The sequence below is a fragment of the Burkholderia sp. S171 genome, from assembly GCF_009766085.1.
Taxonomy (GTDB): domain Bacteria; phylum Pseudomonadota; class Gammaproteobacteria; order Burkholderiales; family Burkholderiaceae; genus Caballeronia.
On sequence record NZ_LMUF01000048.1, the window covers coordinates 136,047 to 179,067 of the forward strand.

Annotated in this window: 32 protein-coding genes and 1 pseudogene; 22 read left to right on the plus strand and 11 right to left on the minus strand. The window is 60.3% G+C overall.

All coding sequences use genetic code 11. The features are described 5' to 3' along the window. The 4 genes from GSQ93_RS28030 to GSQ93_RS28045 form a co-directional block, all read right to left on the minus strand. The coding region (locus GSQ93_RS28030) for a DUF1028 domain-containing protein (protein ID WP_158938903.1) at positions 1-293 on the minus strand (293 nt) is incomplete at its 3' end. 13 nt (positions 294-306) lie between these two features. Next, positions 307-720, minus strand: coding sequence for a RidA family protein (locus tag GSQ93_RS28035; RefSeq protein WP_158938904.1), 414 nt, complete (start codon positions 718-720; stop codon positions 307-309). A gap of 7 nt (positions 721-727) precedes the next feature. Further along, positions 728-2,212, minus strand: coding sequence for a 4-hydroxyphenylacetate 3-hydroxylase family protein (locus GSQ93_RS28040; protein ID WP_158938905.1), 1,485 nt, complete (start codon positions 2,210-2,212; stop codon positions 728-730). Positions 2,213-2,267: 55 nt separating this feature from the next. After that, positions 2,268-2,825 (minus strand): flavin reductase family protein, encoded by a 558-nt coding sequence (locus GSQ93_RS28045; protein ID WP_158938906.1) that lies wholly within the window; start codon positions 2,823-2,825, stop codon positions 2,268-2,270. 157 nt (positions 2,826-2,982) lie between these two features. Between GSQ93_RS28045 and GSQ93_RS28050 the strand changes: the two genes are divergently transcribed. The 7 genes from GSQ93_RS28050 (at position 2,983) to GSQ93_RS28080 (ending at position 10,607) form a co-directional block, all read left to right on the plus strand. Then, positions 2,983-3,906 (plus strand): LysR family transcriptional regulator, encoded by a 924-nt coding sequence (locus GSQ93_RS28050; RefSeq protein ID WP_158938907.1) that lies wholly within the window; start codon positions 2,983-2,985, stop codon positions 3,904-3,906. A 225-nt stretch (positions 3,907-4,131) separates the two neighbouring features. Then, positions 4,132-5,274, plus strand: coding sequence for an SRPBCC family protein (locus GSQ93_RS28055; RefSeq protein WP_158938908.1), 1,143 nt, complete (start codon positions 4,132-4,134; stop codon positions 5,272-5,274). A gap of 70 nt (positions 5,275-5,344) precedes the next feature. Further along, positions 5,345-6,502 carry an ABC transporter ATP-binding protein gene (locus tag GSQ93_RS28060; RefSeq protein WP_158938909.1) on the plus strand — a complete coding sequence of 386 codons (1,158 nt, stop codon included), beginning with the start codon at positions 5,345-5,347 and terminating at the stop codon, positions 6,500-6,502. 1 nt (position 6,503) lies between these two features. Then, a complete protein-coding gene (locus GSQ93_RS28065; protein WP_158938910.1) occupies positions 6,504-7,568 on the plus strand; it encodes an ABC transporter substrate-binding protein in 1,065 nt (354 codons plus the stop codon). A 32-nt stretch (positions 7,569-7,600) separates the two neighbouring features. Further along, positions 7,601-8,857, plus strand: a complete 1,257-nt coding sequence (locus tag GSQ93_RS28070; protein ID WP_158939055.1) for an ABC transporter permease — start codon at positions 7,601-7,603, stop codon at positions 8,855-8,857. 12 nt (positions 8,858-8,869) lie between these two features. Beyond that, positions 8,870-9,697, plus strand: a complete 828-nt coding sequence (locus GSQ93_RS28075) for an ABC transporter permease (protein ID WP_158938911.1) — start codon at positions 8,870-8,872, stop codon at positions 9,695-9,697. A gap of 118 nt (positions 9,698-9,815) precedes the next feature. Next, positions 9,816-10,607, plus strand: a complete 792-nt coding sequence (locus GSQ93_RS28080) for a phytanoyl-CoA dioxygenase family protein (RefSeq protein WP_158938912.1) — start codon at positions 9,816-9,818, stop codon at positions 10,605-10,607. A gap of 97 nt (positions 10,608-10,704) precedes the next feature. Here GSQ93_RS28080 and pbpC read toward each other — a convergent pair whose 3' ends face one another. Both pbpC and GSQ93_RS28090 read right to left on the minus strand, forming a co-directional pair. Continuing rightward, complete coding sequence (gene pbpC / locus GSQ93_RS28085) at positions 10,705-13,107, minus strand: penicillin-binding protein 1C (protein WP_254074098.1); 2,403 nt, start codon at positions 13,105-13,107, stop codon at positions 10,705-10,707. A gap of 86 nt (positions 13,108-13,193) precedes the next feature. Beyond that, positions 13,194-19,250, minus strand: coding sequence for an alpha-2-macroglobulin (locus tag GSQ93_RS28090; protein ID WP_158938913.1), 6,057 nt, complete (start codon positions 19,248-19,250; stop codon positions 13,194-13,196). A gap of 828 nt (positions 19,251-20,078) precedes the next feature. On the opposite strand from GSQ93_RS28090, the gene GSQ93_RS28095 reads away from it, so the two are divergent. From GSQ93_RS28095 to GSQ93_RS28105, 3 genes are all read left to right on the plus strand, one after another. Continuing rightward, positions 20,079-21,374 (plus strand): MFS transporter, encoded by a 1,296-nt coding sequence (locus GSQ93_RS28095; protein WP_158938914.1) that lies wholly within the window; start codon positions 20,079-20,081, stop codon positions 21,372-21,374. Between the two features lie 150 nt (positions 21,375-21,524). After that, a complete protein-coding gene (locus tag GSQ93_RS28100; protein ID WP_158938915.1) occupies positions 21,525-22,442 on the plus strand; it encodes an SMP-30/gluconolactonase/LRE family protein in 918 nt (305 codons plus the stop codon). Positions 22,443-22,650: 208 nt separating this feature from the next. Continuing rightward, a complete protein-coding gene (locus GSQ93_RS28105; RefSeq protein ID WP_158938916.1) occupies positions 22,651-23,886 on the plus strand; it encodes a porin in 1,236 nt (411 codons plus the stop codon). Positions 23,887-23,987: 101 nt separating this feature from the next. Here GSQ93_RS28105 and GSQ93_RS28110 read toward each other — a convergent pair whose 3' ends face one another. After that, positions 23,988-24,287 (minus strand): VF_A0006 family four-cysteine protein, encoded by a 300-nt coding sequence (locus GSQ93_RS28110; protein ID WP_158938917.1) that lies wholly within the window; start codon positions 24,285-24,287, stop codon positions 23,988-23,990. 480 nt (positions 24,288-24,767) lie between these two features. Here GSQ93_RS28110 and GSQ93_RS28115 point away from each other — a divergent pair, with 480 nt between their 5' ends. Further along, positions 24,768-26,669, plus strand: coding sequence for a bifunctional diguanylate cyclase/phosphodiesterase (locus tag GSQ93_RS28115; RefSeq protein WP_158938918.1), 1,902 nt, complete (start codon positions 24,768-24,770; stop codon positions 26,667-26,669). Positions 26,670-26,852: 183 nt separating this feature from the next. On the opposite strand, the gene dapA is transcribed toward GSQ93_RS28115, so the two are convergent. Beyond that, positions 26,853-27,725, minus strand: a complete 873-nt coding sequence (gene dapA / locus GSQ93_RS28120) for a 4-hydroxy-tetrahydrodipicolinate synthase (RefSeq protein WP_158938919.1) — start codon at positions 27,723-27,725, stop codon at positions 26,853-26,855. 312 nt (positions 27,726-28,037) lie between these two features. Further along, positions 28,038-28,976 carry a LysR family transcriptional regulator gene (locus tag GSQ93_RS28125; protein ID WP_158938920.1) on the minus strand — a complete coding sequence of 313 codons (939 nt, stop codon included), beginning with the start codon at positions 28,974-28,976 and terminating at the stop codon, positions 28,038-28,040. 119 nt (positions 28,977-29,095) lie between these two features. Here GSQ93_RS28125 and GSQ93_RS28130 point away from each other — a divergent pair, with 119 nt between their 5' ends. The 6 genes and pseudogenes from GSQ93_RS28130 to GSQ93_RS28150 all read left to right on the plus strand — a co-directional run bounded on the left by GSQ93_RS28130 (position 29,096) and on the right by GSQ93_RS28150 (position 34,276). Continuing rightward, positions 29,096-29,281, plus strand: coding sequence for a 4-oxalocrotonate tautomerase (locus tag GSQ93_RS28130; protein WP_158938921.1), 186 nt, complete (start codon positions 29,096-29,098; stop codon positions 29,279-29,281). A gap of 291 nt (positions 29,282-29,572) precedes the next feature. Continuing rightward, positions 29,573-30,256 carry a hypothetical protein gene (locus tag GSQ93_RS28135; protein WP_158938922.1) on the plus strand — a complete coding sequence of 228 codons (684 nt, stop codon included), beginning with the start codon at positions 29,573-29,575 and terminating at the stop codon, positions 30,254-30,256. Between the two features lie 625 nt (positions 30,257-30,881). Next, a pseudogene (locus GSQ93_RS38365) lies at positions 30,882-30,986 on the plus strand (2-hydroxychromene-2-carboxylate isomerase); the annotation flags it as partial. A gap of 195 nt (positions 30,987-31,181) precedes the next feature. Next, on the plus strand, positions 31,182-31,934 hold the full coding sequence (locus GSQ93_RS28140; protein ID WP_158938923.1) for a tetratricopeptide repeat protein: 753 nt from the start codon (positions 31,182-31,184) through the stop codon (positions 31,932-31,934). Between the two features lie 387 nt (positions 31,935-32,321). After that, entirely contained in the window at positions 32,322-33,128 is an 807-nt protein-coding gene (locus GSQ93_RS28145; RefSeq protein ID WP_158938924.1) for a DeoR/GlpR family DNA-binding transcription regulator, read from the plus strand. Further along, entirely contained in the window at positions 33,125-34,276 is a 1,152-nt protein-coding gene (locus GSQ93_RS28150; RefSeq protein WP_158938925.1) for an MFS transporter, read from the plus strand. The genes GSQ93_RS28145 and GSQ93_RS28150 overlap by 4 nt, the downstream gene beginning before the upstream one ends. Positions 34,277-34,396: 120 nt before the next feature. Here the strand turns inward: GSQ93_RS28150 and GSQ93_RS28155 are convergent, their stop codons facing one another. After that, positions 34,397-35,122 carry a DUF2968 domain-containing protein gene (locus GSQ93_RS28155; RefSeq protein ID WP_158938926.1) on the minus strand — a complete coding sequence of 242 codons (726 nt, stop codon included), beginning with the start codon at positions 35,120-35,122 and terminating at the stop codon, positions 34,397-34,399. A 238-nt stretch (positions 35,123-35,360) separates the two neighbouring features. Further along, the gene (locus GSQ93_RS28160; RefSeq protein ID WP_158938927.1) at positions 35,361-36,233 is read right to left on the minus strand and encodes a LysR family transcriptional regulator; all 873 of its coding nucleotides are present in this window, start codon (positions 36,231-36,233) and stop codon (positions 35,361-35,363) included. Positions 36,234-36,471: 238 nt separating this feature from the next. Here GSQ93_RS28160 and GSQ93_RS28165 point away from each other — a divergent pair, with 238 nt between their 5' ends. The 5 genes from GSQ93_RS28165 to GSQ93_RS28185 all read left to right on the plus strand — a co-directional run bounded on the left by GSQ93_RS28165 (position 36,472) and on the right by GSQ93_RS28185 (position 42,712). Next, positions 36,472-37,437, plus strand: a complete 966-nt coding sequence (locus GSQ93_RS28165; RefSeq protein ID WP_158938928.1) for a sugar ABC transporter substrate-binding protein — start codon at positions 36,472-36,474, stop codon at positions 37,435-37,437. Positions 37,438-37,642: 205 nt separating this feature from the next. Continuing rightward, the gene (locus tag GSQ93_RS28170; RefSeq protein WP_158938929.1) at positions 37,643-39,256 is read left to right on the plus strand and encodes a sugar ABC transporter ATP-binding protein; all 1,614 of its coding nucleotides are present in this window, start codon (positions 37,643-37,645) and stop codon (positions 39,254-39,256) included. Continuing rightward, positions 39,253-40,254, plus strand: coding sequence for an ABC transporter permease (locus tag GSQ93_RS28175; RefSeq protein WP_158938930.1), 1,002 nt, complete (start codon positions 39,253-39,255; stop codon positions 40,252-40,254). The genes GSQ93_RS28170 and GSQ93_RS28175 overlap by 4 nt, the downstream gene beginning before the upstream one ends. A 213-nt stretch (positions 40,255-40,467) precedes the next feature. Beyond that, positions 40,468-41,400, plus strand: coding sequence for a ribokinase (rbsK, locus tag GSQ93_RS28180; protein ID WP_158938931.1), 933 nt, complete (start codon positions 40,468-40,470; stop codon positions 41,398-41,400). Between the two features lie 205 nt (positions 41,401-41,605). Then, positions 41,606-42,712: a nucleoside hydrolase gene (locus GSQ93_RS28185; protein WP_158938932.1), complete on the plus strand. Its 1,107-nt coding sequence runs from the start codon at positions 41,606-41,608 to the stop codon at positions 42,710-42,712. Positions 42,713-43,021: the final 309 nt, after the last annotated feature.

A 43,021-nucleotide genomic window follows, 5' to 3' on the forward strand; every position in this document is an offset into this window, starting at 1 on the left:
TTCGCCCCGGTCACCGCCTCTCGTGAACCGTCGGCGTCGAGTACCGCAAGTTGTCGCCACTCGGCGTAGGGCCGTGCATCCTGCAACTGCCGCAAGGTACTCTGCGCACCGAATCCCTGCGCCAGCAAATTCAGGCCAAGCACGCCAAGACGCGGATCGGTCACGTTCTGACTCAGCACCACGCCATGCGGACTGGCCCACAAGCAACGGCTGGGAACCGCAATGCTTGAACTGCACACGATGCCGCCAACCATGCCTGTACGCTCGCATCGGCCAGCCAGTGAAAAGGTCATGAGAAAACTCCTCTCAACTATTTGGAATGACGGCGATCACATCGATCTCAACCAGCCACTCGGGCCGCGCGAGCGCTGAAATCACGAGCCCGGTAGAGACCGGATACACGCCCTTCAGCCACTTCCCCACCACCGTATAGACTGCCTCGCGATAACGGACATCGACGAGATAGACCGTGATCTTGCAGATATCCTCAAGCTTGCTGCCGGCTTCGTCCAGCAGCATCGCAATGTTCGCCATGGCTTTTTCTGTCTGGACGGCGATGTCGCCTATGCCCACCGATTCGCGCGTATCCAGATCCTGGCCAATCTGGCCGCGCAAGTACACCGTGCCATTCGCGACCACCGCCTGGCATAAGTCATTGTCCAGTTTCTGCTCGGGGTAGGTCTCGCGAGTATTAAATTTGCGGATGCGGGTATGACTCATGGACACCTCACATTGCGCGCTTGAGCCGCGGCTCTGCGCTGGATTGAACAACACGGTCCGACAGGTTCGCAGCCTTCTTCACATAGCCAAGCGTGCTGTCGAAATCGAAGTTGCGGAACACGGCGCCTAGATGCGCGAACGGCGGCGATTGGGCAAACAACTGGAACGTCAACCGATGTCCGGCGTAGTCGGAATTCAGCATGTCACGGGCGAACGCAAGCAGTTTGCGGCGGTCGTCGGAGACCCAGTTTTCGTTGACGGTGTAGTACTTGTCGAGCCAGTCGCTAATCTCGGGATTGGCAAATGAGGCCCCATCCGGTGTGACGCAAATCTGGCCGCCACATAATTCGCGGGCAAGATGCATCATCTCGTGAAGCCGCGAACACGCTTGCACACGGCCCGTATACAGCAGAGACTGGTTGGGCATCATCAATCCGGCAGGACTACGCTCACCGCATGCAATTGATGCTGTTAAATGGGCGTTGATGGTCTCTCTATACACTGCAAGCGTCGACAATTTTTCTTGCACGGCCTGCTGTTTTTCGAGCCCCGTCTGACGCGCATTGAACAATGCTGTGCCAATCATCAGGTCGGCCAGACGCAGGTTGCGCTGAACGAATGCGAATGCGCTATAGCGATGCAGCGTGGCGCGAATATAGGTAGCGGCCTTCGTGTGCTGATAGAACAGCACGTCTTCCCACGGGATCAGGACGTTGTCGAAAATCAGCAGCGTATCGATTTCATCGCAGCGGTTGGAGAGCGGATAGTCCTCTGGATTGGCCCGACCCGCGAAGCCCGTGCGGCAGATGAACTTGAGCCCAGGCGCCGACATGTTGACGATGAATCCGACCGCGTAGTCAGAGAGTTTCGCGTCGCCCCAGTTGGCAATAGTCGGCTTGACGAACGCCTGGTTCGCATAGGCGGCAGCCGTTTCATACTTGGCACCACGCACCACAATGCCGGTATCGGTTTCTTTCACCACATGCAACAGCATGTCCGGATCCTGCTCCTGAGGCGGTTTCGATCGATCGCCCTTGGGGTCCGTGTTCGCGGACACGTGGAATGGGTCTTCGTGCAGCGTGCGATGAATATGACGCTCGATGTTTTCCGCAAAACGCGGATCCACCTCGTTGAGCACATCCTTACCGTCATACAGCGACCACATCTCACCGATGGTTTCATCCCCCACTCGCGTTGCAATTCCGCCCACGTCGTCCAGCACGGTATCCACTGCCAGCCGCTTGTCGTGCCAGTCTTGCTGCGTGTACGGCAGCTTCAGTCCGATGGCGTTGCGCTCGCCCGTTTTTTCATCGACATAGCTCATGACGCCCTGCGTCGCTTTCTCGTGCGCCATGTCGTAGATACGCGCACGGATATCGACGATAGGCTTGAACATGGGGTGCGTGGTGACGTCGTTCACGCGTTCGCCGTTGATCCAGACTTGCCGTCCGTCACGAATGGAATCGCGATACTGCTCGCCGGTTCTGATCATTTACTGTGCCTCGGTCCGTTGGGAATGTCGTTCGGAAATGGAGTCATGCCTGCGTCTAAAACGCCAAGAACTGGCCGTAGTCGCGCTTGCAATAGAGCAAGGGCATGTGCGTCACCGGCGCGCGCTTGACGGCGGCCACTTCGCCGAAAAACACCGTGTGCGTGCCAATAACCTGCTGCGCGACCACACGGCATTCAAGCGCCGCCACCGCGCCGTCGATAAGCGGTACGCCCAGCGTGCCGGCCGTATTCGAGCAGCAGGAAAAGTCGAAGGGCTTGGCCGTTGCCGAGCGGCCGGCGAACGTATCCGCTATACCGCGCTGCGCCACATTCAGCAGGTTCACCGCGAACACGCCGTTTTCTGCTACCGCTGCATTCGCCGGGCTGCGCGTGTTGATGCAGACCAGCAACGTGGGCGGGTCCGCACACACTGAACTGCAGGCACTGACCGTCACGCCGAAACGCTGCTCGCCGCTGCCGGTCGTCACCACGTGAACCGACGTGGAGTTCGACGCCATGGAATCCAGGAACGCAGCGCGCAAGGTATCTACTTCGCTGGCAATCTTGCCTTCACCTTCCACTGCGCATTCCGTTGAACCGCTGTCTCGCTGCATGTCGTCCTCCTCGCGTGTCCGCTAGCCCTTCGCAAAATCTACGCTCGGGCGACGCATCCGAAAAACATATTTCAAAAATGCAAATCATCGCTTTTGCCTATGCAAGCCTATTTATTTCCACGCACAATAAGCACTAGAAAAGACCACGGGGCGGACCATGGAACCTGCGCAATTACGCTATTCGCTGCGTCAGTTGAGGTACTTCGTCGTCACGGCGGAAGTCTTGTCGTTCACCGCCGCAGCCAAGTTGCTGCATATCTCGCAGCCGTCCATCTCCACAGCGCTGGCGGACCTGGAGGTGTCGTTCGGTGTCCAGCTTTTTATCCGCCATCACGCGAGCGGGTTATCCCTGACGCAGGCGGGCCGGGACATGCTCGGGCGTGCACGCGACCTGCTTAAAAACGCGGAGGACCTGCAGACGGCCGCCAAGGAAATGGACGGCGGCATGTCCGGCGCCATCACGCTCGGCTGCCTCGTCTCGCTCGCGCCGCCGCTCATGCCCGCGATGATGAGCCGCTTCCTCGCCAATCATGCTGGCATTGCATTTCGCACGCTCGAAGCGCATCAGGAGGATCTACTGCGGGGCTTGCACGACGGTTCGCTGGATATAGCGCTCACTTACAACCTCGACCTGACCGACGACATCGCCTTCACGCCGCTGCTGTCATTGCCGCCGTATGTGATCCTGCCCAGGACACATCGGCTGGCACGCGCGCGCAGCGTCGCGCTGGCCGACCTGCGCGACGAGCCTTACGTCATGCTCGACCTGCCGCACAGCCGCGAATATTTCGCCGGACTCTTCGACGCGGTCGGTGGCCGGCCGATTGCCGCATTCAAGTCGTCACAGCCCGAAGTCGTTCGCGGCATGGTGGCGAACGGCCTGGGCTACAGCATCCTCAACTTCCCGCTCAAGTCGAGCCGAACCGTGGATGGTGAAGACTTTGTCATCAAGCAGTTCAAGGACGAGGTGAACGCGACCACGCTGGGTATCGCGCAATCCAGGAGCATGAAACCCCGGCAAGTCGTCCAGCACTTCGCCACGTTCTGCGAAGCGGAAATCAGGCGCCAGCACGGCGGTTGAACGCGCGGGAATACGCGGGAAGGGATGGATTGAAGACCCCTTGCTAGATAGGAAAAAGCTTGGTTCTACATGCAAAAACAATATTTTGGCTGGTAATTTGACTTGATAGATTGATGTCCATGCAGCGAGAGCAACCCGTAGCAAAGATTGAACGGGTTGCCACATTCACTGAATGGTCACTGAGTGGGACAGGGAGGCGCGATGGGTTCTGCAGCGGCATCCTCGATGGCAACGTCGACAGCATCCGGCGCCGGCCCGGACATCGTCCGCGAGTTGCAGGCCAACTGCGAACGCCCGTTCAGCGATGCACGCTCAATGCCACCCGCGGTCTACACCTCGGCTGATTTCCTGGCGCTGGAACAGGAACGCATTTTTCGTCGCGAATGGCTGTGTGTCGGCCGTGCGAGTGCGCTTGCCGAAGCGGGCGACTATCTCACGGCGGATATCGACGGTCAGCCGATCGTCGTCCTGCGCGACGAGCATCTTGAGTTGAAGGCGTTTTCCAACGTGTGCCTGCACAGGATGTCCGTGTTGCTCGAAGGGCGTGGCAACACCCGGCGCATCGTATGTCCGTACCACGCATGGAACTACACGCTCGATGGCAAGCTCCACGGCGCCCCCATGATGGAGCGTCAAAGCGGATTTTGTAAGGAAAGCTACCGATTACCCACGGTGCGATGCGAAGCCTGGCAAGGCTGGATCTACGTCACGCTCGACGCGAATGCACAGCCGGTCGCAGAGAAACTCGCCGGCCTCACGGACCTGATTGCCGACTACGGCATGACCGATTACAAGGAAACATTCTACGAAGAGCACGTCTGGGATACGAACTGGAAAATCCTGGCCGAAAACTTCATGGAAAGCTACCACCTGCCCATGCTGCATCGGGCGACCGTCGGGCCGCATTCGCGTCTCGACGAGATGGAATGCCCACCCGGCAGCGACGCGTTCAATTACCACTGGATCACCAAGGAAGCGTCGCTGCCTATCGGCCAGGCGCATCCGGATAACCAGCGCCTTCAAGGCCACTGGCGCAAGACAACCGCGCTGCTCGCGATCTACCCGACTCATCTTGTCACGCTGACGCCGGGGTATTTCTGGTACCTCGTGCTGCAGCCGATGGGCACGAGCCGCGTTCATATCCGCTTTGGCGGTGGGCTGGCGCCTGAGTTCATCGCGGATCCGAAGGCTACGCAATACATGACGTCGTTGAAAGCGTTGCTGGACGCAGTCAATGAGGAAGACCGGCGAGGCGTGCAGGCTGTGTTCCGTGGTGTGCAGGCGCCGCTTGCAAAACCCGGCCATCTCAGTCACCTCGAACGGCCGAACTACGACTTCGCGCGTTATCTCGCGCAGCAGCTTGCCTGACATACATGCACGTTGCTCACCGCAAGACACGCAACGCGACACCGATCTGAAACCCGGAGCCCACGACACGATGTCCACCCACTCCTTCATCTCCTTCGCGGGCGTGAGCAAGACGTATGACGGCGTACATTACGTCGTGGAAGGACTCGATCTCGACGTAGCGAAAGGCGAATTCGTCTCGCTGCTTGGACCCTCCGGTTCTGGAAAGACAACAACGCTGATGATGCTCGCCGGCTTCGAATCGGCGACGCAGGGCGAGATCCGCCTGAACGGAAAACGCCTCGACGATAAACCGCCGCATCAGCGCGACATCGGCATGGTGTTTCAGAACTACGCGCTCTTCCCGCACCTCACGATCGAACAGAACATCGCGTTTCCGTTGTCGGTAAGAGGCATTGGCAAAGCAGAACAAAAGGCGCGCGTGAAGCGGGCGCTGGAGATGGTCGAGTTGCCGCAACTGGCTTCCCGCCGGCCGTCGCAGTTGTCAGGCGGACAGCAGCAGCGTGTCGCCCTCGCCCGTGCGCTTGTATTCGAGCCAAGCGTGGTGCTGATGGACGAACCGTTGGGCGCACTCGACAAGCGGTTGCGCGAAACCATGCAATACGAAATCATGCGGCTGCATCGCGAACTGGGATTGACGGTGGTTTATGTGACGCACGACCAGGCGGAAGCGTTGACCATGTCAGACCGGGTTGCCGTGTTCTCCGATGGACGCATCCAGCAGGCAGCGACCCCTACCGAACTTTATGAAAACGCGCACAACGCGTTCGTGGCGAATTTTGTTGGCGAGAACAACGGCTTGACGGGTCGGGTGCTCGAACAGGACACAAGCTGGGCGACTCTGGAACTCCCGGACGGCGCGGTTATTCGCGGCCGCTGCGGGCGGGGTCTCCGGAACGGCGAGGAAGCGATGCTGGCGTTGCGTCCCGAGCGCGCGCATATAGCGTCCGCTGACGCCGCGCAGAACGCCGCGGACACCAACGTGGTGAGCGCGCGCGTGGAAGAACTCGTGTATTGCGGCGATCACCACCGCGTTCACTTGAAACTCGGGGAGCTTGGTCATGGCGACAGCATCATTGTCAAAGTCCCGAATACGCAGCACCACGATCTTCCGTCACTCGGCAGTGCAACCGCCGTGGCATGGCGCCACGACGACTGCAAGATCCTCGCAACGGCCGCGACTATTACTCGCGGCCCTGCTCCGTCCATCACCGCAGGAGTCCACTGACATGAAAGCATCACTCGTTCGAACCGGTCTGACGGGCATCGCCGGACTCACCGTTGCAGCGGCCAGCTTGTTCGCCGTCACCGCGCATGCGGCCGATACCATCTCGGTCGTGACCTTCGGCGGCGCTTACGAGGCCGCGGCAAAAAAAGCGTTCTTCGAACCGTTCACGGCGGCTACAGGCATCGGCTTCTCGACCGAATCGTACGATGGCGGCCTTGCCAAACTGTCCGCCATGGAACAGGCCAAGAACCCGACGTGGGACTTGATCGACCTTGAATCCAACGACGCGATCACCGGTTGCGACGAAGGCCTGTTGCGCAAGATAGACCGCAAGACGCTCGGCAACACCAGCGCGTTCATCCCGGGTTCGATCATGGATTGCGCGGTAGCCGCCATGGTCTGGTCGACCGTGTATGCCTACGACACGACCAAGCTCAAGACCGCGCCGACCACGATCAACGACTTCTTTGACCTGAAGAAATACCCGGGAAAACGAGGCTTGCGCAAGTCGCCGAAGGTGACGCTCGAATGGGCGTTGCTCGCTGACGGCGTGAAAACCGCCGATGTCTACAAGGTGCTCGGCACGCCCGCCGGCGTCGACCGCGCGTTCAAGAAACTCGACACAATCAAGCCAAGCATTGTCTGGTGGGAAGCCGGCGCGCAGCCGCCGCAATTGCTTTCCGATGGCGCGGTGGTCATGACACAGGCCTATAACGGGCGCATTGACGACGCAGTGCACAAGGACCACAAGCCATTCGAATCCGTGTGGGATGGCCAGGTCTATGACTTCGAATGGTGGGGTATTCCGATGGGCGCGAAGAACGGTGACGCCGCAGCAAAGTTCATTGCTTCGGCTTCGAGCGCACAAAGCTACGCAGACCTGACGAAGTACATTGCTTACGCGCCGCCGCGCAAGGATGCGATTCCGCTGATTGCGAAGGATCGCCTGAACGACTTGCCGACGGCTCCCGCCAACTTCAAGCACGCACTGCAGATCAACGCGAGTTTCTGGGCGGATAACGCCGACCAGATCAACAAGCGCTTCCAGGTCTGGCTGACACAGTAAGGCGACCCGTGACCGTGACAGTGACCAGCAATCTGCAGGAACCCGCTGAGCGCGAACCGTCCACCGGTTCCGCCTCGGGAGCGGGCGGCCGTGCGGCATACGAGAGGACGCGCCGCCGGGCGTCGGCCCAGGCACTCCTGCTTGCGCTGCCGCTGCTGTTGTTCCTGCTCGCGACCTTCATTGCGCCCATCGCGATCCTGCTGTCACGGAGTGTCGAGAATCGCGAGGTGCCGGTGAACCTGCCGGCATTGTCGCAAGCGCTCAAGGCATGGAATGGCGAAGGCGTGCCCGACGAGCACACCTTCGCCATCCTCGCAGCGGATATGCGCCGTGCGTCCGCGGAAGGGCAATTGGGAACCGTCGCGCGGCGGCTGAATTTCTACCTGCCGGAGTTTCGCAGCTTGCTGATGCGGACCGCGCGGCAGTTGCCCGAAACTGCGCCACCCGCCTGGAAACCGGCACTGATTGAACTCGATCCGCGCTGGGGCACGCATGACATCTGGCGCATCCTGAAGCGCTCTGCCGTATCGCCTACGCCCGACTATCTGTTAGCCGCCGTCGACGCTACTGTCACACCTGAAGGTTCGGTCGCTTCCCTGCCCGCCGATAGCTCCGTGTTCATCAACGCGTTTGCGCGCACCGTATGGATCAGTGCGTCGGTCACGCTGCTGTGCCTCGTGCTCGGTTATCCGGTCGCCTACTTGCTCGCCACCCTGCCTGCAGCGAAGAGCAATCGCCTGATGCTGCTGGTGATCGTGCCGTTCTGGACGTCGCTGCTCGTGCGCACGACCGCGTGGTACGTGCTCCTGCAACCGGGCGGGGTCATCAACAGCTTGCTCATGGGGATGGGTCTCGTTAGCCATCCATTGCCGCTGTTGTTCAATCGCACCGGCGTGCTGATCGGCATGACACATATCCTCCTGCCTTACATGATCCTCGCGATCTATTCGGTCATGAAGAGCGTGTCGCCGGTGTACATGCGCGCGGCGCAATCGCTCGGCGCGCATCCGGTCACGGCGTTCATCCGCATCTATGTGCCGCAGACCTTGCCGGGTGTCGGCGCTGGCTGCTTCCTCGTGTTCGTGCTCGCGCTGGGTTACTACATCACGCCTGCATTGCTGGGCGGCGCGGGTGACGAAATGATCAGCCAGTTGATTGCGGCGCAGACCAACGAACAGCTCAACTGGGGGTTGGCCGGCGCGTTGTCAGCGTATCTCGTGATCTTTACGGCCGTGTTCTATTTCGTGTTCAACCGGCTCGTCGGCATCGACCGGCTGCGCTTCGGCTAAGGGGCGGGACTCATGCAAAGCCAGCGCCATCTCGTGCTCTCCGAACGCATTGCGTCGAAATGGTTGCGCGTGCATTCCGCGCTCATCCTGTTCTTCCTGATCGCGCCCATCCTGGCCATCGTGCCGCTGTCGTTCAACACCGGCGCGTACTTCTCTTATCCGATGCAAGGCTTCTCTCTGCATTGGTATGCGAAAGCACTCGGCAGCAGCGACTGGCAACGTGCGTTCCTCAACAGCATCGGCATTGGCGCCGCGTCCACGGTGCTGGCCACCTGCCTCGGCACGCTCGCGGCGCTGGGCCTGAGCCGCGCGAACTTTCCGTTTCGCGCGGTCATCATGCCGCTGCTCATCTCTCCGATGATCATCCCCATTGTGGTCGTTGCCGCCGGGTTCTATCTGGTCTTCGCGCCGCTCGGTCTCGTCAATTCATACGTTGGCGTCGTGCTCGCGCATGCGGCGCTCGGCACGCCGTTCGTGGTGGTCACCGTGACTGCCTCCCTGCTCTCGTTTGACCAGAGCCTCATTCGCGCGGCGTCGGGACTTGGGGCCACGCCATGGATCGCCTTTCGACGCGTCACGTTGCCGTTGATTGCACCGGCCGTGGCGACAGGCAGCGTGTTTGCGTTCGCTACCTCGTTCGATGAAGTCATCGTGATTCTTTTTATCGGCGGCCCGGATCAGCGGACCGTACCGCGCCAGATGTGGAGCGGCATTCGCGATTCGATCGATCCTTCGATACTCGCGGTCGCCACCATGCTGATTCTCTTCGCGGTGGCGTTGTTCACCAGCATCAACTGGCTCCGCGGCCGCAGTGCGGCGGCGGCGTTGCCGGGGAGCTAAGAGCTTTAAGGGAGCCGACGATTGTCTTTGATCGGCTCGGTTCCTTCGTTAGTGGCAATCGTGTTGGCAGGAGACCTGACGCATAGCGCCGCTTGATTAAATATTAAAGGAGAACAGCATGCTGGCTACAGAACGGGAAGCGTTCGAGCGCGACGGCGCCGCGGTGTTGCGCGGGGTGTTTAAAGACTGGGTCGAGCCCTTGCGTGAAGGCGTGGAATACAACGCCACCCATCCGGGACCTTCGTTCAGGAACTACACGCCCGAGAAAACAACGGGACGTTTTTTCGGCGACTACTGCAACTGGCAGCGCATTGAACCGTTCAGGGACTTTGTCGAGCACAGTCCGGCCGCGTCGGTGGCTCAGGCTTTGATGGGCTCGCAGCGTGCACGCATCTTTCACGAACATGTGCTGGTGAAAGAAGCGGGCGCGGCGAAGCTGACGCCATGGCATCACGATGAGCCGTACTACTGCGTCAGCGCCGAGCAAGCGGTCAGCCTATGGATTCCACTCGATCCGGTGCCTCGCGAGACGTGCGTCGAATTCGTGGCGGGGTCCCACAAGTGGGGCAAGTTGTTCCGTCCGCGCAAGTTCAGCGGCGTGGCGTATGACCATAAGTCGGATCGGCTGGAAGAGTTGCCGGACATCGATGCGCACCGCGGTGACTACCAAATCCTTGGTTGGGATCTGGCGCCGGGCGATGCCATCGCGTTCAACTTTCATACGGTACACGGAGCGCCGGGTAACGTAGGCGGTCAGCAATCGCGGCGGGTAGTGTCGTTCCGATGGCTTGGCGATGGCGCGCACTACGTCGACCGCGGCGGCGAGACTTCTCCGCCTTATCCTGAACTGGCTGGCCGGTTTGCTTCCGGCGATCCGCTGCCTGAGGCGGAGTTTCCGTTCATCGTCTAGGTTTCCCGATTTGATACATGGCGCCGCCTCTGCCCGTTTGGTCTCTTAAAACCAACCGCCCCAATGCCGTGACTATTTGTGGGGACCAGACGGATACCTACTCGATCAGATCAACCTGAAGAGATCGCTGGTCGGCGCGGCCATGATCGTCGATCGCCCGAACGCTATAACTGCCCGCCGTACGCGGCTGCCAGTACAACGCCACGCCTGGGTCACTGCGTCCCACATAGGCGTCGTTGACGAACCAGTACAGTGCGTGCGCGTCGGCATCGGTAGCTGCATTGAAGGCAATGCGCTCCTGGCCGAGCTGCTTCAGCCGCATCGCATAGACGCTGCCACGCAGGGGCGATGTGATCTGCGGCGCAACGCCATCCGGCGTACCGGCATTGTGGCACTCGGGGTTTTGCGGCGGCTTGCGGCGCGGAATACCCGCTTGCCTGAACACCTGCTGCAGATCGGAAGACCAGAACTCGTACACCTCCTCATGCGTATGCTTACCAGCATAGGGAGGACATGCCGGCAAGCCGCTTGCGTCGTCGATCACCACAGGACGATGCACATTGCTTACGCGGATCGGCGATTTGCCCGGTATGAACCAGGTCCAACCGAGTTGCGGACACCATTGGTTAGGCAGATCGCCGCTCGCGAGACAGATCTGCACGCGCTTGAGATTGGCTGGTCTGGGCCTGAACGGTTCGGTCGGTTGCCCACGTTCGGCTTCCAGTCCATCGACGATCTGGAAGAACAGCGGCGCAGCAGCATCCACACCGACGAATGCCGGATTGCCCGTGCCGTCGAAATTGCCTACCCATACAACCAGTACATACGGGCCGAATACGCCAGCGGTCCACGCATCGCGAAACGCCCAGGACGTGCCGGTCTTCCAGTACACCGGCAGATGTGACGGCTGGGCGCCGCTGATCTCGTCGGGCCGCAGATGCTGCCGCAGCACATCCATCACCATGAAGCTGGCCTCGTCGCTGAGGATGCGGGTGCCGGCCACCTGAGGGTCGTTTGCGCGCAGGCGCAACGGCCTCAGTTCACCGCGATTAGCGAGCATCGCGTAGAGCCCTGCCAGTTCCTGCATGGTCACTTCTCCACCGCCGAGCACTAGCGCGAGCCCGTAGTGCTGCTCGCTGGCCATCCGGCCGATGCCGGCTTGCTGCAGGAACTGATACAGATTGGGCTGATGCAATTGCGAGGCCACCCACACCGCCGGGATATTGCGGCTACGGTTCAATGCGTCGGTGGCGGTGATCGGACCCAGGAAATGGCCGTCGAAATTCTCCGGCGTGTAAGGGCCAAACGAGGTAGGCACGTCCCGCAGCACGGTCTGCGGATGCAGAACACCCTGGTCGAAGCCCAGCGCATAGATGAACGGTTTGAGCGCCGAGCCTGGAGAGCGCCGCGCCAATGTCCCGTTAACCTGACCTTGTATGGAGTGATTGAAATAGTCCGCCGAGCCGACCAGCGCCTTGACACCCATGTCGCGGGTGTCGACCAGCATGGCCGATGCATTTCGAATCCCGATCCCGTTGTTACGTGCGACGTAGCGGGCAATCTGCCGCTCGAGAATACGCTGCAGGTCCAGATCGAGCGTGGTCCGCACGCGGGAATCGTGATCGTCGCCGTCAATCCGCCCTGCCGCCAGCACCTGCTCCACCGCGTGCGGCGCCTCGAACGGCAAGCGTGACAATGGCCGGATAGTCAAAGGGAGCGCGAACAGCGGCTTGACTGCGGCATCCTGTGGATGACCCGCGAGCCACCGCGCGTAAAGGCGGTTGCGCGAGGCCGTGAGTTGCGGGTTGATCACTGCATCGGCATTGGTGCCCCATCGCGTTGGCACACTGGGCAAACGGCGCGCCGGATCCTGCGGAATCACCGCCAGCGTGAGCACCTCCGGCAAGCTCAGCGCGCTCACCGGCTTGCCGAAATACGCGATGCTCGCAGCACCGGCCCCTTCGACGTTACGGCCATACGGCGCATCGTTCAGATACGCCTCGAGAATCTGCTGCTTCGAGTAGAACAGTTCAAGCTGAATCGCGCGTGTCACCTGTTTGAGCTTGCCCCACGGCGTACGCGTGTTGAGCTGCCATAGCGAACGCGCCAGTTGCATGGTGATAGTCGAGCCGCCCTGGGGGTTGCCGTGGCGCACGTAGGTCACCCACGCACCGCGTGCGAGACCATACGGATTAAAACCGGGATGCCAGCGATACCATCGGTCCTCATGCAACAGCACCGCGTCCGCCAACTGCGGCGACATGTCTTTGAGCGGCACCCACAAACGGAAGCGGTCGTCGCTGGCGAGGGTCAGGCGTAACAGGCGGCCGTGATCGTCGTAGACGGCAGTCGAGGACGGTTTCCAGCCTTGCAGCAACGGATGCGGCCACAGCCGGCAGCCCGCCAGCGCGCCCACGACGAGCAGCGCGCCGACAAGCCAGTTCTGCCAGCGCTGAAGCCAACCGATGCACGCATGCAGCAAGGGACGAAGTAAAGACACGATGATGAGGTTCGCCAAGTGCAGGAGAGGTGCCGCCCATGAGGCCACCCGTCATCCGCATTCGCGTCAGACGGGTGGCCGCGGGCTCACGGCGCGCGCACCACCGTCAGGGTAGCGCCGCCCGGCGAGCGTGCCTGAATCCGGCGATCGTACATGGACTCGCCAAACGCCGGAGGGACAAGGAACTTGCCGGCGTTACTCGCCTTGATGCGATACACGAACTCCTTGACGTCCGGCGTCGCGGTCCCGTAGATCACCACGCGGTCTTCGCGGATATCTGCATAGTCGGGCTGCCACGTCGAACTCGCGAGGCCGATCGGCGAGCGCCACGGGGCCGCTTGCGCATCGCTGGCATCGCTATTGTTGTCGTTGCCCTGATTGGACTGATTGGACTGATCCCCCTGATCGCCTTCGCTATTGCTTCCGTCCGTCTGGCTCGGGGGCGGCGGCGGTTCGATCACAGGCTCGAACCCGCCCGGTAGCAGATCGACAATTGCCACGTTGGCTGCACCTTCGTCTCCGGTAGCGCGAATCTTCACGTGGACTTCGATCTCTTCGCCAAGCGTAATCTTGCCGAGCGGCTTGCCGTTGGTGCCGGTGTAGTCACGCACGATCTCGAGACCGTTCTTGATAGCCTTATCCGGAATACCACGGTCGTAACCGGCCTGGCTCGTGACCCGCCACGCCGGCGTGCTGCTGCCGTTGACGAAGCGCAACTTCGACGCCTCCGCACTCCAGCTACCCGACTGCAACAGGTTGCCTTGCAGCGTCGAGATCACCTTGGCGCTGCCATCGGCATGCACTTCGCTGATTGCCAGCTTGTCCAATCCGACTGCGTTCGTGCTCGCATAAGCGTCGAGCGCGAGCACCGTCATGGCCGACGACAACGTATTGAACTCGTTGCGCGCCAGCGGCCCCGCGATGTTTTCCATTACCTGAGGCGAGAGCGCCTTGACCCGGTCCGGGAAGTACTTCGACAACAGGTAGAGCACGCTCGCATCGCGCGTCAGCGGATCGGTGTAGTAGCCGTACTCGAAGCTCGCAGCATCCTTGCGTTCGAGTTTCCGCTGCGGTCCCCCGATCAGCGCGTTGGCCTCCTTGTCCTGCTTGAGCAGTTCGTAGGAAGCGGCCAGCCACGCCGCCGCCAGATCGTTCTTCCAGTCGTTCGGGAACGCCTCCTGCAAGCGTTTTTGCACCGCAGCCAGCTCGTTGGTCGTGACGTTCCCCTGACGCGTCAGCAGATACACCGCGTAGGCACGTTGTCGCAGCAAGTCGAGTGTATCCATGCTGTCATCGGTTGCGAACTGGTGCAGGTACTGGTTGCCTGCATCGAGCATGTCGCCGGGCACCGCGACACCCCGGTCGCGTGCTTCCAGCAGGAAATGCATGGCATACGCCGAGACGAACGGCTCCGCATCCGGCGTCGCGGACCACACACCGAAGCCGCCATGACTGTTCTGCCGCGAGCGCAACACGTCGAGCATCTGCGCCAGCGCCTGGTCGTTGGTCTGCTGCGGATCGCCATTGGCAGGCCGTAGCACACGCGTAAGCGCCGGCACCGACGGCCACTTCGAGGCGACCAGGCGCGGCACGGCCGCACTGACGATCTGCTCGCTGCAATAGTTCTGCACATTGACCAGCCACGACGTCAAACCCTGCGACAGCACTACCGGCACCGTCGAGATGCTCGCATCACGCGAAGCGTATGCGTCGTACATCTTGCGCAAGCCCGGCAGATCCACGTTGCTGTTAGCACCAACACGGGCAATGTCGACCTGTGCGCGATACACGGCCGCAGGACGCACTGACAGGTCGAGACTCTGCTTCGCCGACTTGCCGCCATAGCGGGCAGTGAAGGTCAGATTGCCTGAGCCAAGCGTCTCGGTCGCCTTCACCCGGAAGGTAGCCACGCCCTCGTGCATCTGCGCCAGATTCAAATCCTGCGACGCAGCGCCGAGCACCTGCAACTGTGGACCGGTCACAAGCGCCACCGTTACGGGAACCGGCTTGTCGCCGGAGCCCGTGAGGTTGTTGGCGACGCCCACGCTGACCTCGGCCTCGTCGCCGGGGGCCAAAGTGGTGGGCACGTTCGGCGACAGCACGAAGTCTCCGCGTACCGTGGTAGCCGCCTCGATAGTACCCACCAGATCCGGCGACGCCGACACCGCCATCACCCGGAGTTTACCGTTGAAGTAGTCGGGCACGGTATAGCTCACGTCCTTCTCGCCATCTACATCGACAATTCCGGACCAATACACCACCGGCTTGTCGCGCTTGCGCTTAAAGGGGTTGAGCTGACTGCCGATAGCATCATCGGCATCGCCACCGGGCGCCGCCATTGCCATCAGCTTTTCGAAGTCCGGCAAGATCAGGTCGAGAATCTGCGAGGTGCCTACTTCGAGCATGCGCTTGCGGAAGAAGAACTTCAGTGGATCGCCCAGTTTGTAGCGGCCGACCTGCAGAATGCCTTCGTCCACGGCGAATACCACGACCTTGGTCGGATGCCCTGCATGCAGCTTGAACGTCACCGTCTGCCCCGGCTTGACGAGCGCAGGCGCATCGAGCGTGAGCGGATTGCGGCGCGCGTCCATGTTTACCGAGAACGGCACGACGCCATAGCTCAGTGGGCTCATGAAAACCTCGTCCGACGACGGATCGCGGATGTACTGCACATTGATATAACCGTTGCCCTCGAAACCCGCCGGCACCGTGATGTGTTGCACGGAGCTGGTGGTGTCGGCGTGAAACCAGGCATGGGCGTAGACCTTGTCGCGCTCGATCGTAATCAGGCCGCTGCCTGCATACGGCGCGCGGATCGCGATCTCTACCGGCTCGCCCTGGGCGTAATCGTGTTTGCTCAGGTTGATTTGAAGCTCCGCGTTACGGTCAAGCGACCGGGACACATTGGCATCTCCCGCCACGGAATACTCGACCCGGTTCACCTCGGTTCGATCGGCAGTCCGAATGATGAGCGCGTAGTTACCCGGCTTGTCAGTTGGCAGTGTGTAATCGAGTCCGGAGACAGGAATCGTCAGCGGACTCTCACTGACAGGTACCTCCTTCAGACGCGAGTCGTACTTGTAGACGCCCGAATCCTGTTTGGTCAGCACCGAGACATAGCGCCGCTCCACCAGCTGCGCCTTCAGGTCCTTCAGTTCAATCGATTTGACCTGCGGGTTGATCGCGATCAGGCGCACGGCGCGCGGACTGCCACGTTTCACGTAGGCGAGATCGTCGGCTGCCTTGTAGCCCACCAGCCAGTCGTCGCTGGAGACCAGCGCCTGCACGTTTGCGGCCACGCTGCGGCCGCCCTCTGCCTCGTACGCCTTGGTCAGGAAATACAGCTGATAGGTCGCATCCGCATATTTCTTGAGGTCGAGATCGAATTCGGCGTGCCCCTTGTCATCGGTCTTGCCGTCCTGCAAATTGGTCGTGTAGCCTTCCTTCGCCCGCCGTACGTCGAAGAAGTGATAGTTCTGCCAACTGCGGAATTCCGGCCACACCGGGCGCAGGGTCAGGGACGCCTCGACACGCCGGTCGGCCGCGGGCGTGCCGAAAAGATTCTGCGCCTCTACCAGGCCCTTCAACTGATCAGGTTTCACCCAGCCCTCGGCAACCTGCTGCGAGAATTTGGCCTCCACCTTCATCCGGTCCGGCAGAAACTCCTTTACCTGCACGGTAGTCGAGCCAATCGGCGCGTCAGTCTTGCCGTTCTTGACGATATAGAGATTGACCGTCCATGCGCCAGTCGGCGCAGTGTCGGAAGTCGTGTACGAGAGTTCGCTAAAACCAGAATCGTCGACAGCGACCGGCATGCGTTTGACCGTGATGCCGCGAGGATCCACGACTTCCGCCTGTAGCGGCACGCCGGAAGGACTGTGCGCCCAGCTCGCCGCGCGCACGATCAAACCAATATGGAACAGATCACCCGGCCGGTAAATGCCGCGGTCTGAGAACAGATATGAGGACAACTGGCCTTCGCTGGTCGGGTTGCGCTCGCCGCCCACGTCAAACCGCGAGAAGTCGAGCTGGCGATCCTGGCCGCCCACCGGCAGAAACGACAGATCGTCGTCTTTCTTCACGACGTACAGCAATGGTTTCTTCTCGTGGTCCAGACCCTTGAAGGTTGGGAAGTGCACCACGCCATCGGCCGTGCTCTCCTGGGTGTAAAGCGTCTGGCCGTTGAGCGCCAGCACCGACACCGTCGCGCCGCCCACCGCCTGGCCGGTGCGGATCGACTGCACGAACACGTCCTGGCTGCCGTCAAGCGCGCGCTTGACCAGCATGCCCAGGTCCGTAATCACAATCATGCGTGTGTCGGTCGGAGACTGGCCGTCGGCGTCGCTGCTATCACTGTTAGCGTCGGCGTTGCTGTCGTCCGAGCCATCGCTGGCGCTGGGGTCGCTGCTTGCGCCCTGGTCCCTCGCCTGCGCAGCCTTGTCGGCCTTTTTCTTTTCAGCGACCGGATCGTAGGCCGACAGGTGCAGCAGAAACACGCCGCGCTTGCCATCCTTCAGATATTGACCAAGATCCACGCCCTCGTAATGCGCCTTGCCGGGGCCGGCCTTCGGAAACACCCGCTTCTGTTCGAAGCGTTCGACGATATGGTCTTCGCTAAAGGCATAGCCGAGGTCCGGTTGGGTATAGGTACCCTGGTTGAAGCTCACCAGATGCTGCAATTGGTCCGGCAACACACGGCCTATTTCAAGCTGCATGCCGGACAGGTTGCGCGAGACGACCGAGATCCGTTTACTGCCTCTCAGCGACAGCAGCGAACCGTCCGCCATGAAGCGCAACAGTTTCGGATAGTCGGGCACTGTGAAGGTCTGAATCGACGGCTTGCCAAGCGTGTAGCCACCGAACGACTTCAGTCCGGAGGCAATCCGCACATAGACGCGCTGGCCGGGTTCCGCGCGGAATTTGAAGCTTTGCAGTTCCTCATATTCGTTTTCGGTGGGCACCAGCCCGAGAGCAAGCGGTTGCGACTGCCGCAGGACGGTCTCGCTCACGTCGGCGCTGTCCCACTCATAGGGCGGTTCGTCGTCGTTCTGGTCGACGCCTTGCTTGCGCTTCGGCAGCACCCAGGCCTTGATCAGGCCGTTCAGGTCACTGCCGCGCACCGCTCCGCTGATTTCTGTGACGACCACCTGTTCCGGCTCGTACCGGTCGTTATCCACCAGCGTCGGACTCACGCTTTTGACTGCGAGGCTATACAGACCCGGAACGCGCACCATCGACTGCAGCGGGTCCTTGGTGCCCGCGCCGCCGCGCGAACTGCGTACGCCGCTATCAAGCGTCAATTGAACCGCACCGTCGTCGCGCGGCAGATCGAGCGGCTGCGAGTGGATCCAGGCGTTGAGTTTGGAAGCGTCGTAGGTCACCGTAAATTTGAGCGGCATATTGAACTTGCCGTCGCTGCCCGACATCGCCAGCGAGATGCGCTTTTCGAATTGCGCTGTGTCGACAGGGTAGTTGAAGCTCACCGCCATGATGGTTTTCTTAGCCAATGCGTTCCGAGGGTCCTGATAGAACTCCGCGTTACTCGTCTTGACTGCAAACGGCGGGAGATCAAAGGCCAGATGGTTGTCGGCCATCAGCACATGCGGAGCAAAGGCTTGCCTGATATTGAAGTCGACCTCGACATGAACGCCAATCGGCCAGTCGGCGGCAGGCACGAAGCGCAGTGTGTGATCGTCCGCCCAGTTCCACTCACCTTTCAGCGCCGGCGTCATGGTGATGCCTTTCGTGACTGTCTTGCCGACCAGTTCGATCGGTGCGGCCGAGCGCGAGAAATTCACTTCAAGCGGATGAACCGTGATCTTCGGGCCGCCGTCAGCCTGTTCATAGTCGGTGACCGCCGGCACCCCGACCACAAAGGTAATGCGCTCCGGTTCGACGGGCTTTGGACGGTTCACGTACCAGTGCCAGCCAGCCCAGGCCGCGATCGCAAGTAAGGCGGCGCCAAGCACCGCGCCGACGAAACGCCGGGGGCGGCGGGCGATCGCTGCACCCGCCGCTGGCGCCCACGCCGGAGGCGACCATTCAATGCTGCCGAAAACCGGCCGCAAAATTACCATGATGAGGTGGAACAGGCCGCGCAGCAAACGCAGCGGCAGGACAAACAGAAATCGCAGAATATCCATGCTTCCCTTGGTAGAGATAAGCGTGCGGCTTCTTATCCCCGGTTCTTTTTGCTTTAGCTATTATTCTTGGATTCGAGCTCATGCCACCGGCCAGCGCTACCGGCTAGCCGTGAACAACGTCGGTCGATCACTCATCCAGCTTCTCGCGCAGGAACGCAACGCGCTGCAGCGTCACTCCCGTCGCGCAATAAAAGGTGACCCGGTTTAATAACCTGAACCACGGATCAGCGCAACGGTCCCGACGCTAATCCGACAATTTTTGATAGATAGCCTTCACCATCGGCTGCCTGTGTCAGGTCGCCGAGCGAAAGCATGCGGTGCTGTTTGTTTTGAAATCATGGACACGGTCCATCGTCCGAACAGGGGCTTTCGCTCCTCTTAGTGGACATATCCGATAAGCCGCTTACCTGCTCCGCTTGCAAATGAGCGCGCATTTAAAGCTCTGTCTCATTCCTGGCGCCAATAAACGCGTTTTGAAAGCCTCAGCACAAGCCCTTTGTTGTCTGACGTCATTTAACATTAAAACGACATTGAATTGCGAGAACCCCGTCACAACATCAACCTCTGTCTGCGGTAAAGCCTAAAAAACCCACCAAATTAAAAGCTTGCAGAAGATATTACTGGTGTAAACGCTGATGCTTCGCGTATTGCGCGAGATAAGTCATCTGACATACGATGCGTTCACATTACTAACATAACTTACCGCTACGAATGTTGCGCGTTGTCATCGCGATCAGAACCGGTCGAATGAAGAACGCTGAACGTGCACGCAGTGGTCGCAGCCGGCCGAGAGCGGCTGAAAAAAACAACGAACGGAGACGGACCAACATGGCAATCAAATTAAGAGGGCTGCGCTGGTGGATGATCGGCCTGCTAACCCTCGGCACGGTCATGAATTATCTGGCGCGCAGCTCGCTGAGCGTCGCCGCCCCCACGGTCATGCAGGACCTGCATATCAGCACCGCCCAGTACGGCTGGATCACCGGCGCGTTCTTCGTGATGTATCCGCTTGGCGGCCCGGTAACAGGCTACCTCATGGACCGTATCGGCCTGCGCTTCGGGTTCCTGATCTGCGGCGTCGCGTGGTCGGTGGTGTGTATCGCCCACGGCTTTGCAAGCGGCTGGGTCGGCCTCTTCGTGCTGCGCGGTTTGCTCGGCCTCGCCGAAGCCTCGTTCATCCCGGCCGGCATGCGCATGGCCGCGTTCTGGTTCCCGGCGCGTGAGCGCGGGTTGGCGGCAGGCATTTTCAACATCGGCACATCGATTGGCGCCATCGCCGCGCCGCCGCTGATCGCCTGGTCGATCCTCAAGTACAACTGGGAGATGGCCTTCGTCATCGCAGGCTGCCTCGGCCTCGTATGGGCCGTGCTGTGGATCGTCTTCTACCGGCACCCGAGCGAGCACAAGGCGCTTACTGCAACGGAAGCGGCTTATATCGTGGAAGGCGAACACGCCGAACTCTCCGACAACGGCGCCAAACCCAACCTTCGCGCGATCTTCAAGCAACGCAACTTCTGGGGCATCGCACTGCCGCGCTTTTTCGCCGATCCGGTGTGGACCACGCTCGTGTTCTGGATGCCCCTCTACCTGCATCAGGCTCGCGGTTTCGACCTCAAGGCCATTGCCATGACGGCATGGCTGCCGTTCGTGGCGGCGGACATCGGCTGCCTGATGGGTGGATCGATTTCGCTGTACCTCAACAAGCGCTTCAACATTGCCGTGATCAACGGCAAGCGCATCGTCTTCACGATCGGCGCGGTGATCATGATCTCCATGGCAGGCGTGGGCTACGTGAAGGACCCGGGCACGGCGATCTTCCTGCTGTGCCTCGGCGGCTTCGCGCACCAGACGCTTTCCGTCGCCGTCATTTCGATGTCCGCCGACTTGTTCCCGCGCCGTGAAGTGGCCACCGTTACGGGCTTTGCAGGACTGTCAGCGGGGCTCGGCAACCTGATCTTCACGCTCGTGATCGGCGGACTGGTCGCGACCATCGGCTATGCACCGTTCTTCGTCGCGCTTGGCTTCGGCGACCTGATTGGCGTGGCCCTGCTGTGGACATTGGTGCGGCCGTCTCTCGTCAATCGCCGCGCGGACGCCAACCTTCCGAGTCCTGCCGGTGCCTAGCGCGCGGTCACGGTGCGTGGGCAGGCGCGAACCGAATTGCATCGAACCGGCCGCCCTCCACTACGGCCCGACGCTCACCTTGAGCACCGCGCTTGGCCACGTCCGGGTGAGACTGCCCACATCAATGAGCTGGCCGCTGAGACCCTCTTCATGAACAACGTGCAACCCGAAACACTGGCGGTCGAACGCCTCGAAGGCGCGGATCAGGCGCCTTGCGAAGTGGGAGAAAGCCCCGTCTGGCGGGAACAGGAACAGGCGTTGTATTGGGTCGACATTCCCGCCCGCACGATCGCTCGGCTGGGCGTGGGCGAGGCCAGGCGGACCGAATGGCGCTTGCCCGAAAAAGTGGCCTGCATCACCTTCGACCGTCACGGCACGGTGCTCGCCGGATGCGAGACCGGACTCTTCGCCGTGACGCTCCCGAGTGCGCCTGAAGCGAGCGTACGCAAGCTCGCCGCACCCGTTTTTCCGCTGCCGGGCATGCGCTTCAACGACGGCCGCTGCGATCGTCAAGGCCGCTTCTGGGCCGGCACGATGGTGCAGGACATGGCTGCCGCCAACCCGTCGGGCTCACTGTTCCGATACGACACCGACGGCGTGCTGTCAGCGCCTGTTGTCGACGGACTGATCGTGCAAAACGGACTCGCCTGGTCGCCGCAAGGCACGACCATGTATCTCTCCGACTCGCATCCGGCGCGCAGGCTTGTCTGGGCTTTCGACTACGACGTCGATACCGGCGAACCGCGTAACCGCCGCGTCTTTGCCGACCTGAATCAGTTTGCGGGGCGTCCCGACGGCGCCGCTGTCGACACCGACGGTTGCTACTGGACCTGCGCAAACGACGCGAGTCTGCTGCTGCGTTTCACGCCTGACGGCCGGTTGGACCGGAGCATCGCGCTACCGGTCACGAAACCGTCAATGTGCACGTTTGGCGGCTGCGAACTCGACACGCTCTTTGTCACATCGATTCGCCCGGCAAGCGGCGCGAACGAACACGATGGCCATTTGCTTGCGGTCCGTCCAGGCGTTCGTGGCGCTCCGGAATCCAATTACGCGGGGGTTCTATAAGGATTACCAATGATTTTTCAGGCGATTCGGGAGACATCGCCTGAAGGTATTTTTCAGTCTGGACACAAGGCGCGAAGTTCGGAAAATTCATCACCCGATTTTTCGCCAAGTCATTTCATCAAGCAGGTTAGTTGAATAAGCAAGCAGGAAAAACCCGCGACGTTGCTGGCCACGTCGCAACCAGTAATACAACAAGAGGAGATAAATCATGCAGTCACGTCACGCTAAGAAAACCGTCAAAAAAGCCGTCAACAAAGCGGTATTAATCAGCCTCGCCACCCTCGCCTCACCGGTCTTCGCTCAAAACAGCGTGACGTTGTACGGTATTGTCGATGACTCCATTTCATACCAGAGCAGCCAGACGTCGCTGGGTTCGAACAAGGGTGGACGCTCCAACATCAAGATGCTGTCTGGAATCTGGGCGGGCAGCCGCTTCGGCCTCAAGGGCTCGGAAGACCTGGGCGGCGGCACCAAGACCATCTTCCAGTTGGAATCAGGTTTTAATGCGGCCTCGGGCGGTCAACAATACACGAACGCGATGTTCGGCCGGCAGGCATGGGTAGGCTTGACCAACCCGGTCTACGGTACGTTCACCGCAGGCCGCCAGTACACGTCCTACTACACGCTGCTTTCGCCTTATAGCCCGACGACCTGGCTTACCGGCGCCTTCGGCGCGCACCCGGGCGACCTCGACGAAATGGACACGATTTATCGAGCCAATAATTCGCTTGTGTACACGTCGCCGAAGGTGTTCGGATTCACCGCCAGCGGTTCATATTCGTTTGCCGGCGTTCCAGGCAGCGTGAACCAGGGCTCGACGTGGAGCGGCGCGATCCAGTACCTCAACGGTCCGTTCGGGCTTGCCGCGGGTATCACCCGGATCAACAACTCGACCGCGGGCGGCGGCGCATTTGGCGCGGACTCGACCACCAATTCTGCGGGCCAGTCGGGGGTATCGGCGATCACGAACGGTTATCAGACCGCTCAGGCGCAGCAACGCATTGCCGTGACCGGCGGTTATACATTCACGCAGACGCTGGATATCTCCTTCTCGTACTCGAACGTGCAGTACATCCCGGGTATCAATTCGAGCTTCAAGACGACGGAGATCTTCAATACGGGTGGTGCCGTGCTGCACTGGAAGGCATTGCCGCTGCTCGACCTGGCTACCGGGTACAGCTATACGCGTGCGACGAAAGCCAACGGCATTACCAGTTCCGCGCAGTACCAGCAGTTCAACCTGTCCGAATACTATTCGCTCTCTAAACGCACTGGCCTCTATGCATTGCAGGCTTATCAGCGCGCGAACGGCAAAACGCTGGGGACGAGTGGCGCGAGCAGCATCATCAACGCAACCGCAACGGTTGGCGACGGTTTCCAATCCGCGCCGTCCTCCTCTCCCAGCCAGTTTGCTGCGGGCGTAGGCATCATCCACCGCTTCTGATTGGTTGCGCTAACGCGGTGCGCTGCTTAGGCAGTGCGCCGCGTTTTAGTCTTAAACCACAGCGCTAACAACTCATTGAACATGCTTCGGCAAGTGCCAACTCAGCCGCTATTCGCCCGGCGACAGGCTGCCGCCACTTGCTGCGCAGCGTAGTCGTTCTCTATACCTTGCAGATTCTGCACAAGACAGATGCGATAGTTCTTCTCGTTGTTATTGAGGAATGCGCTTTCCTTATAGAGCTTTCGACACGACGTGGTGATCAGGTCGGTCGCCAGTCTGCTCCTTACCCCTTTCAGCGATTGCATCACGCATTGGTTGAATGACGCATCTTCGTTAAATGCCATCGCCAGACCCGGAGCCGCAACCATTAACGTAATGAACGAGCAAATACCACGCTTCATTTTTGTCCTCCCATTTTTTTCCTTCAAGTAAAAGACCGCGCGGCATGACGCTCGATCCCGGCTCGCACGCACTCGCTCCAAGACAAGAATAAGTCCGCTGCGTCATTCGCTAGATTTCAGGTTCGGCACTAAAACGGGCTCACAGTTCAACGCCCACTGCCTGTCTTCAAGATGTCTGGCTTGTCATGCTGCGCCGCAAAACAGACATCGATCCGTATTATTTTCCGCAAGCAGAATAGCCTCTAGAGAACCGGGTCCATCCTCCAGATCCTCCCCCGCGCCCTCGTCCGCCCTTGGCCTGGGAAGAGCCTCGGCCACGAAGCCGCCATCTGCCCTGTCCTCCGATACTCTTGCTATCCGCCTAAGTCGCGAGGGCGTAACATCATATTATTCGAGCAGCGGACACATTTACCGGGATAATCGGGTCAGAAAAAAGCCAATCGCGCCGATAACCAAGTACCTACCTATATTGCGCATGCCATGGCGTTTAGTGAACCGAGGTTGCCGTTTTTCAAATGGCTAGTGGGATCTGCTCAAGACCTGAGCGCTGATAATCGACAGATATTGCTGTCAAACCTGTTCACCAGGACGGCGTCCATCGCGATGGCGTCTGTCTGCGAGATCAGCGTTTGCGCCACCGCCTTTTATCTTCACCCGAGCGTCGGCTACGCGTTATGGACGCTCGCGGTGATCGCGCTGCTGATCGTGCGCCTGTCCCTGATCTACGTCTGTTGCCAGCGCAGCGCCCGCAGCGAGCCCACGCCGACATCGCTATTCCTGCTTGCCAGCATCCTGTGGAGCGTGCTGCTCGGGCTTGGCGCTCTCCTGTGCAATATCAGCGGAGACCAGACACTTTTCCTGCTCGGCAACGTTTGCGCCGTGGGCGTAGTGGGCGGGCTGGCCGGCCGTAATGCAGGCATACCCCGGCTTGTCCTGATTCAGATCTCCGTCATTTTCACGCTGCTTGGAATCGGCGCCGCGCTGTCTCCGTCTTCTGGAAAAATCGTCTTGTTGTTCCAGGCGCCGTTTTGCGCTGTCGGTTTTTTTACCGTTGCTATCCGCAGCAACAAGGACACCGTCGCGCTGCTGCTCGCGCAGGAAACCAGTAATCGTCTCGCCCGTCACGACAGCCTCACGGGCCTGCCCAACCGCGCACGCATCAGCGAACTCTTGCTCAATCGTACGGATTCCGAGCCGGCGCTCAAGCCCGGATCGTTCGCGGTGCTCCTGATCGATCTTGATGGTTTCAAGGCAATCAATGACAGCCTCGGCCACGCGGCTGGCGACCTGGTGCTTCAGGAATCCGCCAAGCGCTTGCGAGCGGTCTTGCGCCACGGGGACGTTGTCGGCCGTCTGGCGGGCGATGAATTCGTCGCCATTTCCAGCGACTCCGCCATCAGCGAAGAAGTCCGGTTGCTCGCGGATCAGATTGTGAAAACCCTTGCGCGTCCATTCGTGCTTAACGAAGCGTTGGTGCGGATTGGCGCTAGCGTCGGAATTTCGCAGTATCCCGAGCATGGGGAAACGGGACCGCAACTCCTGATCTGCGCCGACCGTGCGTTGTACGCGGTCAAGCGCAGCGGTAAAAGCGCCTTTGCCGTATTCGATGCCAAGACGCACGCCTCCGACGACAGCCTGAGCCTCCTGCGAAGCGACCTGGAAGGCGCGCTTCAATCGTTTGGCAGCGGCTTGCGGATGGAATATCAGCCGATCGTCAATCTGGCAACCGGAGTCGTCAGCGGACGGGAAGCACTGGTGCGCTGGACCCATCCCACGAGAGGCGAGTTGCCGCCCACGACCTTCGTTCCCATTGCAGAGCGAACGGGCCTGATCTTGCCGCTGGGTGAATGGGTGCTCCGGCGCTCCTGCGCAGAAGCGGCCCGCTGGCGCGAGCCGGTGGTCGTGGCAGTGAACGTGTCGCCCGTGCAACTGCGGGAAGATTCGTTCGCGGACCTGGTCGCGGCGGTCCTGCAAGATTCAGGGTTGCCACCTTCGCGCCTGAATATCGAGGTCACGGAAACCGTGCTCATGAGTGACGATGTCCCCACCCGGCGCAACGTTGAAAAACTTCGCGCGATGGGTATCGGTCTCGCGCTCGACGATTTCGGAACAGGCTTTTCGACGCTGTCGAATCTATGCCGCTTTTCGTTCGACACGCTGAAGATCGACAGTTCATTTGTGCGCGAATCTGTTCATCGGCGAGAGTCGGCGGCAGTGGTTCGCGGCATTGTGGCGCTCGCCCACGAACTGGGGATTCCCACAACGGCGGAAGGCATCGAAACGCACGAGCAACTGAGCTTTGTCCGGGCGTCAGGCTGTACTAGCGCGCAAGGATTCTTCCTCGGCCGCTCGGAACGCGCGGATAGAATTTCGCAAATCTGATTGATAGGCCGGGCGAGCGAGTGTGCCAGTCGACCTCGATGCAGCCCTGCGCGAGGTTCATGATTTCCGGCACACCGACCCGAAAGAGCGCGATGCTCGAATTTACCTCGATGCACGGCGCCCCGAAGTTTTCGACCAGGCACAAACAGACATCGGATATTTAGAAGGGTGGGAAAGGCCGCGTCAGGCCATGACGGCGATCTGCCGGGTGCAGGTATCGAGCGCGATCCGGAGTTGCTCTTTGAGCGCGACCGAGGCTTCCATGATCGGCCAGCGCGTTTCGCTTTTAATCGTGCCGTCTATCGACAGTGCTGCCTTTACGCCGGCTGGATTGGGCGCGGCGAACAGGAGCTTGATAACCGGCTTGAGCGCTTCGAAAAACGCAACGGCATCTTCCGTTCTCGCCGATAAAACTCGCTCGTGGATCTCGGCAAGAACATCGGCGAAAAGATGCGCGCTCGTCAGGATGCCGCCCGAGCCGCCTGCGATCAGGCAGTCGACATAGGCATCGTCGTTGCCGCACAGTACGCTGACCGGCAACTGGCAGAGCTTTTGGAAAGTCGCCGGCACGCACGCCTTGATGGCGACAATATTGGCACGTTCGATAAGACGTTCAACCGTGCTTGTCTCAATGCAAACGCCGGTGCGATGCGGCACGTCGTACAAAATGATGGGCCGTTCGGTGGCGCTCGCAACCTGGTCGAAGTGCCAGCGAATGCCGTTTTGATCGGGGCAGATGTAGGCCGGCGCGGACACCAGATATCCGCCGATATCCCAGCGGTCCAGTTCGCGGATTTCCTGCACCATGTCGTGCGTATTGATCCCGCCGACACCGACTACCATCGTCAAACGCGTCCCGATCACCTCGAACAAGGAACGCAGGACCTTAAGCCGTTCGCTGTGATCGAGCAGCGCCGCTTCGCCGGTCGTTCCCAACGCGACGAACCCGCTGATCTCCTGGCTCAGATAGCGTTCGGCCAAGCGCTGGAGGGCATCGACGTCGACTTGTCCGTCCTTGAACGGCGTGACGATAGGCAACCATATTCCAGACACCATGCTCAACTCCGCTGCGCGCGCCAACCGGCTGCACGCGAAGGATTCAGATGGTTCACAGCGTTTGGAACCGCTGCCGGGCGCGAGGCTTGGCGCGCGGAAATGCTCGTTAAGACATCTTCTAACGTCATGGTGATTTGCTTCGAGTTCCATTCAATTGGATCAAACGAAGCCTATCGGATCGAGCGTAAAGGTCCTGTTAAAAAACGCAATGCGCTCGTATAGAATGCGGGCTTGCTGAAGACGTGCAAGGTAAAGGACGCCGCGAATAAAAACGCGGGTGTGCTGGGTTCACCCATCAACTGATCTTGCCTGTCACGATGAGGTGATCGAAAAGTCGCAAGCCGGTGAAGCGGCAGGTAATCCATCTGGACCGAAACGCGCCAACAGGAAATCAATGATGCTGCGCAACTTCGCCGTGGGCCGGCGATCCTGCGCGTAGATCAGATGCATGGGCGTAGGCACATACGACCAGGCCGGCAGAACAGGGACCAAACGACCGGCAGCAACGTCGTCGGCCAAAGACGCTTCGGGCTGAAGAACGATGCCGGCACCGTGCAAGGCGGCAACGCGCAAAGCACTCCCTTGATTCGAGCTGAATCGGCCTTTTACAGGCACTTCACACGACTCGCCATCAGGTCCGCTTAGGTGCCAGCGATCGTGGTGCCGCCAGTACGACAAGCCCAGGCAGACATGCGAACTCAACTGTTCGGGGTGTTCGGGTTGCCCATGCTGAGCCAGGTAGGCAGGTGCTGCAGCCAGCATCCTGCGATAGGGCTGCAGCGGCCGTGCGACCAGTCCTTCGTTGTCTATTTCGCCGATGTGGACGCCCAGTTCGTAACCTTCATCAATCAGGTCAGGTACCCGATTGTCGAGTGTCAATTCGACGCTGACTTCGGGATGGCGTGCCAGATAGTCGGTCAGCACGGGCACAAGGCTCTGGCTGCCGAAGCTGACCGGTGCGACCAGCCTGACCCGACCGCGAGGGGTGGCCTGCAACTCCGACGCGCTGGCCTCAGCTAGCTCCACTTCTGCCAGCACATGCTTGCAACGCTCGTAATAAAGCCGGCCCACTTCAGTGAGTTGTTGCCGGCGCGTCGTGCGATGGAGCAAGCGTGCACCCAGCCGTTGCTCGATCGTCCGGACATGTTTGGCGACCATGGTCGGCGAAACGTCGCTGACCACGGCAGCAGCGCTAAAGCTGCCGCTTTCCACCACGCGCACAAACATCGCCATGCCTGCCAGCTTGTCCATGATTAAGAACCTGGAGGTTTTGAATGACTGAAATCATCGCATGTTTATCCAGCTTCCGAGGTACGTGACACTGAACGCATTGACGCGCCATTCGGGGCGTCGCTTACAGAGGAACTGTCATGCCCGTATTACATCTGCAAATGCATCCCGGCCGGACGCTGGAGCAAAAGCGCGCCTTCGTTCGTGAAGTCACGCGGGTCACGGTCGAAACCTTGGTCTGTCCGCCCGAGTCTGTAGAGGTTGTAATCACCGAAGTGCCGCGCGACGCCTGGGCCAAAGCAGGCAAGCTGCTCGCGGACGGCTGAACGCGGCAACGGGTCTTATCCCGGACACATCGACGACCTCGATATTTCCAGGCCGTGAGGGGCCTGGAAACCTTGAGCCGGGTTCGCACGTCTTCACGAATTTCAAAGCGGCTGTATTCCATCCTCCGTTTTTCTCGGCAGATACGGGACCGGACACATCAAGCAATTCCCTGGATATCCGCTCGTCATTCCCGCTCATCAGGTCCGCCGCTTTTGGAATCCGTCTGATGAAATCCGCGATCAGTCGTTTATCATGACTGGCTCACGTCGCTTGAAGGACCGTCAGTAAGTATGATGAACACCCGAAAGATTTCGATGATCATTGGAGGGCTCCTGCTCGTTGCAGCAGGGACCACGTACCTGGTGTTCCTTCAGGCGGATCGCAGCGCAATGGCAGAAGTCACGGGCGCATTGGATGAATCCGCACGCCCTCGCGTCGTCGATTCGCGCGCCAGCGATCACGTGACGGAAGGCAGCATCGGCCAGTCGGAACCATCCGGCGCAATCGCGAAAAACACAGCCATCGCGCAGCAGCCGGTGGTTCCCGCTCAGGCAGTAGCACCTGCGCCCATGACGGCCGCGCCCGCATCCAGTCCGGCCGCCGCACAAGTCACCTTGCAACCGAAACCGGAGGCACAACCGAAGCAGGCGCCATCGACGGTAGCGTCGGTGAACGTGCAGGGCTCAGGTGCGCCGAAGGGGGTCCCGGCGCAGCGCGCCCAGCGTGGACGAGACGGTCTGGACCGTCTCGCGATAACGACTCAACGCGCGACACCAGAAACGGATGAACTGGTCAGGGAATCGGCGAAGCTCGATCCATCGTTGCCTCCGCCGGATATGTCCGCCGCTCGCGCCGCCATGGACCCACATAGCTCGAAGCCAGGCACGGGCTCGAACCCGGTCGCGGCCGCGATGACAGATCAATTCGTCAGGGATTCGGCCAAGCTCGATCCTTCGCTGCCGCCGCCCAAGTAACCGGCTTCTCCGGCAGCACGTGCGGCTACACGACGCTCCCGGCACTTGAGCACCGCGCTGCAGCGCTCGGCGCAAACACGTTCATTCAGAGGTATCGCACGTCCTTAGTGCTATATACAGGAACAATACACGGGGCATCTGCGAATCGAATTGCTGATAAAAAAAACACGTCACGCCACGTGACGTCCGTTGTGCTGCGGTAATCATCTTTAGATCGACGCATCGGACTGAGGTTGGCCATAACGAGACGGTTGGCGTGTCCCACGAAAATTATCCTTGCGGCAGTTTCGCGTCAGGATGGCGCCGCCGCCAGCAATATGCTCGCGTCAATGATGGAACCGTTGCGCGGCTTTGTCGCGGTAGGGCGCCGCATGAGTATCACCGTCGCCGCCAACGACCTCTGCCTTGCACCGCACGCGGTTGTCACTGGTACTCGGTGAGCATGCTGCGAAATTGGGTGTGACGCGATACAGCATCGTCAACGTGTGGCGCTCAATCAAAGCACCGGTTCTCGATACGCCTCTGGCGGTGTGTGATGCAAGAACCATCGGCGCCGCCGATCTTGTCAACGCCGAGGTGCGGTATCCGCAACGTATCGGAGAGATCTATCTTGCCTTGCACTCTCCGCGGCATCTTCGGCGCTCCTACGTTCTTCGCGGGGACTGAAATGTTTTGGGGCAACGATCGCCTGGAGGACGCGTTGTTGCTGGCCGCAAAAAAATCAAAATAGCAGGCACCGGCACCGCTGACCGAATGATGGGAATACGCTGCCCGGCGGCCCGAGCTAACTGCCAGGCAGGGGGAGCAAGCGCGGGCGTAGAGGTCCCGCTGAGCTACCAGCATGGCAGCGCGCTTCTGTCACAATAGCGTTCTGCCGTTTCGCTGACGTGCCGCTGGCAGCGCACCACAACTGATTTTCTCGTCAATGCGCCTATTCGGAATAAGCCTTTACGTCATCATCGCCCTGTTCTTTGCGGTGCATGCCGTGCGCAACCAGCAGAACATGTACTGGCTGCTGATCCTGTTTCTTTTCCCTGGCCTTGGCAGCGCGGTCTACTTCTTTGTCATTTACTTGCCGTCCCTGCGCCAGTCGCGTGGGGCAAGGGTGGCAACGAGGGCCATCTCGCAGTTTGTCGATCCCAACCGGGCGGTGCGCGAGGCGCGCACGGATTTCGATCGCGCGCCGACCGTCGCGCATCGCATGCGGCTGGGAGCGGCGCTGCTCGATGCAGGCAATGCCGCCGAAGCCCTGGAGCATTACCAAGCTGCGGTCAGTGGGCCGTTCTCATCCGATCCGGCGTTACTCCAAGGGCTGGCGCGCGCGCAGTTTGCCACCGGCAATGCTTCGGCCACGCAGGACACGCTGGAAAAACTGTTCGCCGCCAATCCGCTCGCCCGCCAGCAGTCAGAGCCTGCCTTGCTGTACGCACGAGCCTTGGCCACGATTGGCGCACCCGGCACGCGCGCCGCGTTCGAGATGGCGCTCACCAACGCAAGCGACGCTGCACCCCGTTGCCTGTACGCCGATTGGCTGGCGGCGCAGCCCGACGAGACTGACCGCCAGCGTGCGCGCGAACTTTATGCCGAGATCGTGCACGATTCCAGGCATTGGCCACGCCACGCCCGCGAACATAACAGCGAGTGGCTGCAACGAGCCCAAGCCTCACAAAGCCGATAATCCACGGGCGCTCGCTGCAGAGCGGCACGGCCCGCGCTGATCGTCCTTACACCCGGCATAGGCACGCAGTTCCCCGTGCCGATTTCGTCTTCGACATCCCGGCGGGCGGTGCATCGTTCGATGCATTTGCCGACGCTGCTGGTCGCACCATCTCAGTGTCGTAGTTCCACGTTCGGTCCCTTTCTTGTCGCGCTAATCCGGCAGTTAAAACCAATGACATCACGCCTCCCCAGACTCCCAGTCTGTTGAGGCGCAGTAAGCACAAGCACATCAGCCGCAAGATACGGGATCAAATAAAATTTCCCCACTAACGCTCGTTTACGATACCTTATGCTCAATTATGCTCGATTAAAAGCAGGCGAATAATGCCCGACAGAGACTGACGATATGCAAAGAACCCGGCGCGATGCCGTAGACGGACTGCTGCCCGACGAACGCGCAAAGCTGATTCTCAACAGGCTCCAAACGCACGGCCGCGTCCTCGCCGCCGAACTCGCGCTCGAATTCAACACCTCCGAACACACGATTCGCCGCCATCTCCGTGATCTGGCAGACGCGGGTCAATGCAAGCGCGTGTACGGCGGTGCGCTGCTGATCTCACCGGCTGCATCGTCCGGATCCACGCGCCTGCACGAAGCCGCGGACCGAAAGGCCCAACTGGCCGTTGCAGCGGCGTCCATCGTCCGGCCGCGGCAGATCATCCTGCTCGATGCCGGGTCGACCAATGTCGCTATCGCGGCGGCGCTTCCAGACAACGCAGGCCTCACAGTCGTGACGAACTCCCCCGATGCCTGCTCGCATTTGCTCGATCGCCCTGGCTTCGATGTCATCCTGATCGGCGGCCGGATGAGCGCGCGCGGAGCGGGATCGCTCGGGTCCACTGCCCTTTTGCAGGTCCAGCAAATCAAGGCCGATCTGTGTTTCCTGGGCGCTTGCGCCATCGACCCGGATGAGGGCGTGGCTGCGTTCGAGGCGGAGGAAGCCGAGCTTAAACGCGCGATGGTCAAATCGAGCGGTCAGGTCGCCATCGCGATGACGTCCGAGAAGCTGATGACCGCCGCGCCCTTTTTTGTGGTGGCGGCGTCCGGCATTGAGCACCTGATCGTGGAAGCGGATATCTCCGCGCAACGGTTAAGCGAGTTCGAAAAAATCTGCGGCAATGTGATCGTGGCTTATGCAGAGGCTCAATCATGAAACCTGTCGCTGAACGTATTGCCACCACGGCCGTGTTTCTTGCGAACGGATTGGGCATTGGCACGTGGGCCGTCGAAGTCCCGCGGATCAAGGAAGCTTTGTCGCTAAGCAATACAACGCTCGGGATTGCGTTGTTCTGTTTTGCATTGGGCGCGATCGTCGCCATGCCACTTGCGGGCCGCTTCGGACCACGCTTCGGCAGCGGCCGTACCACCGCATTCCTGGGCCTTGCATTCGTTGCCGCGCTGCCCTTGCCCGCGCTGGCCCCCGACCTCGCTTTGTTATGCGTCGTGCTCTTTACATTAGGGGCTGCGAACGGCGCGCTGGATGTATCGATGAACGGACATGCCAGCGCGATCGAAGGCGAGTGGAAAGCGCCGATCATGTCGTCGTTTCATGCGGCCTGGAGCACGGGCTGTCTGTTGGGCGCGGCAGGGGGCGCGGCGCTTCAGGCGAACGGTATCGGAACGATGGGCGGATTGCTGCTGCCTGACGTCGTTATCGGCGCGCTCATGCTGACCAGCGCACTATTTGCGCTGAGGGATATTGGCCCGAGGGTGTTGGCATCGGCTAGCGGTTTTACCTTGCCTGGTGCGGGTGTCATGAAACTCGCTGCCCTCGCCTTTCTCTGCATGTTGATGGAAGGCGCGGTGGTGGACTGGAGCGCGGTGTTCCTGCGCTCGGCACTCGACACGCAAGCAAGCGCAGCGGCGCTCGGCTATTCATCGTTTGCCTTCGCGATGGCAGCATGCCGCGTGGTCGGCGACGTATCGGTTCGACGCTTGGGCGCAAGCGTAGTGGTCGCTTGCGGCGGGCTTATCGCAGCCCTCGGCTTGGCGCTAGTGCTTGGGTATCCCAACGTGGTCACCGCTTGCGTCGGCTTTGCGCTTGTAGGAATTGGCCTGTCTAACATCGTGCCGGTGATCTTTAGTGCTGCGGGCCGTTCGACGACAACGCCGGCCGTCGGCGTTTCCATGGCCGCGACGGCGGGTTATGCCGGCTTTCTGGTGGGACCGCCCTTGATCGGACTGGGCGCAGGTTTCCTGGGTTTGCGGCTCGCGTTATGTGCGCTTTTGCTAGCCGCCTTGATCGTCTGTCTGGTGGGCGGTAAAGCCGTGAGCCGGGCCGGCGTCGAACAGGCGGTTTAAACGCGATGACGCCGTTACGTAGTGGGTTTTCGCTCGGCGCCGGCGAATGGACTGAGGGCTTTGTCAGGAAGGGTTGCTGGCAGAAAACGCGAAGCCATCAACCCTTGCGCCCTAAGTGAATCACTGCGACACCGGCATCAGATCGCCATCTGCCTGACGCTGAAGATCCTGCACCTTGGTCTGCAACGCACGCAATTGAGCTTGAGCCGCGTCCTGCTGCGCCCGCAACGTGACAATGGCTGCCTGCTGTTGCGCCTGACGATCGACAACCTGGGTTTGCTGCGCGCGCGCCACATCAACATCCGCTTGCAAGCGGTTTGCCCGGTTCTGCTGTAAAGCAATCAGCCTGTCCGCGAAGGCGTTTTCAGCCTGCAGCTTCTCGCGACGGATTTCCGAATCGGCAAGCTGGGCCGTGCTCTTCGCGAACTCCGAATAAACGGCTTCCGCACGCGTATCGGTCTGCGTCTTGATCACGCGCCAGAACTTCTTTTGCTGGAATAGCGCGACGTAATACACCATCTGGTCCGGATAGAACAACATGCTTGCGCCATAGCTGCCGTTATAAGTCGTGCGCATTTCAATTACCTTGCCGTCGCGGATCATCTGCTGCAACTCGGTAATGGTGCCGTTGCTTTCATTGCCCGGCGCTTGCGGTTCGTCAGCCGCGCCGTTGGTCAGCAAGCCTCGCCGCGCACTCGTGTCGCCCAGTGCATTCCCCGATGCTGACGACGCATCCTGCCCGGCAGGCGTTGCCGCTATTGCAGTGGTTACGGCGCAAGCCGCCATGCAGACCACCGCGCCCGCCCATAGAACTACCCCGCGCTGCCATTTATTATTGGATTTCATGGAATTTCCGAGTTCTTTGAACAAAGCGAAACCGACCGGATTATGGCAGATAGAATGCCCCGATATTTATTGGCCACATTCAAAAACCGTATTCTCTAAATGGAATTCGACGCACCGGATAATCTCTTAAGTCCGGTCGACCGGCCGAGGCATGCTAGAAGGCCGCGACGCTAAGCGCAATGCCCTTGTCGCCACGCCTGAAGTCGTGCCTGAAGTCGTGCCTAAGTCACGCCCTAAGTCACCTGAAAATATCGGCGACCAGGTTCGAGACCGCCCGAATGCGCTCGCTGCCGCGAAGTGCCGGATGCAGGACCATCCAGACATCCTGATCCAGCTCCCTGATATGCGGTTCGATGCAGACCAGATCGCTGGTCGTATCGCCCGCCAGTTGAGCGAGCACGCCGAGACCCGAGCCGCCCAGCACGCCGTCGAACACGCCCAGCACATAGCTGCTGCGAAGGCTCGGCGCAGGCGCGCCCGGCAGCGTCTTGAGCCAGCGGGCTGCGGGATGGTCCCCCCGGCGCTCGTCATAACCGACGAAGGACAGCTTGCTCCATTCCTTCTTCTTGATCGCCACCTTGTGACGCAGGTAGTAGTCCCGTGACGCATATAACCCAAAGCGAACCTTGCCGATCCGGCGGACATACAAATCACCCTCGTCCGGGCATTCCGACCAGATAGCGATATCGGCTTCGCGCCGGGCAAGGTTGTATGGCTGCTGCGAGGTCAGCACTTCAATGGCTAGTCCCGGAAACCTTTCCTGGAAGGAGCCGAGAAGCTTCATCAGGATGTAGGACATCCACTCGACCGCGTTGATCCTGACCGTGCCTTCCAGACCATGAGAACCCGTGACATCTCCGGCCCGTTCAATCTGGTGCGCCAGCGTTTCCATTTGCTCGGCCCATGCAAGCACCCGCTGCCCGAACGCTGTGACTGCGCAGCCCGAAGGCACGCGGTCAATCAGGGGTTCACCCAATCTTCTTTCAAGCTCCGTCAAGCGGCGCGACAGCGTTGCCGCGCTAAGATCGCATGCCGCAGCGGCTGATCTCATGGTTCCTTCACGGGCGATGGCGAGCAAAAGCCGCAGGTCGTCCCAATCAACGTGTTCCATTTTTGAAACGCTCGCTTTCGATTTTAGACGTAGCATATCGCGAATCGCGAGGATAGCATTAGACCCGGATGGGCTGGATCGCCTCTTGATTTACGCCACGGCTCATGCATCGGGTTTTCACGTACTAGCGTTAAAGCGATGCGGCAACGAGCATGTCATTCACATTGATTTACTGACCCAACGACTCGACGGCTATTCCCTCAGTAGACCGAAGAGCGAACTAATTAACGGAGACTCTATGACCCGCAAGGCTAACCCAGCACGGCGCCGCGTACTCGCTGCAACCGCAGTATTCGCAGCATTCTCGCTGTTGCCTGTCTCGTCGGCATTCGCTCAAACGACTAAAAAACCCGTAGTCGCCCTCGTGATGAAGTCACTCGCCAACGAGTTCTTCCTCACCATGGAAACCGGCGCGAAGGACTATCAGGCACATAACGCGAGCAAGTTCACGCTCATCTCGAACGGCATCAAGGACGAAACCGATACCGCGAACCAGATTCGCATTGTCGAGCAGATGATCGTCTCGAAGGTCGACGCGCTCGTGATCGCCCCGGCTGATTCGAAGGCCCTCGTTCCGGTCATCAAGAAGGCCGTGGATGCAGGCATCATTGTGGTGAATATCGACAACCAGCTTGATCCGGAGGTGCTCAAGTCGAAGGACCTGAACGTGCCGTTCGTCGGCCCGGACAACGCGAAGGGCGCGAAGCTGGTCGGGGATTATCTCGCCAAGAAACTGAAGTCCGGCGATGAAGTCGGCATTATCGAAGGCGTGTCGACCACGACCAACGCGCAGCAACGCACGGCCGGCTTCAAGGAAGCAATGCAAGCAGGTGGCATGAAGGTTGTTGCACTGCAATCCGGCGACTGGGAAATCGACAAGGGCAATGCAGTGGCATCGCAGATCCTGAATGCGAACCCGAACATCAAGGCGCTGCTGTGCGGCAACGACAACATGGCGCTCGGCGCGGTTGCTGCAGTGCGGGCGGCGGGCAAGGCAGGCAAGGTGCAAGTGGTTGGCTATGACAACATCAACGCCATCAAGCCGATGCTCGCCGACGGCCGGGTGCTTGCGACTGCGGATCAGTACGCCGCAAAACAAGCGGTATTTGGTATCGACACGGCTTTGAAGGCGCTCTCCGCGCACCAAAAGCAGTCGCAATTGTCGAGCGTGGTGGAAACGCCGGTCAACCTGGTCACCAAGTAAGCCTGCTGGCCCCGAGCCAACTGGTATGCGTCATCGCGGTTTGCCGCGACGGCGCATCCCGAACGCCGCAAGCAGCGTAGAGTATTCCGACGCGCGCCCGGCTTTGGCTCCCAAGCTTCAAATGTTCAAACGTGTAGTGCACCCCGGCTCTTGATGGCCGGGGTGAAACTCGCATTCCAGTACCCGCTCCAGCCTCTCATAAGCGATGACAAGTCCAAACGTCCCTCCCGCCGACATCGCGCCGGTGCTGACCATTCACGGGATCGGCAAGACCTACGTCGAACCGGTGCTCGCGGACGTCTCGCTCCATTTGCGTCCCGGTGAAGTGCTCGCGCTGACCGGTGAAAACGGCGCCGGCAAGAGCACGCTCTCGAAGATCGTAGGCGGTCTTGTCACGCCCACTACCGGTTCGATGCAGCTCGGTGGTCTTCCGTACGCGCCGGCCAGCCGCAGCGATGCCGAAGCGCTCGGCGTGCGCATGGTGATGCAGGAACTGAACCTGTTGCCCACGCTGTCCGTTGCTGAAAACCTCTTTTTGAATCGCCTGCCAAAACGCGGCCTCGGCTGGATCGACCGCACGACGCTGCGCGAAGACGCGCGTCAGGCGATGGCCCAAGTCGGGCTCGATGCGATCGACCCGGATACGCTCGTGGGTGAACTCGGCATCGGCCATCAGCAGATGGTCGAGATCGCGCGCAACCTGATCGGTGATTGCCGCGTGCTGATCCTCGATGAACCCACCGCCATGCTCACGGCGCGTGAAGTCGACCTGCTGTTCGAGCAAGTCGCGCGCCTTAAGTCGCGTGGCGTAGCGCTGGTCTATATCTCGCATCGGCTGGAAGAACTGGCGCGGATCGCCGAACGCGCGGCCGTGTTGCGCGACGGCAAGCTGGTTCACGTCGATGCCATGCGCAACCTCACCAGCGACAAACTCGTCACGCTGATGGTCGGACGCGATATTGGCGAGCGGATCGATCTCGGCGAACGCCGGATCGGCGCGACGGCATTCAAGGTGCAAGGCATGACGCGCGGCCACGCCGTGCGCGACGTATCGTTTGAAGTAAAAGCCGGCGAGATCTTCGGCATCAGCGGATTGATCGGTGCAGGCCGGACCGAACTCATGCGGCTGATCTACGGCGCGGATCGAGCAGATAGCGGCAGCATCTCGATCGCGCACAAAGGTGCGGCGCTCAAGACGGTCAGCATCAAGTCGCCCTCCGATGCAGTGAGCCAGGGTATCGCGCTCATTACCGAAGACCGCAAAGGCGAAGGTTTGTTGCTGCCCCAGCCGATTGCCGCGAACATTTCTCTGGGCAATATCGGCGCGGTATCGAAGCATGGTTTTATCGATGCCCGCCGCGAGACCGCACTCGCACAGAAGCAGATTGACGCCATGCGGATTCGCACGTCGAGCGCCGCGCAACCGGTGTCCGAACTCTCGGGCGGCAATCAGCAGAAGGTGGTGATCGGCCGCTGGCTCGCACGCGATTGCACCGTGCTGCTCTTCGACGAACCCACGCGCGGCATCGACGTCGGCGCCAAGTTCGACATCTATGCGCTGATGGGCGCCCAGGCTCGCGAAGGCCGCGCGCTAGTGGTCGTGTCCAGCGACTTGCGCGAGCTGATGCTGATCTGCGACCGGATCGGCGTGATGTCGGCGGGACGTATGACCGGCGTCTTCGAACGCGATAACTGGTCGCAAGACGCGTTGCTCGCGGCAGCGTTCGCGGGTTATGCAGCCCGCGATAAAATTCTCAGCGAATCGATTGATCCGGGCGTCGACACGCCGGATACCCCTATTACGGAGCACCAGTCATGACTGTACAAACAACAACGCCGAAATCGCAGACGGAGCCGCCCAAGAGCGCGAAGCCGATCGGCACCCGGCTGGGATTCTCGAACTACCTGGGCCTGATGGGCGCGTTGATCGCCATGATCGCGCTGTTCTCCGTGCTGAGCTCGCACTTTCTCAGCTACGACACCTTCAGCACGATCGCGAACCAGATTCCCGATCTGGTGGTGATGTCGGTCGGCATGACGTTCGTGCTGATCATTGCGGGTATCGATCTGTCGGTGGGGTCGGTGCTGGCATTGGGGGCGGCCGTGACCAGCGTTGCCGCCTTGCAATGGCACTGGGGAGCGCTCCCGGCAGCGCTCCTCGGCATGGCCGGTGCGGCGCTCACTGGCTGCGTGACCGGGGCCGTGACGGTGGGTTGGCGCATTCCTTCGTTCATCGTCTCGCTGGGTGTGCTGGAAGCGGCGCGCGGTCTTGCCTACCAGATGACGAACTCGCGCACGGCGTACATAGGCGACGCTTTCGACTTTCTCTCGAACCCCATTGCGTTCGGCATCTCTCCTTCATTCCTGATTGCCATCGCGGTGATGATCGTGGCGCAGCTCGTGCTCACCCGAACGGTGTTTGGCCGCTATCTGGTGGGCATCGGCACCAACGAAGAAGCCGTGCGGCTGGCCGGCGTGAACCCACGCCCGTACAAGGTCATCGTGTTTGCGCTGATGGGCCTGCTCTCGGGACTTGCAGCGCTGTTCCAGATCTCCCGGCTCGAAGCGGCGGACCCGAACGCAGGGTCGGGAATTGAACTGCAAGTGATTGCAGCGGTTGTGATTGGCGGCACGAGCCTGATGGGTGGACGCGGCTCGGTGATCAGCACGTTCTTCGGCGTCCTGATTATTTCAGTGCTTGCCGCAGGTCTCGCGCAGATCGGCGCGAACGAGCCGACCAAGCGGATCATCACTGGTGCGGTGATTGTGGTTGCGGTCGTGCTGGATACGTACCGCAGCAAACGGCGCATCATGTAAGCGGTGGCAGCGCCCGATTTTCAGCGCTTGTACAGCCGCGCTATGGATAGCTGATTCACGCCAGGCTGGCGCAAATCACGGGTGACTGAAGGAAAACGCATCCCTAATATCGGCGACGTCGGTGGTGGTCAGCTTGGGCTTAACGCATTTACTGAAAGTGTTCAACCAAGCTCAAGCCCGGTAACCGACCGTTCGCCAGCAGGAGAAATTGAAATGTCCAAAGATACCAAGCAAGGCTCCGTCCTCATCATGGGGAGCATCAATACCGATCTGGTCGCGCGCTCGCCGCACCTGCCCCGTCCGGGCGAAACGATCAGCGGCCATGAGTTCTCGCAGGTCTCCGGCGGCAAGGGCGCCAACCAGGCGGTTGCGGCTGCACGTATCGGCGGCCGGGTGGCGATGGCCGGATGCGTCGGCGGCGACGCCAACGGCGCACTACGGTTGGCAGATCTGGAAGCGGAAGGGATCGATTGCAGCGCGGTCGAAACCGACCCGTCAGTGCCGTCCGGCGTGGCGATCGTCACCGTGGCGGACGACGGCCAGAACACGATCGTGGTGGTGCCCGGCAGCAACGGCCAGGTGACCCCAGAGATGGTCAAGCGCCATGAAGCGGTGATCAAAGCTGCTGACGTGGTGGTGTGCCAGCTTGAGACCCCATGGGATTCGGTCTATGCCACGCTTGTCACCGCTAGAAGATTTGGCAAGCTCACCGTATTAAATCCGGCGCCGGCTACCGGACCACTGCCGCCCGAGTGGCTGCCGTTGGTCGACTATCTGGTTCCGAATGAAGTCGAGGCGGCGATCCTTGCCGGATTGCCGGTCGAATCGCAAAGCGGTGCGCGCAGGGCGGCGAAAGAACTGCAGCGAGCGGGCGCGCGTAACGTGATAGTGACGCTTGGATCGCAAGGCGCCTATCTGTTGCCCGAAGCAGGAGAAGGCACGCACTACCCCGCTCCCAAGGTGAACGCGGTGGACACGACTGCTGCCGGCGATACCTTCATCGGCGTCTTCGCCGCGCAGTTGGCCGCGCGCCAACCCATCGAAGCCGCGATCAGCCTTGCCCAGCGCGCGGCCGCTATTTCCGTTACACGTGCCGGCGCACAACCCTCCATCCCGACTCGCCAGGAAGTCGACAGCGCGCCCTAGCCTCTCTGTTCCGGGATGTCTCAAGCGTCCTGGTACTCGATTTAGTTTTTCGATTTAGTTACTCAAATTAGTTTCGCAAATTAGATAGAAGCGTCGAAACCGTGCTGCCCCGTTGCAGGGGCGGGTCACGTCCTCGTCAAGCTGCTGCATGGCTTTTTGTGGCAGTTCTTTTTCGTCATCCAACTAATCTCGAATGGGAAAAGCAATGAACTCAAGACCCGTGTTTGTCCTGGTGGCTTCCGTGTTTTTGACGGCTTGCGGTGGAAACGGAAATTCGAATTCCGGGCCCTTGGCGAACGCGCCAAAGGTCATCATGGATTCGGACTTTAATACGATGGGCGATGACGGCCAGCTTTTTGCAATGACCACGCAATTGATGGCGCAGGGGAAAGTCAATTTACTAGGCTTGACTGTAGTAACCGGCAACGACTGGTTATTGCAGGAACAATCCGACGCATTGAAAGCCGTGGAACGCATGGGCGTGCAGAACACCGTGGGCGTCTACGCCGGCGCGGATTACCCGTTGCAATACGACGTCGCGAGTATCCGCGCCCAGCAAGCCGCCAATCCTAATGGTTATTTCGGCGCATGGAGCCGACCTGAACCCACGCAGGCTTCGCAACTCATTGCCCCGCCGGACGGCTTTGCTACCAGCACGAAACTGCAGACGGAAAATGCGTCCGATTTCATGATCGATACGATCAAGCGTTATCCGAATCAGGTCACTATTCTGGAAGTCGGGCCGCCGACTAATCTCGCGCTCGCTTTGCAAAAGGCGCCGGAAATTGCGCCGCTTATCAAGCAGATTGTTTATATGGGCGGCGCGATGGCGGTGCCGGGCAATGCGAATGCCGTGGGCGAACTCAACTGGTGGTTTGATCCGCTAGCCGTGCGCACGGTGCTGCAAACAACAATTCCTCAAACTGTCATTCCGCTGGATGTGACCAATACCGTGCCGCTAACAGAAAGCGTCTACGACCAGATCGCCAACAATCCGAGCAAGCAGACCGCCGTCACCAAGATTTATGCGACGACCAATGCCAACGCCTTCAGCACTAACACGGATATTTACGACACGCTGACCATCGCCTATTTTCTCGATCCGACCTACGCTACACAGACGAAGAGCGCGTACCTGGATATCGATACGACCAGCGGTGAGGATCAAGGCCATGTGATGGTTTATCCGGATCAACCGGCAGCAGGGGCTTCGCCGCAGAAAATCACCTATGTCACTCAGTTCGATAACAACCGGTTCTTTAGCCTGTATGTCGATTTGTTGACGCGGCCGGTTCCGGTGACACTGCCTTAAGGGGTTTCGTTCGCACTCGGGTTCGGTTTTGGGTTTTGGGTTGGACGGGGTGGGGCCGGGGAAATCAGGGTGGTGCTCGGGTGCTGATTCGGGGGTAGCGGTCGGGGTAGCGGTCGGGTCGCTAAGTTTGAGGTTGGCGGTTGGAGTCAATGCCGGGTTGGTGCTTCGGCGTTAGCGGTCTGCCTGAGCCGGATTTTCTCTTTATCACTGTTAGCCACTGTGCGTGGCGGCCCGTCATTTCTTTTATATGAACGTCCCCGTTTGCGCCAGGGTTTCGAGCATGTAACGCAACAGGAGGTTGCAGCTTTA

Excerpts from the sequence above, each read along its gene's own strand:
- GSQ93_RS28145 (WP_158938924.1), top strand. The coding sequence starts at position 32,322 with ATGCAAAGAACCCGGCGCGATGCCGTAGACGGACTGCTGCCCGACGAA.
- dapA (WP_158938919.1), bottom strand. The coding sequence starts at position 27,725 with ATGGTGTCTGGAATATGGTTGCCTATCGTCACGCCGTTCAAGGACGGA.
- GSQ93_RS28160 (WP_158938927.1), bottom strand. The coding sequence starts at position 36,233 with ATGGAACACGTTGATTGGGACGACCTGCGGCTTTTGCTCGCCATCGCC.
- GSQ93_RS28135 (WP_158938922.1), top strand. The coding sequence starts at position 29,573 with ATGATGAACACCCGAAAGATTTCGATGATCATTGGAGGGCTCCTGCTC.
- GSQ93_RS28110 (WP_158938917.1), bottom strand. The coding sequence starts at position 24,287 with ATGAAGCGTGGTATTTGCTCGTTCATTACGTTAATGGTTGCGGCTCCG.
- GSQ93_RS28095 (WP_158938914.1), top strand. The coding sequence starts at position 20,079 with ATGGCAATCAAATTAAGAGGGCTGCGCTGGTGGATGATCGGCCTGCTA.
- GSQ93_RS28175 (WP_158938930.1), top strand. The coding sequence starts at position 39,253 with ATGACTGTACAAACAACAACGCCGAAATCGCAGACGGAGCCGCCCAAG.
- GSQ93_RS28090 (WP_158938913.1), bottom strand. The coding sequence starts at position 19,250 with ATGGATATTCTGCGATTTCTGTTTGTCCTGCCGCTGCGTTTGCTGCGC.
- GSQ93_RS28060 (WP_158938909.1), top strand. The coding sequence starts at position 5,345 with ATGTCCACCCACTCCTTCATCTCCTTCGCGGGCGTGAGCAAGACGTAT.
- GSQ93_RS28155 (WP_158938926.1), bottom strand. The coding sequence starts at position 35,122 with ATGAAATCCAATAATAAATGGCAGCGCGGGGTAGTTCTATGGGCGGGC.
- GSQ93_RS28040 (WP_158938905.1), bottom strand. The coding sequence starts at position 2,212 with ATGATCAGAACCGGCGAGCAGTATCGCGATTCCATTCGTGACGGACGG.
- GSQ93_RS28105 (WP_158938916.1), top strand. The coding sequence starts at position 22,651 with ATGCAGTCACGTCACGCTAAGAAAACCGTCAAAAAAGCCGTCAACAAA.
- GSQ93_RS28185 (WP_158938932.1), top strand. The coding sequence starts at position 41,606 with ATGAACTCAAGACCCGTGTTTGTCCTGGTGGCTTCCGTGTTTTTGACG.
- GSQ93_RS28080 (WP_158938912.1), top strand. The coding sequence starts at position 9,816 with ATGCTGGCTACAGAACGGGAAGCGTTCGAGCGCGACGGCGCCGCGGTG.
- GSQ93_RS28115 (WP_158938918.1), top strand. The coding sequence starts at position 24,768 with ATGGCGTTTAGTGAACCGAGGTTGCCGTTTTTCAAATGGCTAGTGGGA.
- GSQ93_RS28140 (WP_158938923.1), top strand. The coding sequence starts at position 31,182 with ATGCGCCTATTCGGAATAAGCCTTTACGTCATCATCGCCCTGTTCTTT.
- GSQ93_RS28150 (WP_158938925.1), top strand. The coding sequence starts at position 33,125 with ATGAAACCTGTCGCTGAACGTATTGCCACCACGGCCGTGTTTCTTGCG.
- GSQ93_RS28165 (WP_158938928.1), top strand. The coding sequence starts at position 36,472 with ATGACCCGCAAGGCTAACCCAGCACGGCGCCGCGTACTCGCTGCAACC.
- GSQ93_RS28130 (WP_158938921.1), top strand. The coding sequence starts at position 29,096 with ATGCCCGTATTACATCTGCAAATGCATCCCGGCCGGACGCTGGAGCAA.
- GSQ93_RS28035 (WP_158938904.1), bottom strand. The coding sequence starts at position 720 with ATGAGTCATACCCGCATCCGCAAATTTAATACTCGCGAGACCTACCCC.
- GSQ93_RS28075 (WP_158938911.1), top strand. The coding sequence starts at position 8,870 with ATGCAAAGCCAGCGCCATCTCGTGCTCTCCGAACGCATTGCGTCGAAA.
- GSQ93_RS28050 (WP_158938907.1), top strand. The coding sequence starts at position 2,983 with ATGGAACCTGCGCAATTACGCTATTCGCTGCGTCAGTTGAGGTACTTC.
- GSQ93_RS28045 (WP_158938906.1), bottom strand. The coding sequence starts at position 2,825 with ATGCAGCGAGACAGCGGTTCAACGGAATGCGCAGTGGAAGGTGAAGGC.
- GSQ93_RS28055 (WP_158938908.1), top strand. The coding sequence starts at position 4,132 with ATGGCAACGTCGACAGCATCCGGCGCCGGCCCGGACATCGTCCGCGAG.
- rbsK (WP_158938931.1), top strand. The coding sequence starts at position 40,468 with ATGTCCAAAGATACCAAGCAAGGCTCCGTCCTCATCATGGGGAGCATC.
- GSQ93_RS28065 (WP_158938910.1), top strand. The coding sequence starts at position 6,504 with ATGAAAGCATCACTCGTTCGAACCGGTCTGACGGGCATCGCCGGACTC.
- GSQ93_RS28125 (WP_158938920.1), bottom strand. The coding sequence starts at position 28,976 with ATGGACAAGCTGGCAGGCATGGCGATGTTTGTGCGCGTGGTGGAAAGC.
- GSQ93_RS28170 (WP_158938929.1), top strand. The coding sequence starts at position 37,643 with ATGACAAGTCCAAACGTCCCTCCCGCCGACATCGCGCCGGTGCTGACC.
- GSQ93_RS28100 (WP_158938915.1), top strand. The coding sequence starts at position 21,525 with ATGAACAACGTGCAACCCGAAACACTGGCGGTCGAACGCCTCGAAGGC.